General features: G+C 65.6%; 31 protein-coding genes (2 of these 31 cut by a window edge). 9 read left to right on the top strand and 22 right to left on the bottom strand.

Features of this window, described 5'->3' with window-relative positions:
• Window positions 1–288: the beginning of an ABC transporter ATP-binding protein gene (locus GM668_RS24315; protein WP_170305802.1), read on the bottom strand. Its footprint begins 477 nt before the window's first position; only the first 288 of its 765 coding nucleotides appear in the window; the start codon lies at window positions 286–288; its stop codon lies off the left edge, out of view.
• 139 nt (window positions 289–427) lie between these two features.
• On the opposite strand from GM668_RS24315, the gene GM668_RS24310 reads away from it, so the two are divergent.
• Together GM668_RS24310 and GM668_RS24305 are read left to right on the top strand one after the other, a co-directional pair.
• Window positions 428–1,471: a sensor histidine kinase gene (locus GM668_RS24310; RefSeq protein ID WP_155441555.1), complete on the top strand. Its 1,044-nt coding sequence runs from the start codon at window positions 428–430 to the stop codon at window positions 1,469–1,471.
• Window positions 1,461–2,213, top strand: coding sequence for a LytR/AlgR family response regulator transcription factor (locus tag GM668_RS24305; protein WP_155441554.1), 753 nt, complete (start codon window positions 1,461–1,463; stop codon window positions 2,211–2,213). Before GM668_RS24310 ends, GM668_RS24305 begins: the two co-directional genes overlap by 11 nt.
• Here GM668_RS24305 and GM668_RS24300 read toward each other — a convergent pair.
• Complete coding sequence (locus GM668_RS24300) at window positions 2,210–3,103, bottom strand: type 1 glutamine amidotransferase domain-containing protein (RefSeq protein WP_155441553.1); 894 nt, start codon at window positions 3,101–3,103, stop codon at window positions 2,210–2,212. The genes GM668_RS24305 and GM668_RS24300 overlap by 4 nt on opposite strands.
• 115 nt (window positions 3,104–3,218) lie before the next feature.
• On the opposite strand from GM668_RS24300, the gene GM668_RS24295 reads away from it, so the two are divergent.
• Genes GM668_RS24295 through GM668_RS24285 form a run of 3 tightly spaced genes read left to right on the top strand, consistent with a single transcriptional unit; the run spans window position 3,219 to window position 5,525 of the window.
• Entirely contained in the window at window positions 3,219–4,259 is a 1,041-nt protein-coding gene (locus GM668_RS24295; protein ID WP_155441552.1) for an oxidoreductase, read from the top strand.
• A gap of 10 nt (window positions 4,260–4,269) precedes the next feature.
• Window positions 4,270–4,749 (top strand): heme-degrading domain-containing protein, encoded by a 480-nt coding sequence (locus tag GM668_RS24290; RefSeq protein WP_371868773.1) that lies wholly within the window; start codon window positions 4,270–4,272, stop codon window positions 4,747–4,749.
• A complete protein-coding gene (locus tag GM668_RS24285; RefSeq protein WP_155441551.1) occupies window positions 4,746–5,525 on the top strand; it encodes a DeoR/GlpR family DNA-binding transcription regulator in 780 nt (259 codons plus the stop codon). The genes GM668_RS24290 and GM668_RS24285 overlap by 4 nt, the downstream gene beginning before the upstream one ends.
• Here GM668_RS24285 and GM668_RS24280 read toward each other — a convergent pair.
• On the bottom strand, window positions 5,522–6,568 hold the full coding sequence (locus tag GM668_RS24280; protein ID WP_155441550.1) for an alpha/beta fold hydrolase: 1,047 nt from the start codon (window positions 6,566–6,568) through the stop codon (window positions 5,522–5,524). The genes GM668_RS24285 and GM668_RS24280 overlap by 4 nt on opposite strands.
• A 198-nt stretch (window positions 6,569–6,766) precedes the next feature.
• Between GM668_RS24280 and GM668_RS24275 the strand changes: the two genes are divergently transcribed.
• Window positions 6,767–7,948, top strand: coding sequence for an MFS transporter (locus tag GM668_RS24275; RefSeq protein ID WP_155441549.1), 1,182 nt, complete (start codon window positions 6,767–6,769; stop codon window positions 7,946–7,948).
• A gap of 60 nt (window positions 7,949–8,008) precedes the next feature.
• Here the strand turns inward: GM668_RS24275 and GM668_RS24270 are convergent, their stop codons facing one another.
• Window positions 8,009–8,938 carry a LysR family transcriptional regulator gene (locus tag GM668_RS24270; RefSeq protein ID WP_155441548.1) on the bottom strand — a complete coding sequence of 310 codons (930 nt, stop codon included), beginning with the start codon at window positions 8,936–8,938 and terminating at the stop codon, window positions 8,009–8,011.
• A gap of 303 nt (window positions 8,939–9,241) precedes the next feature.
• On the opposite strand from GM668_RS24270, the gene GM668_RS24265 reads away from it, so the two are divergent.
• The gene (locus GM668_RS24265; protein ID WP_155441547.1) at window positions 9,242–9,928 is read left to right on the top strand and encodes an outer membrane protein; all 687 of its coding nucleotides are present in this window, start codon (window positions 9,242–9,244) and stop codon (window positions 9,926–9,928) included.
• Between the two features lie 22 nt (window positions 9,929–9,950).
• Here GM668_RS24265 and dsbD read toward each other — a convergent pair whose 3' ends face one another.
• Window positions 9,951–11,720: a protein-disulfide reductase DsbD gene (gene dsbD, locus GM668_RS24260; protein ID WP_155441546.1), complete on the bottom strand. Its 1,770-nt coding sequence runs from the start codon at window positions 11,718–11,720 to the stop codon at window positions 9,951–9,953.
• Between the two features lie 227 nt (window positions 11,721–11,947).
• On the opposite strand from dsbD, the gene GM668_RS31330 reads away from it, so the two are divergent.
• Together GM668_RS31330 and GM668_RS24250 are read left to right on the top strand one after the other, a co-directional pair.
• A complete protein-coding gene (locus GM668_RS31330) occupies window positions 11,948–12,694 on the top strand; it encodes a potassium channel family protein (RefSeq protein ID WP_229499826.1) in 747 nt (248 codons plus the stop codon).
• A gap of 184 nt (window positions 12,695–12,878) precedes the next feature.
• Entirely contained in the window at window positions 12,879–15,467 is a 2,589-nt protein-coding gene (locus GM668_RS24250; RefSeq protein WP_155441545.1) for a bifunctional aconitate hydratase 2/2-methylisocitrate dehydratase, read from the top strand.
• A gap of 63 nt (window positions 15,468–15,530) precedes the next feature.
• On the opposite strand, the gene GM668_RS24245 is transcribed toward GM668_RS24250, so the two are convergent.
• The 17 genes in view from GM668_RS24245 to GM668_RS24165 are tightly spaced (at most 49 nt apart) and all read right to left on the bottom strand, a layout consistent with a single transcriptional unit that may run on beyond the window.
• Entirely contained in the window at window positions 15,531–16,547 is a 1,017-nt protein-coding gene (locus tag GM668_RS24245) for a TauD/TfdA family dioxygenase (RefSeq protein ID WP_229499837.1), read from the bottom strand.
• A 9-nt stretch (window positions 16,548–16,556) separates the two neighbouring features.
• Complete coding sequence (gene ccrA, locus GM668_RS24240) at window positions 16,557–17,819, bottom strand: crotonyl-CoA carboxylase/reductase (RefSeq protein ID WP_155441543.1); 1,263 nt, start codon at window positions 17,817–17,819, stop codon at window positions 16,557–16,559.
• 2 nt (window positions 17,820–17,821) lie between these two features.
• On the bottom strand, window positions 17,822–20,119 hold the full coding sequence (locus tag GM668_RS24235; protein WP_170305801.1) for a M28 family peptidase: 2,298 nt from the start codon (window positions 20,117–20,119) through the stop codon (window positions 17,822–17,824).
• A 37-nt stretch (window positions 20,120–20,156) separates the two neighbouring features.
• Complete coding sequence (locus GM668_RS24230) at window positions 20,157–21,716, bottom strand: hypothetical protein (RefSeq protein ID WP_170305800.1); 1,560 nt, start codon at window positions 21,714–21,716, stop codon at window positions 20,157–20,159.
• Window positions 21,709–22,617 carry an ABC transporter ATP-binding protein gene (locus tag GM668_RS24225; RefSeq protein ID WP_155441540.1) on the bottom strand — a complete coding sequence of 303 codons (909 nt, stop codon included), beginning with the start codon at window positions 22,615–22,617 and terminating at the stop codon, window positions 21,709–21,711. The genes GM668_RS24230 and GM668_RS24225 overlap by 8 nt, the downstream gene beginning before the upstream one ends.
• Before the next feature lie 14 nt (window positions 22,618–22,631).
• Window positions 22,632–25,709 carry an efflux RND transporter permease subunit gene (locus GM668_RS24220; protein ID WP_155441539.1) on the bottom strand — a complete coding sequence of 1,026 codons (3,078 nt, stop codon included), beginning with the start codon at window positions 25,707–25,709 and terminating at the stop codon, window positions 22,632–22,634.
• Between the two features lie 11 nt (window positions 25,710–25,720).
• Window positions 25,721–26,935: an efflux RND transporter periplasmic adaptor subunit gene (locus GM668_RS24215; RefSeq protein WP_155441538.1), complete on the bottom strand. Its 1,215-nt coding sequence runs from the start codon at window positions 26,933–26,935 to the stop codon at window positions 25,721–25,723.
• A 24-nt stretch (window positions 26,936–26,959) separates the two neighbouring features.
• A complete protein-coding gene (locus GM668_RS24210; RefSeq protein WP_155441537.1) occupies window positions 26,960–28,369 on the bottom strand; it encodes an efflux transporter outer membrane subunit in 1,410 nt (469 codons plus the stop codon).
• 45 nt (window positions 28,370–28,414) lie between these two features.
• Window positions 28,415–29,221, bottom strand: coding sequence for an enoyl-CoA-hydratase DpgD (gene dpgD, locus GM668_RS24205; RefSeq protein ID WP_211923449.1), 807 nt, complete (start codon window positions 29,219–29,221; stop codon window positions 28,415–28,417).
• Window positions 29,222–29,226: 5 nt separating this feature from the next.
• Window positions 29,227–30,561, bottom strand: coding sequence for an aminotransferase-like domain-containing protein (locus GM668_RS24200; protein WP_155441535.1), 1,335 nt, complete (start codon window positions 30,559–30,561; stop codon window positions 29,227–29,229).
• 15 nt (window positions 30,562–30,576) lie between these two features.
• Entirely contained in the window at window positions 30,577–31,929 is a 1,353-nt protein-coding gene (dpgC, locus tag GM668_RS24195) for a (3,5-dihydroxyphenyl)acetyl-CoA 1,2-dioxygenase DpgC (RefSeq protein WP_155441534.1), read from the bottom strand.
• A 22-nt stretch (window positions 31,930–31,951) separates the two neighbouring features.
• Complete coding sequence (dpgB, locus tag GM668_RS24190; protein ID WP_155441533.1) at window positions 31,952–32,671, bottom strand: enoyl-CoA-hydratase DpgB; 720 nt, start codon at window positions 32,669–32,671, stop codon at window positions 31,952–31,954.
• A 49-nt stretch (window positions 32,672–32,720) separates the two neighbouring features.
• A complete protein-coding gene (dpgA, locus tag GM668_RS24185; RefSeq protein WP_211923448.1) occupies window positions 32,721–33,893 on the bottom strand; it encodes a 3,5-dihydroxyphenylacetyl-CoA synthase DpgA in 1,173 nt (390 codons plus the stop codon).
• A gap of 19 nt (window positions 33,894–33,912) precedes the next feature.
• Entirely contained in the window at window positions 33,913–35,235 is a 1,323-nt protein-coding gene (locus GM668_RS24180) for an MFS transporter (protein WP_155441532.1), read from the bottom strand.
• The gene (locus GM668_RS24175) at window positions 35,232–46,565 is read right to left on the bottom strand and encodes a non-ribosomal peptide synthetase (protein ID WP_155441531.1); all 11,334 of its coding nucleotides are present in this window, start codon (window positions 46,563–46,565) and stop codon (window positions 35,232–35,234) included. Before GM668_RS24175 ends, GM668_RS24180 begins: the two co-directional genes overlap by 4 nt.
• A gap of 30 nt (window positions 46,566–46,595) precedes the next feature.
• A complete protein-coding gene (locus tag GM668_RS24170) occupies window positions 46,596–52,943 on the bottom strand; it encodes a non-ribosomal peptide synthetase/type I polyketide synthase (RefSeq protein WP_155441530.1) in 6,348 nt (2,115 codons plus the stop codon).
• A 24-nt stretch (window positions 52,944–52,967) separates the two neighbouring features.
• A protein-coding gene (locus GM668_RS24165) for a non-ribosomal peptide synthetase (protein ID WP_155441529.1) crosses the window boundary here: on the bottom strand, window positions 52,968–57,671 show its 3' end. 11,532 nt of this gene lie beyond the right edge of the window; the window shows 4,704 of its 16,236 coding nt (coding positions 11,533–16,236); its start codon lies beyond the right edge, outside the window; it ends in the stop codon at window positions 52,968–52,970.

Raw genomic sequence — 57,671 nt, 5'->3', positions numbered from 1 at the left:
TTCCGGCAGCGCATGCACGGCCTGGCCATCGACCCAAACTTCGCCGGTGCTGGGCCGGTCCAGGCCACCCAGTAAATTCAACACGGTGGATTTGCCGCTGCCGGACTGGCCGGTGATCGCAACGAATTCACCCGGTTGTACTTGCAGCGAAAAGCCGGACAGCGCGTTGCAGATGGCGCCGTTGCCGGCGTAGGTTTTGCTGACGCCGTCCAGCCGGATCAGCGGCGACGGGGCAGCGTGGGCGGCGGGTTGGGCCGCGCGGAAGGGCTGTGCAGAAAGGTCATTCATAATTCCATCCTTCGGTGGTTGACGGTGCTGACAGCTTAAAGGCGCCACCCTGCGCCACGGTGACCGTTCACCCCCCTGTTTGGGCGATTCAGCGAATAACGGCCTTGGCGCGCCCGTGCGCGTGGTAATCTCAGGTCCCATGAAACTTCCAACTCCTTCCCGCAGCTGGTTTTTGCTGCAAGTGGCTGTCGGCTGGCTGCCGATGTGGGTCTTGTTCACGCTGATGATCATGAGCGTGCATGCGTTCCCCTTTGGCGCCAGCGCGTGGATGGGGTTGCGCATGATTGCCAGCGCCGCCGTGCTGGGCATCGGCGTACATGCGCTGACGCGCCGCTTTCCATGGCCGGCGCCATTCCGCTGGTGGTTTCCGGCGCTGCACATTGCCGCTGCACTCGTGTATGCGGCGCTGTGGGTGCTGTCCTATAGCCTCGTCGAAAGCGTGCTGCGCTGGCGTCTCGTGTACATGGACGGCCCAGGCATCGGGCGCTTCCTGCTGACGGGGATCTGGCTGTACCTGACGATCACCGCCGTGGCCTACGCGCAGCAGGCGGCGCAGCGCACGGCGCTGGCGCAAGCTGCCGCGGCGCGCGCGCAGCTGGCTGCATTGCAGGCGCAACTGCACCCGCATTTCCTGTTCAACGCATTGCACACTGTCGTGCAGCTGATCCCGTTTGACCCGGCCCGCGCGGCAACGGCGGCGGAACAGTTGGCGGCCTTGCTGCGCGCAGCACTGGATGAGCGGCGCGACCAGGTGACATTGGCAGAAGAGTGGCGATTCGTCCAGCGCTACCTGGCGATCGAACAGTTGCGCTTCGGCGAGCGGCTGCAAGTCGAAACCGCCTTGCCGGAACCGGTGCTGGGATTGCGCGTACCCGCGTTCGCGTTGCAGACCTTGGTGGAAAACGCCGTGCGCCACGGGGCCGCAATGAAAGTGGATGCGACCCGCCTTGCCATCAGCGCCACCACCGAGGGCAAGGACTTGCGCCTGATGGTCAGCGATGATGGCGTGGGCGCTGATCCACAGGCCATGCTGCACAGTAGCGGTACGGGGCTGCGCCGCCTGCGCGAACGCCTCGCTTGCCTGTATGGCAGCAGCGCCACGCTGGACATCGACGCGTCGCCGCTCGGGGTGACGGCAACGCTGGCGATTCCCGCCACTGCAGGAGACATGCATGACGACTGAGCAGGACTTCGTGAAAGTATTGATTGCCGATGATGAGCCGGTGGCCCGCGCCGGTTTGCGCCATTTGCTGCAAGACGTGCCGTGGCTGCAGTGTGTCGGCGAAGCGGCGGATGGTCCTGCGGTGATCGCCGCCGTGCAGCGCTTGCGGCCGGACGTGCTGCTGCTCGACATCCAGATGCCGGGCTGTTCCGGCATCGACGTGCTGCGCCAGTTGCCGCAGCCGGCGCCCCGCGTGGTGTTTACCACCGCGTATGCCGAACATGCGGTGACGGCCTTTGAACTGGGCGCGCTGGATTATTTGCTGAAACCCTTTGGCGCGGAACGCTTGAACGGCGCGCTGGCCCGGGTGCGGGCCGCGCTGGGCGAGCCATTGCCGCCGGCGCTGGACCGCTATGGCGAGATGCTGGCCAGCGGTCCGATGCAGCGCCTGTTCGTGCGCAGCGGGCGCATTATCCAGCCGGTTGCCGTGGCCGACGTGCTGTACTTCGATGCGGTGGGCGATTACGTCACGGCGTATACGGCCGGCGGCGAGCATTTGCTGCACCTGGCATTGAACCGGCTGGAAGCGCGCCTTGATTTGCAGCGCTTTGTCCGCATCCACCGCGCGCACATCGTCAACCTGGACCACGTGGCGCGCTTCCGCCGTGAACTCGATGGCAGGCTGACGGCAGTCATGCGCAATGGCGTGGAGCTGCCGGTCAGCAAAGCCAAGGCGCAGGTATTGCGCGAACTGGCGTGTTAATGGCCGTAATGCTCGTTCAGCATGGATGAAAATTGCCGTGCGAACGTGTGCACGTCGCCCGGCCACCGGGCCGACAGGTAATTCCCATCGCGCACCACCCATGCTGCGCGGTCGTCATCGATGCGGTCGCGCACGATGCCGCTGGTTTTCAGGAAGCGGTGCGGCGCATCGCGCGGCACGCCGATAAAGTCCGCATCGCGCGCCAATGCCCGCTTGATTTCCTGTTCCACGCCCCGGTATCCGGCCGGTTCGCCCGGCGACTCCCGGTACGTGCGGTAATAGTCCGGATCCCAGAAGCGGGCCAGGAATTTGCTGAGGTCCCACGCGCTTTTTTCCCGTTTCCACGTGAGGGCCGTTGTTTTGCGGCCATGCAGGACCGATTTGCCGGTGGCGCGGGAGATCGAGCGCGCGGCAAGGACCACGCCGTGGCAGACAGCGGCAACCGGCTTGTGGCGGCCTTGCGCATCCTTGCCGTCAAAGAAGGCGGCGACGAAATCCTGCAGTGTCTTATTTTCCAGGTAGACCTTCATGCCCTGCGCATGCCCGCCGGGCAGCAGCAGGGCGTCGTAGTCTTCCACCCGCAACGCGTCGTAGCGCTTCGGATGCAGGAAGTGCGCGTCCTGTTCCAGCGCCCGGTAGGCGGCGCGGCCATAGCGGTCGGCGCGCAGCATCAGGCCAATTACGCGCAATTTGTTCAAGCCGGGGATCCAGCCCCACGGGTCAAGGCCGTAGCCGCTAATCATCATGGGATCGGCATAAGCGCGCCGGCCGTCCGGCGTGGCGAAGTGGATCGTATGGCCGGCGTCGCGCAGGATTTTCCACGACAGGGCCGCTTCGGTCGGATCGAAATCCGTTGGGGGCAGGGGAATCAGGATGGTGAGCGTTCGCATGGTGCTGCAAGTATTCCAGACATTTCCGAATGGTTGTCGACTGAGTGCCGAGGAATCCTACTATTCTGCAAATGGCTTATAATGCATAAGCGATATGCATTATGAAAGGTGAAAAATGCAGCAATATGCAGTAGGTTTGATAGGTTATGGCACGGGCGGCGCGGTCTTCCATGCACCGATGATTGCCGCCGTCCCCGGTTTGAAACTGGCGCGGATTGCCAGCCGCAGCGCCAATCGCGACGAAGTGCGGCGCGTCTATCCTGGCGTTTCGCTGGACGACACGCCGCAAGCCATGCTGGACGATCCCGCCATTGCGCTGGTGGTCGTGTGCACGCCGAATGCCAGCCACTATGCGCTGGCCAAGGCGGCGCTACAGGCGGGCAAGCATGTGGTGGTCGACAAGCCTTTCGTGCTCACGTCAAGCGAAGGCGACGAACTGGTGGCGCTGGCCGCGCAGAAGGGTTTGCTGCTGAGCGTTTATCACAACCGCCGCTGGGATGGCGACTTCATGACCTTGCAGCGCGCGCTGGCGTCCGGCGAACTGGGACCGGTCCACACGTACCGCGCGCATTTCGACCGCTATTCGCCGCAAGTGAAAGTGCGCTGGAAAGAATCGGCGCAGCCGGGATCGGGCGTGCTGTGGGACCTGGGCTCGCACCTGATCGACCAGGCTTTGCATTTGTTTGGCTTGCCGCGGACCGTGACGGCGCAGGTAGCCACGCAGCGCGACGGCGCGCAGGTGGAAGATGCGTTTGAACTGGTGCTCGATTTTGGGCGGTGCAAGGCCATGCTGCATGCCAGCGCCCTGGTGCGCGCGCCGGGCCCGCGCTACCAGGTGCATGGCGCGCAGGGCAGCTTCATCAAATACGGCGTCGATACGCAAGAGGAAGCGCTGAAGCAGGGTGCACGCCCCGGTGGCGCGGGCTGGGGGCACGACATCCCCGCCAATTACGCCACCATCACCAGCGCGGATGGCGCGCAGCGCACGGTGGAAACCATCCCCGGCAGCTATGAAGCGTTTTATTACGGCATGTGGCGCGCCATGGCGGAAGGCGCCCCGGCGCCGGTGGCGGCCGAAGATGCGGTGTCCGTGGTGCGCGTGATTGAATGCGCGTACCGCAGCCACGGCGAACGCCGCACCGTCGATTTCGCTTAAGGAGGGCAGCGTGCAAGACGATTACAGCACGATGCTGGCGGCGCTGGCCCGCGAAGAGCAGGAATTGCAGTTCACGGCATTTTCCCATGGCGATGCGCTGGCGCTGGGATTGCTGCTGGTGGAGCGCGCCCGCGCAATGGGCAAAGCCGTCACGGTCGACATCACGCGCAATGGCCATCAACTGTTTCACCATGCGATGGCCGGCGCCACGCCGGACAATGCCAACTGGGTGCGGCGCAAGAATAACGTCGTGCAGCGGTATGGCCGCAGTTCATGGCACGTGGGTACGCAATACCGCAGCAAGGGCAAAACGTTTGAAGCCGACAGCGGCGCGGACCCGGCGGATTTTGCCGCGCATGGCGGCGCATTTCCCCTGTCGCTGCGCGGCACAGGCGTGGTTGGCACGGTGACGGTATCGGGGTTGCCGCAGGCGGAAGACCATGCGCTGGTCACATCGGTCTTGCGTGAATACCTGGCGGGGCAGCCATGAGCGGCGACGAAACACTGTCCCAGTCCGCGCGGCTGGACGCCATTTGCGCTTACCTTGGCCAGCATTACCGCATCGGCATTGAAGAGATTTGCACGCTGTTTGGCGTGACGCGCGATACAGCGCGGCGCGACGTGGTGCGCCTTGATGCGGATGGCCGCGTGCTGCGCGTGCGGGGCGGCGCGGTATTGCCGCCGCAGGGCAGGCAGATCGAACAGTATGCGGCGCGCACCGGCGCCTCCGCCGCCAAGCGCGCCATCGGCCAGGCTGCCGGGGCGCTGCTGCGCGGTGGCGACCGCGTGCTGTTCGATACGTCCACCACGGTGCTGGAGGCCGCCCGCGCGGCAACGGCGAAGCCATTGAACGTGGTGACCAATTCCATCGACGTGGCCGAAGCGCTGGGCCAGCGGGATGGCGTTGAACTGCACGTGCTGGGCGGGCGTTTCAATGCGTGGCAGCGCAGCCTGGAAGGGGCGCAGGCCCGCGCCGCCATCGCGCAATTCCAGTTCGACAAGCTGGTGCTGGGCGCATGCGCCATCGATCCGCTGGGATTGACGTGCCCGTCGGATGACGAGGCTGCGCTTAAGCAGGCAATGATGCGCCAGGCCAGCCAGGTGATTGTGGTGGCGGACGTGTCGAAGTTCAGCAAGGCTTTCCTGCACCGGTTGTGTACCTTTGACGCCATCGACGTGCTGGTGGCGGACCAGCCGCCGCCAGCCGCGATAGCCGCGGCGCTGGCGGAAGCCGGGGTACAGGTGATCGTCGCCAGCGGCGATTAACGCGCGGCTGGATGTTCGTGCCCCGCCGGACGGGCCGTCACGGGGCGCCAGCCGTCATGGCCGAGGCCCGCCAGCGCCTCGGCTTCGCTGGCCCGCAGCACGCGTTCCACGGCTTGCACCAGCACGTGCGGCGCCACGTGCTGCACCATGTGGCCCGTGCCTGGCAGCACGGTCAGCCCGCTGTGCGCAATGTCTTCATGCAAACGCTGCGCATTGTGTCCGGTGGCGCTAATCTTGTCGTCTTCACCCGCAATGATTTCCACCGGCATGCGCAGTTCCGGGTAATGTTTTTTCAGCATGGCCGCGGCGGGGATCATCAGCGCCGTCTCCGCTGCTTCGGCACGCAGCTGGCCAGGGCGTAAGCTCATCCATTTTGGGTAGCGGCGGAAGCTTGCCGGCACCGGGTTGGGTGAAAACGCGCGCTTGACCACCAGCGGCCACATGAGCCGCCCCACCAGCGGCGAAACCGTATAGCGCATCACGTCGCCCAGCACGGGCAGGGCGGGGGTACCGGTCAACACATCCAGCCGGACGCTCGGGTAGTAATAGCCCGCCGCCAGCACCAGGCCCGACACCAGCGCCGGCTGTTGCCGGGCCAGCGCCAGCGCCACCATGGCGCCCCACGAATGGGCCAGCACGACGGCGCGCTGTATGCCCAGCTGCGCCAGCGCGGCGGCCAGCAATTGCGCCTGCGCGTCCGGCGTCCACACGGTCGTGCGCGGCCGGTCGCTGTAGCCATAGCCAGGGCGGTTGAAGGCGATCACGTGGTGCTCTTGCGCCAGTTGGTCAAGCAAGCCCGCGTTGCGGAAATCCTCGGCCGGCGTGCCATTGCCGTGCAATAGCACCACGGTGGGGCCATGGCCCTTGCTCAGGTAGTGCAGGCGCACGCCGTCGATGATGACGAAGTTGCCGTCCGGCGGGTGCGCGCGCTCCACTTGCCGGGTTTTGCTGCGCACCATGGCATATGATGCTGCCAGCAGGGCCGTGGCGCCCAGCGTGTAAGCCAGTGTGCGTGAATTGCTGAGTTTGAAATTTGTCTTCATAGGCTGCCTCCTGCAAAAACGCCCATGATCCCGCATTGCGCCCGGCTGGTATGTAGGAATGCTGCGCTGCGTCAGGTAGGACTGCGGCACGCTGAGTTTTGCGCAGATCGCAAAGGATAATTGCAACTCGTGCAAATTATCAATTTAGTGCGCAAAGATTATGCTTGGCAGCACCACACATTCAAATGAGGCTGTCTTATGAGCAAATCCACTGCACTGCCCGCCGATATCCCGCGGGGTACGGTCCTGTTGCTGGCCGTCGCGTCCGGGCTGATTGTTGCCAACTTGTACTATGCACAAACCCTTGTCGGGCCGATCCGCGCTGCGACTGGCCTGTCGGCGCAGGCGGCCGGCCTGATTGTCACCTTGACGCAGATCGGCTATACGCTGGGCTTGCTGTTTGTCGTGCCGCTGGGCGACCGGCTGGAAAACCGCCGCCTGATCGTTGGCGCGCTGGCCTTTACGTCGGCCGCGCTGATGATGGCCGCGTTCGCAACGCACGCGTGGGTATTCCTGTCCGCCGCGCTGGCCATCGGCGTGGGGTCGGTAGCGGCGCAAATCCTCGTGCCGTTTGCGGCCCACCTGTCGCTGGAACACACGCGCGGGCAAACCGTGGGCAAGGTCATGAGCGGCTTATTCATGGGCATCATGCTGGCGCGCCCGGCCGCGTCGCTGGTGGCGGACCACAGCAGCTGGCACGCGGTGTTTGCCGGCGCCGCCATCGTCATCCTTGCGCTGGCAGTGCTGCTGCACCATAAGCTGCCCGTGCGCCGGCCCGCCACGCCGATACCGTATCGGCGCCTGATTGCGTCGCTGTGGGCGCTGTTTGTATCCACGCCGGTGGTGCGCCGGCGCGCGGCCTACCACGCCGGCTTGTTTGGCGCGTTCAGCCTGTTCTGGACTGTGACGCCGCTGATGCTGGAAAGTCCGCTGTTCCATTTGTCGCAGACCGGCATTGCCGTGTTTGCGCTGGTGGGCCTGGCGGGCGCCGTCGCGTCGCCCATTGCGGGCCGGCTGGCTGACCACGGCCATACGAAGGCGGCGACGGCGGGCGCGCTGGTGCTGGCCATGCTGGGGTTTGCGCTGCCGCTGCTGGCGCCGGAGTCGCGCAATGTGGCGCTGGCCTTGCTGGTGGCGGCGTCCATCGTGCTGGACATGAGCGTGGCCGGCAACCTGGTGCTGGGCCAGCGCGCCATCTTCGCGCTGGGGGCGGAAATGCGCAGCCGCCTGAACGGAATGTATTTTGCGCTGTTCTTTGCCGGCGGTGCGTTGGGATCGGCCAGCGGCGCGTGGATTTACGCGAGCTATGGCTGGCATGCGGCGCTGTGGGCGGGGATGGCGTTTCCTGCGGCGGCGCTGGCGTATTGGCTTGGGGAGTGACAGGGCGCCCGGCAGGCATCGTGATTACCCGGCGCCGCACGCAATGCACGGATAGCCGGACTACAGCGGCTGCCCGAGGACGTCATCCAGATGCGCAGCCAGCATGTCGACAAACGCTTTGACTTTCAACGATCCGCGCCGGTTGGCCTGGTAGACCGCGTGCACGGCAACGTCCGCGGTGATGTCCGCAGTGCCGGGGCTGGCCAGGTAATCGCTGAGCAGGCGTACCAGACGTCCGGAACGCAGGTCGCTGCCCACCAGCCAGTCCGCCAGCAGGGCAATGCCGGCGCCATCGGCGGCGGCCTGCCGGATCACTTCCCCATTATTCACCGACAGCGTGCCGCGCACGGCAATGTCCTGCACGTCATCGCCGCGCTGCAATCGCCAGCTGCGCCGTGGTCCGCCGAAAGCCAGTTGCAGGCAATTGTGCCGCAGCAGGGCGGTTGGCGTTGCGGGAGTGCCATGCGCGGCAAGGTAGGCCGGACTGGCGCATAAAATGCGCTGGTGGCCCGCAAGCCGCCGCGCGATCAGGCTCGGTTGCTGGTCGATGGCGCCGATCCGGATCGCCACGTCGATCGACTCGTCGACCATATTGGTGAACGCATCGCTCAACTGGACTTCCAGCTCCACTTTGGGATAGCGGCGGCCGAATTCGGCCAGCATTGGCGCGATATACAGCGTACAAAACGACACCGGGACCGTCACGCGCAGCACTCCCTGCGGTACGCTGCCGCGCGCCGACGCCGCATCATCGGCCGCTTCCAGCTGTTCCAGGATCAGTTGCGCCTTGCCGAAATAACTGTGGCCTGTATCGGTCAGCGTGACGCTGCGCGTGGAGCGGTTCAGCAGCGGGACGCCGATGCGTTCTTCCAGCGCATCGACCAGCCGCGTGACGGACGACGTGGCGACACCCAGTTGCCGCGCCGCCGTGGAAAAACCACCGGTGCTGCCTACCAGTACGAATGCTTTGAGTTCGGAAAAACGGTCCATGTGTGCTGTGCGGCCTGCGTAATGTTCAAAGCTGCGTTATCTCATCAATGTGTAAGCTGCGCAGTGGTCCTCATGGACAGATGCAAATCCCCGATTCCGAAAACATGAGTAGCGCCTTGAGCTGATACAGCATATGCAATTCCTGCCACAACGAAAGCCACGCAGCGGAATACAGTTTGACATTTAATTTGTGAAACAGCCAGCGGCGGCGGGGAGCGTGGATTCCATGATGCCAACAACGGATCAACCTATGTCCCCGGCTGCATGAAGGCTAAATAATGACACGATACACAGGGAAATATCATGAAGATGAAATGGTCAATGACGTTGATCGCGGGCCTGTCGCTTGCAGCACAGGCGCAGGACTCCATCGCGACTGCCCAGGGCAATTATGTGGCCCTGCGGGTGCAGAGTGCGCAACTGCGCATTGCCGATCAAAAACCCTATAGCCCGCGTGCGATCAGCATCATCAAGGGTCCGGATAGCAGCGACAAAACCAGCGGTTCGCTTGCCGTGGGCTGGTACCTGCCCAATGCCTGGCGTGTCGAAGCAGAGTACAGCGCGCAGACGAAATCCGAGTTCGACACATTGTGGCAATGGACTGGCGGTGAAAGCAGAAATGTCGTCCAGGCCAACTCTCAACGGCTCATGTTCAATGCCTACAAAGAGTTCCCTGTAGCCGAGGCACTGTCTTTGCACGCAGGCGCCGGCATCGGTATGTCCAAAATCCGCGCCGCTGGCTATCAAGGCACGACGCTTCGTACCTTTGAGCAGCACACGCAGGACAACTTTGCCTACGGCCTGGCAGTCGGCATGGGTTACCGCCTGAACAAAGTATTCACGCTAGGTTTGGGTTACCGTTACATTGGTCTGGGCGAGGCTCAAACCGGCATCAACAACTTTACCAACAGAAGCGGGACAAAAGACGAGCACCATGAAGGCAAGCTCAATGAACAGAATGCATACCTGGAACTGCGCGCCCGGTTCTAACATTCGTGATAGCCGGTGCGGGTCAGCCTGAGACGTGCCGCAGCTGGCTCAGGAATGCCGCGGCCGGCATGAACCCGATGACGCGGGCTTGCGGCACTTCCTTGCCTCCGGCATTGAACAGGATGATGCCGGGCGGGCCAAACAGCTGGAAACGCTTCATCAGTGCGCGGTCTTCGGGGTTGTTGGCGGTGACGTCGGCCTGCACCAGCTGCATGGCCTGCAGGGCGGCCTGGACGCGGGAATCGGTAAAGGTCATGCGTTCCATTTCCTTGCACGCGACACACCAGTCGGCGTAGAAGTCCAGCAGCACGGGTTTGTTTGCCGCCGCCAGCACCTGGTCAAGTTCCGCCACCGTATGGATGCGGGTGAAGCGAATGGCGTCAGCGGATGCGCCGGAATTCACCCCGCCACGCAGGTGCGCCAGCGGTTGCAGCACATCCTTGCCTGAACTGGCGGCGCCCACCAGTTCAAACACGCCGGCCAGCAGCATGACCACGCCCAGCGCCTTGGCCGCATACGCGCCGATGCCCGCGCCGGCCGGCAACGCTTCGCCGGTGCGCAGCAAGGCCGCGCACAGGATGGCCAGCACGCCCCACAGCGCCATGCTTGCAGACACCGGCAGCACCGGCATGATCATCCAGACCGCGACGGCAATCAGCAGCATGCCAAACACTTTTTTTACGTGGTTCATCCAGGCCCCGGCGCGCGGCAGCAAGCTGCCTGCCGACAATCCCGTCAGCAGCAGCGGCACGCTCATGCCGCACGCCATGGCAAACAGCGCCCAGCCGCCGGTGGCGGCGTTGCCGGTCTGGCTGATGTAGAGCAGGGCGCCGGCCAGCGGCCCCGCCACGCATGGCCCCACGATCAGGGCCGACAGCGCCCCCATGGCAAATACGCCGGCAAACTTGCCGCCGCTCATGCGGCCGCTGGATTCGGTCAGGCGGCTTTGCAGCGCACTGGGTAATTGCAGCTGGTAGACGTCGAACATCGACAGCGCCAGCGCAAACAGCAGCGCACCGAAGGCCAGCAATACCCAAGGCTTTTGCAGCGCGCCGGCCAAGCCTTCGCCCGCCAGCCCGGCCGCCACGCCCAGCGCCGTATAGACCAGCGCCATGCCGATGCTGTATGTGCCCGCCAGCAGCAGGCCGCGGCGGCGCGTCACATTACCCTCGCCGACGATGATGGACGACAGGATAGGCACCATCGGCAGTACGCACGGTGTGAAGGACAGCAGCAGGCCGAATACAAGGAAGGCCGCGCCAATGCGCCACAGGCTGCCGCTTTGCAGCGTGCGCTGGGCCAGCGAAGTGTCGTCGTCAGCCGCCGCCGCATTAGCGCCGGCGGCAGCGCTGGCGTCGCCATCGCCGCTGATTTCCGCGATCGTTCGCTTGACGGGATCAATGCGGAAGCTGCGTTCCATGGGCGGGTAGCACAGCCCGGCATCGGCGCAGCCCTGGTAGCCCACGGCCAGCGTGGTGGCAGCGCCGCCGCTGAGCGGCACGGCCAGGTCCAGCGACTGGTAATACGTTTCCATGTCCTTCCCAAAGTTTTCATCAAACTTGCGCGTCCCAGGCGGCAACTGCGGTTGCTGCACGCCGCCGCCCGTGAACGACAGGCGTTCGCGGTACAGGTGATAACCCTTGGGGATGCTCCAGTGCAGCGATACGGTACGTGCATCGCGCAGCTCCGCATGCAAGACAAAGGCTTGCTCCGGCGGAAGGAAGTCTTGCGCCAGGGCGGGCGCCACGAACTGTGCGAACAGCAGGGCGCACAGCCACATCAGTTGTTTCATGAGGTTCTCCGGATTGGCACAGGCGCGTCCCGCCTGTATTTAGTCCGTCAATACCGCTCCGGCGCCCAAGGGTTCAATCTCCCGCTACGGCAAACACGTATTGCCACTGGCTGCGATTTGATCTGGATCAATAAAATTATTATTGTTACTTGCTAAAGTGCGTGCTATTGACGCTGCGCCACACGTTTTGGCCCAGGATGTGACGGTGGTTTGAAAGGGATCAAGACATGTTTTTATCGGTTTTGCGCAAGGCGCGGCAATTGCTGCAGCCGCTGGCATTGTCGCTGACCATACCGGGCTTTTATTTAATGCTCGACGGCGCCACAGCCACGGAACGGCTGGCCGGGCAGGGGCTGTACGTGGCGGCCGCGCTGCTGTTCGCTGTGCACCTGTTCCACCCGGCGCTGCGCACGCACCAGGCCCATGCACATTCGTGGCGCCACGTGGACATCGTGTTACTGGCAGCAATCGTGGCCTGCATCTGGCCAACGATCCCGCCATGGACCAATGCGGAATGGATCATGCGCTTGCTGGTCTGCGCAGTGATTTCGCTGCGCATGGTGACGCTGGCGGTGGGCTACGTGGGGCCGCATTCGCTGGCGCCCATGTGCGGCGTGTCGCTGGCCATGCTGGTCATCGCGGGCGGCGGCTTTTATTGGCTGGAACCGCAAGTGCACAGCTTTGCCGATGGCTTGTGGCTGGCGTTCACCACGGGCGCCACGGTCGGCTTTGGCGATATCGTGCCGTCCACGCCGGCTTCCAAAGTGTTTGCCGTCTTTATCGTGCTGCTCGGCTATGCGCTGCTGTCGCTGGTCACGGCCAGCATTGCCGCGCTGTTTGTCGGCGAAGATGAAAAGCTGATCCGCCGTGAACTGCATGCCGACATGCGCTTGCTGCTGCGCGAAATCGGCTCGCTGCGCGCGGAAATTGCTGAATTGCGCCGCGCGCCGGCAGATCCGCCAGTAGAAAGCTGAGCGGGTGCTCCTCCCAGGTGAAGTTGCATTGCGGCAACGCAAAATGCGTGCTGAACAGCCCCATTCGCAACTAGTTTTCTTATCTTATGTCTTATAGAAGACTTGTTGATGTACAATACTCGCATACGCAGTTGGGTGAGTTATTACCTCAACAACTTTTTTGACATCACAGGGAGAGCTTCCAATGTTAGCCGCATACCGCGCCCACGTCGCAGAACGTGCAACCCTCGGCATTCCGCCACTGCCGCTGTCTGCAGCGCAGACCACGGACCTGGTCGAACTGCTGAAAAATCCGCCAGCCGGCGAAGAAGCCTTCCTGGTCGACCTGATCACCAACCGCGTTCCTGCCGGTGTGGACGATGCGGCCAAAGTCAAAGCTGCTTTCCTGACCGCCGTGGCCAAGGGATTGGCAACGTCGCCGCTGGTGTCGCGTGAACTGGCGACCCGCCTGCTGGGCACCATGCTGGGCGGCTTCAACATCAAGCCGATGATCGACCTGCTGGGCGACGACGCCGTGGGCGACGTGGCTGCCGAAGGTCTGAAGAAAACCCTGCTGATGTTCGACTACTTCCACGACGTCAAGGACCTGGCCGACAAGGGCAATGCCCGCGCCAAGGCCGTGCTGCAATCGTGGGCCGACGCGGAATGGTTCACGTCCCGTCCGGAAGTGCCGCAAAGCCTGACCTTGACCGTATTTAAAGTGTCCGGCGAAACCAACACCGACGACCTGTCGCCAGCCCCTGACGCGACCACCCGTCCGGACATCCCGCTGCACGCGCTGGCCATGCTGAAAAATCCGCGTCCAGGCATCAATCCGGAAGAACCAGGCAAGATCGGCCCGATCAAGCAAATCGAAGCGCTGAAAGCCAAGGGCAACCTGGTTGCTTACGTCGGCGACGTGGTCGGCACCGGTTCTTCGCGCAAATCCGCCACCAACTCGGTGCTGTGGTTCACGGGCGAAGACATTCCATTCATCCCGAACAAGCGTTTCGGCGGCGTTTGCCTGGGCAACAAGATTGCTCCGATCTTCTACAACACGATGGAAGACGCGGGCGCACTGCCTATCGAACTGGACGTGTCGCAAATGGAAATGGGCGACGTCATCGAGCTGCGCCCATTCGAAGGCAAAGCGCTGAAAAACGGCGCAGTCATCGCTGAATTCAAAGTCAAATCCGACGTGCTGTTCGACGAAGTGCGCGCCGGCGGCCGTATTCCACTGATCATCGGCCGTGGCTTGACCGCCAAGGCGCGCGAAGCGCTGGGCCTGGCCCCATCGACGCTGTTCCGCCTGCCGCAAAACCCGGTCGATACCGGCAAAGGCTTCTCGCTGGCGCAGAAGATGGTTGGCCGTGCATGCGGCCTGCCGGAAGGCCAGGGCATCCGTCCAGGCACGTACTGCGAGCCAAAGATGACCACCGTGGGTTCGCAAGACACCACCGGCCCGATGACCCGCGACGAGCTGAAAGACCTGGCTTGCCTGGGCTTCTCGGCCGACATGGTGATGCAATCGTTCTGCCACACCGCGGCGTATCCAAAAGTCGTGGACGTGAAAACCCACCGCGAACTGCCAACCTTCATTGAAAACCGTGGCGGCGTGGCGCTGCGTCCAGGCGACGGCGTGATCCACTCGTGGCTGAACCGCCTGCTGCTGCCGGACACTGTGGGCACCGGCGGCGACTCGCACACCCGTTTCCCGATCGGTATTTCGTTCCCAGCCGGTTCGGGCCTGGTGGCCTTCGCCGCCGCCACCGGCGTGATGCCGCTGGACATGCCGGAATCCGTGCTGGTGCGCTTCAAAGGCAAGATGCAGCCTGGCGTGACCCTGCGTGACCTGGTCAACGCGATTCCGCTGTACGCGATCCGCCAGGGTCTGCTGACCGTGGACAAGAAAGGCAAGAAGAACATCTTCTCCGGCCGCATCCTGGAAATCGAAGGCTTGCCAGACCTGAAAGTGGAACAGGCATTCGAACTGTCCGACGCATCGGCAGAGCGCTCCGCCGCAGGCTGCACCGTGCACCTGGATAAAGCGCCGATCATCGAGTACATGACGTCGAACATCACCTTGATGAAGTGGATGATCGCCAATAACTACCAGGACAAGCGCACCCTGGAACGCCGCATCAAGGCCATGGAAGCATGGCTGGCGAACCCGCAGCTGCTGGCGCCGGACGCGGACGCGGAATACGCCGCCGTCATTGAAATCGACCTGGCCGACATCCACGAGCCTATCGTGGCCTGCCCGAACGACCCGGACGACGTGAAAACCCTGGCCGACGTGGCTGGCGCGAAGATCGACGACGTGTTCGTTGGCTCCTGCATGACCAACATCGGCCACTTCCGTGCCGCCGCCAAGGTCCTGGAAGGCAAGTCCGACATTCCAGTGCGCCTGTGGGTTGCGCCGCCAACCAAGATGGATGCGCAAGTGCTGACGTCCGAAGGCCACTACGGCACGCTGGGCCGCACCGGCGCCCGCATGGAAATGCCGGGCTGCTCGCTGTGCATGGGTAACCAGGCGCAGATCCGCAAGGGCGCCACCGTGATGTCGACGTCCACCCGCAACTTCCCGAACCGTCTGGGCATCGATACCAACGTGTACCTGGGTTCGGCGGAACTGGCCGCCGTGTGCTCGGCGCTGGGCCGCATCCCGACCAAGGATGAATACATGTCGAACATCGGCGTGATCGACAAGAATTCGGCTGACATCTACCGCTACATGAACTTCGACCAGATCGACGAGTTCCGTACCGTGGCTGACGCCGTGCAAGTGCAATAAAAGTGCAATAAGCTGGTCTTAATCGCGTAAAAAGGGCTTCCCGCGGGAAGCCCTTTTTTCGTATCAAGTCTGCCCAAGCACCACGTGATGCTGCCGCGGGCCCTTGAACGGCCGGCGCGCATGCGACACCGCATAGTTATCCACCACCACCACGTCGCCCGGCTGCCACGCAAACGTGGCCGCCACGCGGATGTGTGCGCGCAGCACTTCCGCCACCCAGTCATCGGGAATCGTGCCGCCGTCGCCGAAGCACACGTCGCGCGGGAAGCCCTGGCCATCTTTCAGCATGCCTTGCAGCGCCTTGCGCACTTTCGGATCCAGCGCGGCAGGGTGGTGCAGCAGGATCTGGTTGAAGAACACGTCCTTGCCGCTGCCTGCATGGCGGATCACGGCCGGCCGCAGCGTTTCCGTGGACAGGCCGCCATCGGCACGCCAGATCACGTTGATCCCCTGCGATGCGCACAGCGCTTCCAGTTCTTCGCGCGACGACAGGTTGAAGTACTGTTGCCACGACACGTCCAGCCCGTCGATGAAATTGCGCTTGTACAGCAGGCCGCGCGTTGCGAACGCTTGCGCGATATGGCCAGGCAGCGCCTGCAGCACGGCAGCGGAATCGGCCAGCGGTGTTTCGCCATCGCACTCGGCGGCAATCGAACACTGGAAGAAGATGTTGCGGGGCGGCTGCGTCGTGTGCGAACCTTCGTTGTGGAACAGGATCGCGTTTTTCGCCGGGTACTTCGTCACGTTGAATACGCCGGACGTGCCATCGTCGGACGGCATCATCGGCAAGTCGCCATATTCATCGACCAGCGGCAAACCCAGTTCCTCGATGCACTTGCGGAAGTCGCCGGGATTGCCGATGCCCAGCCCCCGCACCAGCGCCCAGCCCCTCGCGCCCACCATGTCCAGCACCTGGCCCCTGTTCTTCGCCATCCATTGCGCCGCATCGCCCGGCGCGCACGCGGCGGCAATCAGGTGCGGGCCGGAACGGTCTGTCAAGTCCATCGCCAGCAAGTCGCGTTCTTCCTTGCTCATGTCCGGATAAGCCACGGGTGGCAGTTCGCCCAGGTTGCGTTCCATAATATTCACTCAAAACTCCTTGTTATCGATGTTGCGGCCCAGCCCCGGCGTGCGGGCGCCGATCAGGATGGCCATGTTGCCGTGCGGGTGTTTGTTTTCATACATCAGCTGGTGCGCATACGCGATTTCGTCGAACGAGAACGTACGTGACAGGCAAGGATCGACCTTGCCGGCTGCCACCAGCGCGTTGATGCCGGCCGCCTGTTCGTCGTTGGCGAAGTGCGAACCCTGCAAACGCTTCTGGCGCATCCACAGGTAGCGCACGTCCACGGTGGCGTTGTAGCCGGACGTGCCGGCGCACGTGACCACCATGCCCCCCGTATCGCAGGCAAACAGCGAAGTGGGCAAGGTCTGCTCGCCCGGATGCTCGAACACGATCGTGGGCGAACGCTTTTCACCAAGGATGTCCCAGATCGCCTTGCCGAACGCGCGCGCACCTTCGGACCATTTGTCGAATTTTTCCGTGTCGGTCCAGTGCGGCAGCATGCCCCAGTGGCTGAAATCCTGGCGGTTGATGCAGCCGACCGCGCCCAGCTCCATGCAATAGTCAAACTTGTCGCGGCTTGATACGACAGCGATCGGTTTGGCCCCCGCCGCGCGGCAAATCTGGATCGCCATCGAACCCAGGCCGCCCGCGCCGCCCCATACCAGCACAGGATCGCCTTCGCGCACGACGTTGGGCGCAAAGCCGTACAGCATGCGGTACGCCGTGGCGCCCACCAGCATGTAAGCGGCCGACTGTTCCCACGTCAGCTGCTGCGGACGGGGCAGGCACTGGTGCGCCTGGACCTTGGTGAACTGCGCAAAGCTGCCCCAGTTGCGGTCATAGCCCCAGATGCGGAACGATGGCGAAAACATGGGATCGACGCCGCTTTTCACGCGTTCGCAATTGGCGTCCCACGTGCCGCAGTGGATCACCACTTCGTCGCCCACTTTCGGGTACGTGACGTTGGCGCCCACCTTGTAGACGATACCTGCCGCATCGCTGCCGCCGATGTGGAAGTCTTCCGGATGGCCCGCTTTCTGGTGCAGGCCGATCACATCGACAGGGATGCCTTGCGCGGCCCAGATCATGTTGTAGTTGACGCCTGCCGCCATCACGTACACCAGCACTTCATCGTCGCCGATTTCCGGCACCGGTACGGCTTCCACACGCATGCCGGTGCGCGGCTCGCCAAAGCGTTCGCGCCGTGCAGTGCACGCATACATGCGGGCCGGTACCTCTCCCAGCGGTGGCGCTTCCCCAATCGGATATATGTCTCGTTTCATCATTTTTATTTGAACTCCATCACTTGAATAGCCCGGACCGTATCTGCACTGGTTCCATACATGCCGGGGACGAGAGCCGCTGAACGCGACGCTGCCTCAGCGGCGGGCAAGCCATATGCCTCGTCGCTGAGCCTTACCTGAAAAGCCTTGCCAGTCTTGACTTGCACTGCCAGTTCCAGCCACTCGCCGCCCATGCCATAGGCTTCGAGCACCCAGCGGGGGCCGGATTCCAGCGTCATTTCCTTGCCTTGCACTTGCGCGCCCGTGACGGGCGTGCCTTCCACCTTGACGGTCAGCGCCGGCGCATTGCGCACACTGCGCACCCGCATCGCGATGCTGCGCATGGAGCCGATGGTGACGTCATCCAGCACTTCGATTTGCGGCGGCGTCAGGCCGGGCAGCACGGGCGCGGAAGCGGCCCAGTACAGGCGCGGCGTGCCGCCAAAGATTTCCGGCACCTTGCGGGGCGTGACATCTTTCGGGAAGTATTTCGCATTCCACTTGTCCAGTTCTTCGTCGCGTGAAATCCAGAACGCCTGGCCGGACGTGCCGTTGTACGCGTAAAACAGGTTGGTGGGCTGTGGCTGGGCGTTGTCGAACTGGCCAAAGGCCATGCCTGCCGCGATGGCGGCAATGCCGGTGGCCAGGCCGGTCCATGGCAGCAGCGCGCGGCTATTCAGCAATGCCAGCAGCGGCGTCATGACGCCCAGCACCAGTACCAGCACCAGGCCGGTAATAAAGAACAGTTGCGGACCCAGGCCGTTGAACACCATGCGCACGACCGGGGCGGCCAGCACCACTGCCGGCGAAAGGCCCAGCAGCAGCAGGCATGCGCGGACACTGGTCTTCATGCGCAGGCCGCGCTGCGTGAACAGCAGCACCAGCACGCCAAACAGCGGCAACAGGGACCACGTCAACAGGAACGTGGCGCCCGGCGCCGCCAGTGACGCCACCGCTTGCAGGAAGACCCAGAGCAGCATGGCGCCGAGGCCGAATTCCGTCACGCTGAGCCAGCGTTCCCAGCGCGGCAGCAGGGCCGTGAAGGCCGCCGCCACCAGAGCGGCAAAGCCCAGCAGATACCACTGGCTGTGGTACGGCGTGTCGAGCAGGTTGACTTCCGGGTTGACGATGCCGATCGCCATCCACGCCAGCTGCGACGCCAGCGCCAGCAGCACCGCCGTGGCGAGGAAGGCAAATGCGCCGCCGATGACGCGGCGGGTGCGGGCCTGACCGGCACGCACCGCCATGACGGTGACGCCCATGAACAGCGCCATCGTGGCCGCCGCCAGTATCGCCGCGGCGCTGGCCGGATAGTGCACGAGGCCCAAGCCGGGCAGGTTGAAGTACACGCGGTTGGGCGCTTCAACGGCCGTCAGCTCCGCCGTGCCGTAATGGCGCGTCAGCGACAGCAGGATCTCGCCCAGCTGCTGCAGGCTGGCCGGGTTGACGGCCTCGATGCGGTCGGTCTGCATGTGGTAGCTGTGCGACTGTTCTATGGCCGCGAAATTCATGCCGCGCAGCTTGCGCTGCTTGTACGACGTCATGTCCGTATCGTTCGGCATCAATTGGTAGACTTCGTACAGCAGCGAATTGGCGACCGGGTTGCCGGACGACCGCGCCAGCGCAGCAATCATCTTGCCGTTGCCGCCGCTGGTTTCAAACATCAGCATCGGGCCGCTGCTGCCACGGAAATCAAAGTTCAGCGCCAGCGCCACGTCGTTGGCCCACGGGTGGCTGTTGGCAAAGACGTCGGAGCCCAGCAAGCCCGCTTCTTCGCCATCCGTGAACAGGATGATCACGTCATTGCGCAAGGCAGGGCCGGTTTTCAGTGCGCGCACGGTTTCCAGGATGGCGGCCACGGAAGCGCCATTGTCGGCCGCACCGGGGCTGTTCGGCACGGAATCGTAGTGGGCCGACAGCAGGATCGCCTTGCCCGGCTGTGTGCCACGCAGGCGCGCCACCACGTTGTGCACCTGGCCCACGACGCCCCAAGGGCGGGAGCTTTGGCGTCCGGTCCCGCTCTGGACTTCCGGCTGCAGCCCCAGTTTCACCAGCTCACCCATCAGGTAAGCGCGCACTTCCGCGTTTTCCGTCGTGCCGGTCGGATGGGGCTTGGCCGCAATGTGCGCCAGCGCTGCCTGCGCGCGTGCCGATGAAAACTGGCTGGCTGGCGCATTGGCGGCAGCCGGCGCCGGCAAGCGCTCCGGCGTAAAGCCCAGCAGCACCAGTCCCACCAAAGCAATGACGATGCAGATCGCCAGTGGAATGCCTACAGCGCCACGGACGGTTGGTTGTTTGGACATGCAGTCAACTTCCTTCGTTTGAATCATATGAACTTCATCACGCATGCCGACCTCCTGGCCAGGTGCGCCACAGGATCAGCGCGGACAAGGGCAGCAGCGCCACGTGTACGGCGCCGGTCAGGGCAGGGGACGCGGCCACGTTCAGCGCGGGCGCGCCATCGATGGCCAGGTAAGCCAGCGCGCACACCAGCAATTCAAAGGCATGGGCGCTGCGCGTCAGTGCGCCCAGCGCCAGGCCCCAGCTGGCCAGCGACAGGATCACGGCCAGCGCCGCCAGCGCCAGCGGCGCATTGCCGATGCCGAAGCGCACCAGCAACGGCAAGCCGCACAGCACGCCCACCAGCACCAGCATCAGCCAGCGCGCGCACCCCACGCGGCGCGCGGCGCCGCTGGCGCCAAACACGACGGCGCCCATGCCTTGGCCGTGTTCGCGCAAACCGGAACGGGCAAACAAGTCCAGCGACAGCACCCACGCCGCCACCAGCGCCAGCGCGGCCACGCCGGGCTTGGCCAGCAATTGCACGGCCCATGCCGCCATCAGTGACAGCCACCACCACAGGCGGCGCTGGCGCAGCGCCAGTTGCAGTTCCAGCGCCAGCACATTGCCAAACGCCGTGCCGCGCAGCGGCTGCAGCAAACGGTCCAGCCAGCGCAGGCTGTAACCGGCGCCCGTTGCCGAGCCGCGCGCGGGCGGGCCTGCCTGGGCCGCCGCCCAGTCCAGCAGCGACGCCATCAGCACGACGGCGCCCAGCGCAACACCCAGCCACGTGGCGCGCCCGGCTGCCTCGCGGGCAGTGGGCTGCCAGCCATGCCAGTCCAGCATGCGGGGCTGTTTATTGGCCATGCCGCAAGCCAGGCAAAAGCCCGGCGCCGCATCGACTGCATACTGGCGGGCCAGCCGTTCATGCGCGGTGCGGTCAAACACGCTGACACCGAACGGATCGCCCGGCCAGCGCGTGCCGGCACGCTGCTGCTCGCTCTGCAAACCCTGCTGCGTGACGGCCAGCGTGGCGACCCACAGCACGAGGAACAGCGCATTGCCGGCAGTGCGGCGCAGCCATGGCAGCAAATCAAACAGCAGCGCGCACATGGCTGTCAGCGACAGCAGCGGCAAGGCCAGTAACAGCAGCGGCTTGGCCAGTTCGATCAGGTCGATGGCCCGGTCTTCGCTACGCACCAGCTGTGCCGCCAGTCCCGCCACCGTGGCGCCGGCCAGCACGATCAGCAACACCAGCAGGTTGCCGCACCACTTGCCCAGCAAATACACGGCGCGCGGCATCGGCGTGGCCGCCAGCAATTGCCACACGCGGGTATCGATGTCGCGCGCCAGGCTGCCGCGCACGGCGTAAAAGCCCAGCAAAGACAGCCAGATGCACAGCATGGCCAGCGCCATGCCGATCCACGCGCTGCCGTACTGGCCACGGTAGATACCGCCCACGCCGAGGATCATGTAAGTGGACGACGCGGGCGGGAAGCAAAACCACGCGGCGCCGGACAGCACGGCCAGCAGCGCCCACACGCGGGGCGCGCGCAACCGCTGCAGCACGTCCGCCCGCAACAGGGCGGTCAATCGTTGTATGCCTTCCATGTCAGCCACGGCCTCCCTGGCGGGACAGCAGCCACACGTAGGCGTCTTCCAGCGTGGGCTCGGCTGCAACGGCGTCCGGCGACGGGGCCGTGGCGGCAACGATGCGCACCTGTACGCCGCCGGGACGCAGCAGCGACGCGGAAACCCGGTGCGCTGTGCGCACGGCCGAAAGGTCAGTAGCAGGAATCGTCCATTGCCACACCTTGCCCACCGCCTGCGACAGCAGCGCCTGCGGCGTGTCATGGAACAGCAGCCTGCCTTGTTCCATGACAGCCAACGCCGTGGCGCTGGCTTCCAGGTCCGACACGATATGGGTTGACAGCAGCACCAGCCGCTGCCCCGCCAGGTCCGTCAGCAGGTTGCGGAAGCGCTGGCGCTCGTCCGGATCCAGCCCCACGGTGGGTTCATCGACGATCAGCAATTGCGGATCATTGAGCAGCGCCTGCGCAATGCCGACGCGCTGGCGCATGCCGCCCGAGCAGTCGGCCAGCCGCTTGTCCGCCGCGCCTTCCAGTCCCACCAGTTCCAGGCAATGCTGGACCCGCTGCGCCGTGGCGGCATGCGGCAAGCCTTTGACGGCGGCCAGGTAGTGCAGGAATTCCCGGGCGGTCAATGCCGGATACGTGCCGAATTCCTGCGGCAGGTAGCCCAGGCTGCGCCGCAGCGCATCCGGTTCGCGCACGCAATCGGCGCCGTTCCATACGATGGCGCCCTCGGTGGGGCGCGTCAGCGTGGCCAGCATGCGCATCAGCGTGGACTTGCCGGCGCCGTTCGGACCCAGCACGCCGAGGATGCCGGCGCGCTGCGTCAGCGTGAATCCCTGCACGGCCTGGTGGCCGTTGCGGTAGCGGAATCCCACGTTTTCCATGTGCAGGGTCGGGGCGCCCAGTTCCACTGTTGAATGTTTCATGGCGAATCCTTGCTTCAAATGGTTTCCGCAGGCTCGCGCGCAATGGCGCCATCCGCGTGGTGGGGAGCGGCAGGCGCGGGGCGGCGCTGCCATTTGGCGCGGGCCTTCAGCACCCAGTCATCCACATACGTGAACACGACAGGCACCACCAGCAGGCTCAATACGGTGGACGTGATCAAGCCGCCAATGACGGCAATGGCCATCGGCGAGCGCAGGCTCGGGTCGGCGCCCCAGCCCAGCGCGACCGGCAGCATGCCGGCCGCCATGGCCACGCTGGTCATGACGATAGGCTGCACGCGCTTGTGGCATGCTTCCACCAGCGCCGTCACGCGGTCCTTGCCATGCAGGCGGCGTGCGCGCATCGCATAGTCCACCAGCAGGATGGAGTTTTTCACGGCGATCCCCATCAGCATCAATAAGCCCAGCAGCGATGGCAGCGACAGCGAGCTGCGCGTCACCAGCAGCGCGGCAAAGGCGCCGCCGATCGACAGCGGCAGCGCCGACATGACGGTCACGGGCTGCATGAAGCCGCGGAACAGCAGCACCAGCACCATGTAGACGCAGATAATCCCCGTCAGCATGGCCATGCCGAAATTGGAAAACAGTTCTTTCTGCATTTCGCGGTCGCCCTGGCTGCGCTTGACGCCGGGCGGCAGCTGTTTCAGGCTGGCCAGTTCATCGACTTTTTCCTCGACTTCGTTCAAGTCCGCGCCATTCAATTCCACGTGGATCACGACGCGGCCGATGCGGTCGCGGCGGTCAATGCGGGCCACGCCGCTGTCGATGCGCACGTCCGCCACGGAACTCAGCGGCACGTTGCCGCTCTTGCCCGGCACCGTCAGGCGCTGCAGCAAGTCCAGGTCCTGGCGCGCGGATTCCGGCAGGCGCACGCGGATCGGCACCTGGCGTTCCGGCAGGTTCAGTTTCGACAAGTCCTGGTCATAGTCGCCGGACGTGGCCACGCGCAGCGTGTCGCCAATCGCTGCGGCCGACACGCCCAGGTCAGCGGCCTTGGCCGGATCGGGACGCACGATCACTTCCGGACGCAGGACGCTGACGTCGGAATAAATGCTGCCCAGGCCGGGAATCGTGCGGATTTCGCGCTGGATCGCCTGTGCGGCGGCTTTCAGCGCTTCCGCATCGTCGCCTTCCAGCGAGACTGTCAATTCTTCCGCCGCTTCGTCGGCGCTGCCCACGGTGGTGCGCACGCCGGGCAATTCCGCCAGTTGCGCGCGCAAGTCGCGGTTGATGTCGATCTGCTTGCGGCCGCGTTCCTGGCGCGGCTTCAGGCTGACCGTCAAGGTGGCGCGCTGGACGTCCGCGCCGCCGATGGCGCTGTACACCTGGACCACGTCCTTGTCGCGCACCAGCAGGGCGCGCGCATGTTCCGCCGCCTGCCGCGTTTCTTCCAAGGTGGAGCCGGGCGCCAGTTCCAGCGTGACTTGCGTCTGCGTGCCGTTTACCGGCGGGAAAAACGCCGTGGACAGGAACGGAATCAGCGCCAAGGAAGCCACGAAGAACGCTGCAGCCATGGCCAGCGTGCGGGAACGGTTGCGCAGGCACCATGCGACGGCCGCCAGATAGCGCGCCATCAGCGGGTGTTCCCGGCCAGCGTGCGGGGCGGGCTTCAGCAGGTAAGCCGCCATCATCGGCGTCACCATGCGGGCCACGATCAGCGACGCGCCCACGGCAACAGATGCGGTCCAGCCGAACTGCCTGAAGTACTGGCCCACGACGCCGCCCATGAAGGCGGTCGGCAGGAACACGGCAATCAGGGTGGCCGTGGTGGCGACGACGGCCAGTCCGATTTCATCGGCCGCATCGAGCGCCGCCTGCAGCGGCGTTTTTCCCATGCGCAGGTGGCGCATGATGTTTTCAATTTCCACGATGGCGTCATCGACGAGGATGCCCACCACCAGCGCCAGCGCCAGCAGGGTAATCAGGTTCAGCGAAAAACCCAGCCAGTGCATGACCATGAAGGTGGGGATGACGGACAGTGGCAGCGCCAGCGCCGATACCAGCGTGGCGCGCCAGTCGCGCAGGAAGAACCAGACGACAACCACCGTCAGCAGCGCGCCTTCGTACAGCAGCGACATCGAGCCGGCATAGTTGTCGCGCACCGTGTCAACGCCGTTGAATGCTTCGCGCAGCGTCACGTGCGGCTCGCTGGCGGCCAGTTCCGCCACGGCGCTGCGCACGGCCTTGGCCACTTCGATTTCACTGGCGCCACGGTTACGCGTGATGGTGAAGCCGATCACGGGCTTGCCATCGAGCAGTGTGATGGCGCGGCGCTCCGCATGCGTATCGAGCACGCGCGCCACCTGGTCCAGGCGGATCTTGCGGCCGTCCGGCAGCGCCATGCTAAGCGCCGCGATTTCTTCCACGCTGCGCACGGTGCCGATGGTGCGCACGGATTGCTGCACGCCGCTGATGCTGGCCATGCCGCCTGACGCTTCCTGCTGCACCCGCTGCAGCTGGCGCGAGATGTCGGCGGCCGACACGTTGAACGATGCGAGGCGGGCCGGGTCCAGTTCCACCAGTATTTCGCGGGTGACGCCGCCGACACGGGCGACACGCCCCACGCCAGGCACCAGCAGCAGCGCCTTGCTGAACTTACTGTCGATCAGCCAGGACAGCGCCGCTTCATCGCGGTTGGCGGAACTGACGGTGTACGTCAGCACCGGCTGGTCCGCGAGGTCCAGGCGGGTGATGACGGGATCGCGCAAGTCTGCCGGCAAATCGCTGCGCACGCGGCCTACCGCATCGCGCACGTCGGCCATGGCTTCGGCCACGTCTTTCTCCAGGCGGAATTGCACGGACGTCTCCACCATGCCATCGCTGATGGTGGTGTAGATGTGGCGCACCTGGGAAATCGACGCCAGCGAATTTTCAATTTTGCGTGCGACGTCGGACTCCAGCTGCGGCGGCGATGCGCCGGGCAGCGCGCTGCGGACAAACACGACAGGGAAGTCCAGGTCCGGCGAATCCTGCACTTTCATGGCGCGAAAGCCAAACAGGCCGGCGATAGTCAGCAGGATAAACAGCAGGATCGCAGGGATCGGATGCCGGATCGAATAAGCGGAAACATTCATGCCGGTATCCTTCACTTCAGCGCCACTTTGGCCGGACCGCCATGGGGAACGCTGGCTGCGCTGGCGGTTTTAGCTGCCTTATCGGCTGCCTTGTCCGGTGCTTTGGGAACGGCCGGCGGCGTGACCTTGACGATATCGCCATCGGCCAGGAAGCCCGCGCCCTGGTCCACGATGTACGTACCGGCCTTGACGCCTTCGACCACTTCGATGCGCTGCTGCACGCGGCGGCCCGGCGTCACGCGCGTCTGCACGACACGGTCGTCGGCGCCAATGGTAAATACGTAGGCGGCGCCGTCGCGCATTTGCAAGGCGCCGTGCGGCACTGTCAATGCGGCTTTGCTGCCCAGTTCCAGCGTCCCAGTCAGGAACATGCCGGGACGCAGCTTGGTGGTATCGGGAATATCGACATATACGGTGGCGCTGCGGGTGGCGGCATCGACGACGGGGCCCAGCATGCGCACCTTGCCTGCCACGCTGCTGCCATCGGTGGCGGCCAGTTGCACGGCCTGCCCGGGTTTCACGCGCAGCAGGTCGGCCGCAGGCACTTCCGCGCGCCATTCCAGGCGGTTTTGGCGGATAAACTTGAACAATTCCTGGCCTTGCTGGGCCACGGCGCCCAGGGTGGCGCTGCGGGCCGTGATGACGCCATCGTCCGGCGCGACGACTTGCGTCTGGCGCAAGCGGATTTGTTCATTGCGCAGGCGCGCTTCGGCAGACGCCAGGCGGGCCTTGGCCGTGCGTTCCGCGATCAGGTATTGCACGCGCTGCTGCGCCGACATGGCGCCGCTGTTGTCCAGTTCACGGGCACGGTCCGCGTTGGATTTGGCTTCTTCCATGGCGGCGCGCGCTTCTTCGCGCGCGGCTTCCTGCAACGCCACGTCGGCCGCCACGCTGTCGCTCGTGAAGCGCGCCAGGACCTGTCCCTTGCGCACACTATCGCCCACGTTGACGTTGACTTCGGCCAGGCGCTGGCCGCCCAGTTCACTGCCGATCACGGCTTCCTGCCATGGCGCCACGGCGCCGTTGGCGGTCAAGGTCAATGGCCAGTCGTGCTGCTGCGGCTTGACGGCGCTGACCGTCATCACAGGGCGCTGCCTGGCGGCCGCCGGCTTGACATCCTTGCTGCCGCTGTTTTCCGGCTCGCCCGAGCCGGCCACCACGATACCAATGCAGCACAGGGCCGCCAGCACGGCCAGCGTCGTTTGTTTTAGCGTCAATTTCTTCATTTCCTGCGTCTTCCCTATGTTGAATTAGCTGCGCGGGGTGGCCGTCCAGCCGCCGCCCAATGCCTTGTACAAGGCGATCCATGCCGTGACCCGCTCGCGCTGCACGCCGATCAGGTTCTGGCGCGCCGACAGTGCGCTGCGGCGCGCATCTTCCAGCTCGAACATGCTGCCGGTGCCGGCCCGCAGCCGGTCATTGCTTAATTCGAAATAGCGCTCGTAATCGCGCGCCGCTGCCTGCGCGTCGTCCTGGCGCCGCGCGGCGGAATCGAGACGCACCAGCGCTTCTTCGATTTCGCGCACGGCGCCCTGCACGCGCTGCCGGTAGACGGCATAGGCTTCGTCATAGCGCGCCTGCGCCACGTGCACGTCGGCGCGGCGCCGGCCCGCATCGAACAGCGGCAAGGTCAGGGCCGGGGCGAACGACCACGTGCTGTCGCTGTTGCTGGCGCCGGACAGGCGCAGGCCCGCGATACCGACGTTGCCCGTCAAGGTGAGGCGGGGATAGCGGGCCGCTTCCGCCACGTTGATGTCGGCGCTGGCTGCCGCCAGTTCGCGTTCTGCCGCTTCCACGTCGGGGCGCTGCTGCAGCGCCTGCGCCGGCACGCTTTGCACGGCAATGGCGCGTGGCTGGGGCAGGGCGGCGCTGGCGCCCAGTTTTGCGCGCAGATCCTGTTCCGCGATGCCCGTCAAGGTCACCAGCGCCTTGATGTTCAAGTCGCAATTGGCTTGCTGCGCCACCAGGCGCTGGCGCGCATCCGCCGCCGACGCATTGATCAAGGTGGAGTCCGCAGCGGACATGAAGCCGGCCTTCACCTTGCGCTCCGTCAGCTGCAGCGTTTGCATGCGCGAACCCAGGTCTTGCTCCAGCGTTTGCGCCGTGGCCACGCAGGCGCGGTAATCGACGAGGGTGGAACCGACTTCGGCCGCCAGCGACACGCGCGCCGCGTGCCAGTCGGCCGTGCGGGCGGCCAGCCGCGCTTCCGCCGCATCGGCGGCCTTGCGCTTGGCGCCAAACAAATCCAGTTCCCAGCTGGCGTCCAGGCCCCGCAGGCTGGTGGTGGTGATGACAGGCACGCCGTCGGCGCCTGTGGTTTTGCTGCGGTTGCCGCTGACACCCGCATTCAGTTCAGGAAAGCGGGCCCCTTGCGCGCTGCCCGCGCTGCCGCGCGCCTGCTCGATGCGGGCCAGCGCCTGCGCCAGCGTGGGGTTGGTGGCTTGCGCCGCATCCACCAGCTGCGCCACCAGCGGATCATCGAACTGGCGCCACCAGTCGCGCAAATCCGCCGCGCGCTGGTCTGCCTGCGGCAAACTGGCGTGGAAACTGGCGGGCGCTTCGGCGGCGGGCGGCGCATAGTGCGGACCCACGGCGCACGCCTGCATCAGGCTTGCGGCGGCCAGCATGCCAAGCGCATTGACTACCTTCCTATACTGCATAAACCACTCCTCACTCTCTTGGTATTCTGATATCACTGACACTGCTCAGCGTCCGCTCCACCGGGGCGGGCGCTTTTCTGCAAAGGCAGCGGGACCTTCGCGGCAATCGTCGCTGGCCCGGCGCGCGTCTTCGCAGCTGTAGCGGGCGGAAAACGCCTGTTCCAGCGGCAAGTGCGCCGACTGCGCGGCGACTTGCTTGATGGCGCGCACGGCCAGCGGCGCGCTGCGCAGGATGTCTTGCACCCAGCCGTCCACGCAGGCGTCCAGCTGGTCCGCAGGCACCACGTCGTTGACGAGGCCAAACTGCAGCGCGCGCGCCGCCGTCATGCGGCGGCCCGTCATCAGGTAGCCCATGGCGGCCTTGAACGGCATTTGCCGCGTCAGGCGAAATACGCCGCCGGCGCCGGCAATCAAGCCCAGGCCCGCTTCCGGCAGCGCGAATTGCGCATGCTCGGCCGCCACCACGATGTCGCACGCCAGCGCCAGTTCAAAGCCGCCGCCCAGCGCATAGCCATTGACCCGCGCGATGACGGGTTTGGCCATGTCAAACCGTTCCGTCAGGCGCGGCCAGCCAGGCAAGCCTTTGCTGCCGAAACTCGAGGCGGATGCGCCGTTGCGGTTGCGCGCCGCCAGTTCCTTCAAGTCCTGGCCCACGCTGAAGGCGCGTTCGCCGGCGCCCGTCAGCACGGCCAGCCACAGGGAGTCGTCGCGTTCAAAGTCATCCCAGATTTCCGCCAGTTCCCCGTGCATGCGCAAATTCATTGCGTTCAGCACGTGCGGGCGCGACAGCGTGATGTACGCCACGCGGCCCCGCTTTTCATACTGCACGTGCGGCGCGTCGTCCCGTTCCATGGCGCTCATTGCACGGCCTTTCCGTCGAGGACGCGCGGATCGCACAGGAAGCGCGCCAGGCGCTTGACGCCTTCTTCAATTTGCTGCGGGTCCAGGTAGCTGCACGACAGCCGCAATTCATGGTCGCCGGCGCGGCCCAGGTGGAAAAAGCTCATCGGCGTCCACAGCACGCCATATTCGGCGGCGCAATACGCGAGCAGCGACGTATCGGCCACGGCCGGAATGCGCACGCGTACAAAGAAGCCGCCGGCCGGCCGGTTCCACGTGATGGCCGGGTGGTTGCCGCCGCCCAGGTGGCGTTCCAGCGCGTCCAGCAAATACGCGAGGTTGTTCCGGTACAGCGCAGCCTTGCCGTGGCTGAGGGCAGCAATGGAACCGCCGTGTTCCAGCAGCATGCCGCCCACGATGGCCTGGCAAATCGGCGACGTATTGACCGTCACCATGCTTTTCAGCGTCGCCAGTTCATCGGCCAGCAAGCCGGTCTTGCCATTGCCGAGGGCAATCCGCTGGTCCGCCACGGCAAAGCCGACACGGACGCCCGGCATGCAGGTTTTCGCGCACGTACCCAGGTAGACGACGCGCTGCGCACGGTCCAGCGCTTTCAGCGTCGGCAAGGCGCTGCCGGGAGCGGCGGTAAAGCCGTACGCGTTATCTTCCAGCAGCAGGAAGTCTTCCTGTGCGGCCAGCGCCAGCAGACGATGGCGTGCTTCGAGGCTGAGGATGGCGCCGGACGGGTTGGAAAAATCCGGCGCCACGTACAGCGCACGCACGTTGCCGCCATTGGCGCGCGCGTCGCGGCATGCCTGCTCGAGCGCCGCGAAATCGATGCCGTCCGCTGTCTCGTCGATGGCGATCATCGGCATGTCGAGCAGGCGCGCGGCGCCGGCGATACCGGCAAAGCACGGATTGACGACCGCCAGCGCATCGCCGCTGCCCGCGCACAGTGCGCGCAAGACCAGCAGCAGCGCTTCCTGGCAGCCCACCGTCACGACGATGGATTCAGGCGCAACGCTGATTTGCTCATCCTGGCGCAGCGCTTCCGCAATCAATTCATTGATGACGCCACGGGCCGGGCCATACTGGTACAGCAGCTTGTTGATTTGCGCGGGTGTGCGTCCCTTGGTTTCAGCCAGGTAGTCCGTGTAGCGCCGCAGGCACGCCGCCACGTCCAGCTCATCGAAGAAGCCCGCATACGGTGCGCCGGGCGCAAACGAAATGGCCCGGGGATAGCGGTCCATGATTTCGTTGAGGAAGCTGATCGAATCGAATACGGGATCGGCCAGCGCGCCATGCAGCGCGGCGCGGTCCAGCAATACCGGGAGTGCTTCATTTGCAGTCATGTTGAATCCTCCAGGCTATGCGCGGCGCACTTTGGCCAGCACGTCTTCGCTGTACAGGCGCTCGGCCTGTTCCAGCGCGAATTGCGCCATATAGCTGCGGAACAGTTCCGGCGGTTCTTCCGCCAGCGCCAGCATGCGGCGGTTGACGATGACGGCAGGGCTGTCCAGCGCCGCCGCGCGCGCTTCAATGGCGGCGTCCATGTGGCCCGGTTCCACTACTTCGTCAAACAGCAGCCGGCCATCTTCTTCCTTGGCCCAGATGCGGCGCCCGCCAAGGATGATCTGGCGTGCGATGCGCGCTCCCACCGCGCGGCCCAGCCGCAGGTTGCCCACGCCGGGCACGATGCCTTCCTGTGCTGCGGGCAGGCTGAAGAAACTGTCCGCGCCGCCAATCACGTGGTCGAACACCAGCAGCAGCTGGGCGCCGCCGCCAATGGCAAATGTGTCCACTGCCGCGATCCACGGTTTTTCCAGGGTGCGGCACAGGCCATCGGCGCCATCCACGCGGATGCCGCGCAAGATCTTGCTGATGTAGCCCATTTCCCGCTGCAGCAGGAAATCAACGTAGGAAATTTGGCCCTGATGCAGCTGTTTGAGGTTGATGCCCGCGCTGAAGACGCGGCGGCCCGCATATTTCGGGTGCGTCATGGCGCTGCCGCGCAGTACGCACACATGGGTGGCGTCGTCCAGCAATACCAGGTCGACTGCGGTTTCCATGTCCGCGATCAGCTGTTCATCTTCGGAATTCAGGCAATGCTCATTGTGCACGGTCACGTGCGCCGTCGTACCGCGCCGTTCGATGTGCAGCGTGTCCAGGCGCAGCTGGCCGTCGCGCTGGAATTGCGCCAGCAGGGCGGGCGCCTTGTCGCCGGGGCGCAGCATGGTGTCCAGCAAATGCGCGCCGCTGGCAGGGGAACCCAGGATGGCGGAAAAGAAAATGCCCTGGTCGATTTCACGGGCTTCCTTGGCGTCTTGCAGGCACGTGCGTTCCACGGCGATTTGCGCCTCGGAGGGAACCAGGCCGGGGAACGCCTGCGCCGCGCCATACGCAAGTTGCGGCAGGCGTACACGCCTGGTGTAATCTTCCGTCAGCGTACGGTACACGGCATCCGCATGGCGCTGCATGAAACGCGTACGCACCGAGCGCAGCGCCCCGTGGATGGCGCTGGCAGTCGCCTGCTGGCCGGCACTGCGATCCGGCTTCGCTGGCAATTCCGCCAGCAGTTGCTCGCCTTGTTCCGCGTAGCGCTGCAAAGCCTGTGCGTCGGCAGCCAGGCCGCCGTTGCCTGCCAGGATGGCGCCTGCGCCTGCCGCCCACTGCAGGGCGCTGGCGGCAAAGGCATCGGATGGGATGTGCTCAATGGTCATGTGCGCGGTTCCAGTTGGTCGGTCAGTTGCTGGCTTCGGCCTGCGCCTGTGCTGCTGCGCTGGCGTGCGCGCGGCGCAGCACCCGGTCGCATGCAGCCAGGTGGGCGCCCAGCGCATCGTCGTAATTCAGCGCAGGCGCTTCATTGAGCAGGCGGCGGCGCACGGACAAGTCTTCCGTGTACAGCGTGGCCAGCGACTTGACGAAGGTGGCCGTGGCGGCTTCCACGTCGTCGGCAATGGTGTCCACCATGCCCAGTTCCATCGCGCGGTCCGCCGCCATGTCCATCCCAAACAGCACCAGCTGGCGGCCTGCCGCCGCGCCGATCTGGCCGGCAATGCGGTGCAGTGTCATGGAAGGCAGGATGTCCTGGCCGCTCATCAGCGACAGGTGCACGTCGCCGGCCGCAATGCGGTAGTCGGTGGTCAGCAGCACCGCCGTGCCCAGGCCGCCGCAGCGTCCTTCAACGGTGGCAATGGTGGCGGCGCGCAGGCGCTCCAGGCGGCGCAGCGCGCGCTCCCAGTGGTTCACCAGGTGCACGTCGATGGCTTCAGCCGGTTCGCCGCCGGCCGTGGCGGGTTTCAGCTGCACCAGCAGGACCGCGCCGGCGCCGGCGTCTTCGACGCTGTCGCACGCGCTGTTAATGCTGGCAATCAGGGATTTCGACAGCACATCGGCCAGGTGCAGTTCCAGGCGCACGATGGTGCGGTCGTCTTGCTGGGTAATGGAATTGAAAGTAAACACGTGAGTTCCTTTTTATAAAAGTAAGAGCGTTCCCGGGGTGTGGCTGGGATCACCAGCGCAGCAGGGCGGTTTCAATCGTCGTGCCCGGGCCCATGGTCATCATCACGCCGTAATCGCCCGGCTGGACGGCCCCTTCATCCAGCAGGCGTTCATAAGAAAACAGGAAGGAACCGGACGACATGTTCCCGTAGTCGTGCAGCACGCTGATCGTGTGCCGCACATCGTGCGCGCTCAGGCCCAGGTTGACCTTGACGGAATCGATGACTTTCTTGCCGCCCGAGTGCACGATCCAGTGCGCGATATCGCTGCGGCGCAGGCCCGCGCCCCGCAGCAACTGGTCGATAATGTCTTCCGCATTGGCGCCCACCACGTACGGCACGTCTTGTGCGAGGAAAAAGTTGAATTTGCCGTGCTGTTCATCCCATGCGAACTTCATTGCATCAATGGCTTCCGGCACCACGCGGCTGTTAAACGCCAGCACGGTGGGCGGCGGCAGGGCGCCGCTGTCGCCGGCAGCCGCTGCGGCAGTCACTGTGGCAGGTAAGGCGCCATTGGCCGGGGCGGACATCACGGCCAGCGCAGCGGCGCCATCGGCAAACAGGCTGTTGACGACGGCCGTCTGCATGGTGCCGTCGAACACGTAAGCCGCCGAGCAGATTTCCGCGCACACCATCACGGCCAGCTTGCCGGGATTGGCCTGGGCCCACGACACGACCGTGTTCATGCCGTTCAGGCCCGCGTGGCAGCCCATGCCGACGATGTCCGTGCGGCTGCAATCACGCCGCAAGCCCAGTTCCTTGCACAGCAGTGCGCTGAGCCCCGGCGTCAGCAGGCCCGTGGTGGTGACGCAGCACAGATAGCGCACGTCGTCCAGCGTGGCGCCGGCCCGTTCGACGGCTTTGCGCAGCGCGGCAGCGCCGATTTCCACGGCGTATTTGCTGTGTTTTTCCAGCAGTTCGCCCTGGGTTTCGTTGGCGCGCACGCCGTCTTCGCCTTCAGGCGGCAGCGTCAGGTGGCGGCGGCCGATGGCGCTGTTCATGAACATCAGCCGCACACGCCGGTCTTCGATGTTGAATGCGTCCAGTACTTCTTTTTGCGAGTACGCGGTTTTCGGCGTGGCAGTGCCCACGCCGACGATCTGGGCCCGGTTGCTGACCACAATGGCAGCGGGGCGGCGCAGGCCCGCGTGGGCGCCGGCGCTTGATTCAAGTGTCATGGTCATAGTGGTTTCCCCCGTTCAGTTAAATCGCATCGCCAACTTCGGATTCAAAGCTGTACAGCCGGCGGTCCAGCAGCGACACCAGCGACAGCAGGGCCAGGGCGGAACCGAAAATCAGGAACAAGAAACCCGTGCCGCGGCCCGGACCGCCGGCGAACCAGTCGCCGACCATGGCCAGCAGCCAGCCGCCCGGACGCATGGCGGGTTCAAACACGTTGTGCGCCAGCAGGCCGCCCACCACGGCGGACAGCGGCACGAGGCTCATGCTGACGGCTTGCTGCAGCGCGGAGAAATTGCCCTGGCGGTCGCGCGGCACTTTGCGGCGCCACATGCTTTGCATGCACGCGGTCAGGGTGGACGTGCACAGCATCACGGTGAATGCGCACAGGCACAGCACGCCGACCGACGTGGTGGAGCCGCCCAGTGCGACGGCCAAGCCCTCGACCAGGTTGAAGGCCAGCACCAGCGGCGTCCATTTGCGTGGGCCGCCCCAGACGATCATCAGCACGCCGCTCAGCAGCGCGCCCAATGCGCCGGCCGTCGAGACGCGCGCCAGCACGCCGGGCGTGTGGGCGGACAGCACCATCGGCGTGGCCAGCACGATGACGACGCCGGACACAAACGCGCCTGCGGCGCAGTAGCAGAAGATGCGGGCCATCGATGGACGCTGCCACAGGTACTGGAAGGCCCACTTCATGTCGCGCACAGGATCGCGCGGCTCTTTGCCTTCGCTTTTCGGCGTGGCCGGGATATTGGCCAGCAGCAGGCCGCCCAGCGCAATACCCAGCGTCACCAGCTCGATGGCAATGATGCCGTGCAGGCCGATGGCGCCCAGCAGCGCGGCTGCCGCCATCGGAGCGCCCAGCTGGGCGATGGCGGAAGCGGCGCCAAACATGCCGCCGGCGCGGCCGAACTGTTCTTTCGGCACGATCTGGCTCAGGGTCGCATACGCGGCAGGGCCCTGGAAGGCCAGTCCCGCCGACAGCACGATTTGCACGGCGTACAGCTGCCACAGCGAGAACGCATTGCGCCACACCATCATGCACAGTACGGCGGTGCACAGCAGCGCGGCAATGTCGCATGCAACGAGGATGGTGCGCTTGTCATAGCGGTCGGCCAGGCCGCCGCTCCATGGCAGCAGCAACAGGCCCGGCAACGTGGACGCCAGCGTCAGTTGCACGTAATTGAGTACGGAGCCCGTGCTCTGGAACAGCCATACGCCAAAGGCAAACGCCGTCAGCATGGAACCGGCCATGGAAATCGACTGGCCGAACCAGATCAGGTAGAACGAATTACTGAGCCGGCTTTCTGGCGCGCCGGCGGCATTGCTTGCATACTCCATCATTTCACTCCAAGTAAAGGTTTCAGCCAGTCAGCCAGGTGGCCGACGTGGGGCGGGGACAGCAAGGTCATATGGTTGCCGGGCGCTTGCCAGTGACGCGCGGCTGGTGCATGTTCGCGCCAGCGCGCCAGCAATTGCTCGCCGGCCCCGGACGCGTCGCCGGTTGCCACCGACACCAGGTGCAACGGACCCTGGTAAGCGCCTGCCGGCGCATAACGCGTGTTCAGATTGGTGGCAAAGACCCGCACGATGCCCCGCAACAGCGCCAGCGGCGTCGTGCGCGACATCAGGCGGGCTTCGACCAGGCGGGCCAGCAGCAATGCCAGCTGGCCTTCCTCATCGAGCGGCGCCAGGTCGCGCGCCGTCACGCCCAGCGGGCGGCCGAGGTTCATTTCAAACAGTTCCACCAGTTTTTCCAGCATGGCGATGCGCCCATGGGATGGCCGTTCATCGTGCGGACCGGCCGGTGCATCCGAATCCAGCACGGCCAGCAGCGCCACCTGTTCGCCAGCCTGTTGCAACTGGCGCGCCATTTCCATCGCCACCCAGCCGCCAAACGAATGGCCCAGCAGCCGGTACGGGCCCTTCGGCGCAGCTTCACGCACGGCCGCCAGGTAAAACGCCGCCGCCTGTTCCACTGTGTTGTGCGGCACCAGCTGGCCGCACAGCCCCCGTGGCTGCAAGCCGTGGATGGGGATAGCGCTGTCCAGCTGCTGCGCCAGCGATGCGAACGCGGTCACGCTGGCGCCGGCGCCCGGTATGCAGAACAGGGGCGCCACGCCGGGACGGCCGGCCTGGATGGTGATGCGGGGCGCGTAACCGCTTTCCGGATGCACGATGCGGCGGCTGGCGGCAGCCTTCAGCTGTTCGTCAAGCGCACGGCCCAGCTGGCGGATATGCGGCGCTTCCATGATGGAGAAGTGGTCGCCGTCAACCGCCACCGTTTGCAGCTGCGCCCCCAGTACTGCGCCCCAGCCCAGGGTCGCATCGGCGCGCTGCTCGCCTTTGGCCGACAGCAGCACGACCGGTGCGGGGATGGCTGGACGGACATAGCGGCGCAAAGCATTGGCGATCGCATGGCGCACGGCCAGGTGGCGTTTCAGCGTCCCCGTGTCGATTTCGCGGGGGAACATGCCGCTGCTCTGGCCTTGTTCCAGCATGGCGTCCACGTCGTTGGCAGCCGCCAGGGTCTGCATGGCAGCCCGTTCCGCCACGCTGGCAACCTGCGGCATCCACGCCAGCGACGCCATCCACGCTTCGAAGCCCACGCCGCCATCCGGGCCGGGCACGAAGCCCGCATCGGAAGGCCAGCGGTAATGGCAGGCGGTATCGATCAGGCCGAGGAATTCCACGGTCTGGTCGGCGCCGATCAGCTGGTGCGCCATTTCATAGGCAATGGTGCCGCCCGCCGACCAGCCGGCCAGACGGTACGGGCCTTGCGGCTGCACGCCGCGCAATTGGCTGACGTAAGCGGCCGCCATTTGCTCGATGGTGGCGTGCGGCTGTTCACCGGCCTGGAAGCCGGTAGCCGCCAGGCCGTAGACCGGCACGTCGTCGTCCAGCCATGGCGCCAGGTCGCGTGCATAGCCGATTTCCCCTTCGCCCGGGTGCACGAGGAACAGCGGCCGCTGCTTCCCTTGCGGACGCAGCGCCACCAGGTTCGGGTGCTGCGCCGACTGGCCGCTGACGGCGGACGCAAACGCGCGCAAGGTGCTGTGCACGAACAGCGTGCGCAGCGGCACGTCGATGCCGGCAGCGCGGCGCAGGCGCGCCAGCATTTGCACGCCCAGCAGCGAATGGCCGCCCAGCTCGAAGAAGTGGTCGTTGCGGCCCACGTGCTGCACGCCCAGCAATTCCTGCCAGATGCCGGCAATGGCTTGCTCGGCGGCGCCCTGCGGCGCTTCGAACTGGCGCAGCGCCACGGCGCCCGCATCCGGCGCCGGCAGCGCAGCGCGGTCCAGCTTGCCGTTGGCGGTCAGCGGGAACGCATCCAGCGTGACGAAGGCGGACGGAATCATGTGTTCGGGCAGCGACGCTGCCAGTGCGGTGCGCAGCGCGCCTGCCGTCGGTGCGGCGCCGTCTGCCGGCAGCACATAGGCCACCAGGCGCTTGTCGCCCGCCTGGTCCTGGCGCGCCAGCACTGCCGCTTCACGCACGCCGGTGCACGCAGCCAGCGCCGCTTCGATTTCTCCCAGTTCGATGCGGAAGCCCCGCACCTTGACCTGGAAGTCGTTGCGGCCCAGGTATTCCAGGTTGCCGTCCGATTTCCACCGTCCCAGGTCGCCGGTCTTGTACATGCGGGCGCCCGGCGCTGAAAACGGATCCGGCAGGAAGCGTTGCGCCGTTAATTCCGGGCGGTTCAGGTAGCCGCGGGCGACACCGGCCCCGCCGATAAACAGCTCGCCCGTGACACCCGGCGGCACTGGCTGGCCGTGGGCATCGAGCACATACATGCGGGTATTGGCAATCGGGCGGCCGATCGGCAATTCCGCACCCGGCGTCACACCGGCCTGCGCTTCGTAAGTGGCGCAGCCCACCACGGTTTCCGTCGGGCCGTATTCATTGACGATGCGGGTGGCGGGCGACACGCGCAGCCACTTGTCCACGGTGGACCAGGACAGCGCTTCGCCGCCGACGACGAAGACGTGCGCGTGGCCTGGTAGCGGCGACTGCGCCAGGCTGTCCGCCAGCAGCGACAGGTGCGCCGGCGTGATTTTCACCAGCAGCGGCCCGACAGCGGTTTGCAGCACATTTTCCAGGCCCGTCAGTTCCTCTTTTTCACGCAGCACCGTCACGCTGCCGCCCGTGATCAGCGGCAGGTACAGGCTGGTAATGGTGGCGTCAAACGCGATCGATGACGACAGCACCGAGTGGCTGGCCGCGTTGGGCGCATAGCTGGCGCGGGCCCACGCCAGGTAATTCGCCAGGCCGCCGTGTTCGATCATGGCGCCCTTGGGTTTGCCCGTCGAGCCGGACGTGTAAATCACATACGCCAGGCCGCGTGCGGTGACGGCGGTGTCCGGGTTGCCGCAGGCTTCGCCGCCGGCAGCCTGCTGCGCCATCAGTACCGGCATGGCCAGTGGCGGCAACACAGCAGCCAGCGATGGCTGCGTCAGCACGGCTGCCGGCGCGCTGTCTTCCAGCATATAAGCCAGGCGTTCGGATGGATATGCCGGGTCCAGCGGCACGTAAGCGGCGCCCGCTTTCAATGCGCCCAGCAGCGCCGCCACCAGGTCCGGGCTGCGCTCCACGCAAATGGCGACACGGCTGCCTGGCTGTACGCCGTGCGCGGCCAGTGCGTGGGCAATCTGGTTGGCATGCCGGTTCAGCTGCGCATACGTGGTGGCCACGCCGTCGAACAGCAGGGCGGTGGCATCGGGATGCACGGTAGCTTGCTGTTCGAACAGGTGGTGTACCGGCAGCGCGGACGGGAAGGTGGTGGCGGTCGCGTTAAAGCTTTCCAGCAGCAGGTGGCGCTGCGCATCGTCCAGCAGTGCGATACGGCTGACGGGCTGGCTGTCGTCCGCCGCCATGGCCGCCAGCACCAGCCGGTATTGGCCCATCATGCGGTCGATGGTGCCGCCATCGAACAAGTCCGTCGAATATTCCAGGCTGCCGACAATGCGCTCGCCCGCATCGACGAGGCGCAGGCCGATGTCGAATTGCGTCGTGTGCTGGGTCTGCGGGCGTTCGGACAGCTGCAGGCCCGGCAAGTGCATGGCGTCATTGCCCGGCGTATTGTTCATGCTCAGCATGACCTGGAACAGGGGGCTGTGGCTCATGCTGCGCGCAGGCTGCAGGATTTCCACCACTTGTTCGAACGGCAAATCCTGGTGTTCGAAAGCCTTCAGGGCCGACGTTTTCACGTGCGCCAGCAAGTCCGCCACAGTGGCGTTGTCCGGCACGGTGACGCGCAGTGCGAGCGAATTCACGAAGAAGCCGATCAATGGTTCCACTTCCACGCGCTGGCGGTTGGCGACGGACGTGCCGATCACCACGTCCGCCTGGCCGGACAGGCGCGCCAGCAGCGCACCCCAGCCGGCCAGCAAGGCCATGAACAGGGTGCAGCCGTGGCGCTGGGCCAGCGCGCGCAATCCGTCCGCCACCGCCGCATCGACGGTCAGGGACGCCGTGGCGCCTGCATAGCTTTGCTGTGCAGGGCGGGGACGGTCGGCCGGCAGCGCCAGCAATTCCGGCGCGCCGGACAGGTAGTCTTTCCAGAACGCGGTTTGCTGTTCCAGCGTCTGGCCTTGCAGCCAGCCCCGCTGCCATGCGGCGTAATCCGCATATTGCAGCGCCAGCGGTGGCAGCGGGTCGGGCTGGCCGCCGGCGAACGCCGTGTACAGCGCGGACATTTCCTGGATCAGGATGCCCATCGACCAGCCATCGGAAATGATGTGGTGCTGCGTCACCAGCAACACATGTTCATCGTCGCCCAGGCGCAGCAGCTGGCCGCGGATCAGGGGACCGGCCGCCATGTCAAATGGCGCGGCGGCTTCGTCGGTGCTGATTTGCAGCACGGTGAATTCCTGTTCATGGCCGGCCAGGTGGCCCAGGTCCCGCTCGCGCAGCGTGAAACCGCATCCGGCAGGAGCGATCACTTGTACGGGCGTGCCATCGGTTTCCACGAACGTGGTGCGCAGGTTTTCATGGCGCGCCACAATGCGGTCCAGCGCTGCTTTCAGCGCGGCCTTGTTCAACCGGCCTTTCAGCCGCAGTTCGGACGGCATGTGATAGGCGGCGCTGGCCGCCGCATCGAGGCGCGCCATGAACCACATGCGCTGCTGCGAGAACGACAGCGGCAGCGGCTTGCTGCGGTCCGCCACGGTGATGGCTGTCATGGCGCTGGGGCGGGCCGTATCCGCCAGTGCGGCAAAGGCCGCCAGCGTCGGATGCGTAAACAAGTCGCGCAAGCCCAGTTCCACGCCCAGTTCTTCCCGCACGTGCGACAGCAATTGCACGGCCAGCAGTGAATGGCCGCCCAAATCAAAGAAGTGGTCGTTGCGGCCCACCTGGTCCAGTTCCAGCAACTCTTGCCAGATGGCGGCAAGCGATTCCTCGACGGCGCCTTGCGGCGCATCGTAGGCGGCGCTGGCCACGGCCGAGCTGTCCGGCGCCGGCAGCGCCTTGCGATCCAGCTTGCCGTTGGGCGTCAGCGGGAACGACGGCAGCGCCACGTAGGCGGATGGAATCATGAATTCCGCCAGGCTGGCCGCCAGCGCCGAGCGCAGGGCGGCGGCATCCAAGGTGCAGCCGTCGCGCATGACGACATACGCAACCAGGCGCTGGTCGCCCGGCTGGTCTTCGCGGGCGATGACGACCGCTTCGCGCACGCCGGCGCATGCAGCCAGCTTGCTTTCAATTTCACCCAGCTCGATGCGGAAACCGCGCACCTTGACCTGGAAGTCATTGCGGCCCAGGTAAGCCAGCGTGCCATCGGCCAGCCAGCGGCCCACGTCGCCCGTCTTGTACAGGCGCGCGCCCGGCTTGCCGCTGAAGTGGTCGGCGACGAAGCGCTCCGCCGTCAATTCCGGGCGGCGCAGGTAGCCGCGCGCCACACCTTCTCCGCCAATGTACAGTTCACCGGCCACGCCCAATGGCACGGGCTGGCCATGCGCGTCCAGCACGTACACCTGCATGTTGTCGACCGGACGGCCCAAGGTGGGCTGGCCGCCGCAATCGGCAATGGCGACAATGGTGGCGTCCACCGTGCACTCGGTCGGGCCATACATGTTGTAGAAGTGGATGCCCTGTTGTTCCGCTCCCGCCTGCAACGTGGCCCACATGGCGCTGTCGATGGCTTCGCCGCCGATCAGGACGCTGACTGGCCGGTAGCGCGGGTTGTCCGTGAGGCCCGCTTTCAGCAGGATGCCCAGCTGCGACGGCGTGCAATCGAAGGCGGCAATGCTGTGACGTTCCAGGAAGGCCAGCATGGCCGGACCATCGGCGCGGATCAGTTGCGGCACCACGTGCAGGCAGCGTCCCGACAGCAATTGCAGGATGCCTTTCAGCGACATGTCGAACGCATACGACGCATTCAGCGCCACGTGGGCGTCAGCCGCCACGTGCTGGTGCGTGGTGCGCTGCATGGCGCGCCAGAAGTTGACCGGCGAATGGTGTTCGACCGTCACGCCTTTCGACGTGCCGGTGGAGCCGGACGTGTAAATCACATAGGCCAGATGGGACGCCGTCAAGCCGGCAACGTGCGGATTGTGGCCCGGCTGGGCTGCCAGCGGCGCCGCCTGGTCCAGCGCCAGCACTGGCACAGTGGCGGTGGGCAGTGCGCCAATCAGCGCCGATTGCGTCAGCAGGGCGGCAGGGGTGCTGTCCGCCAGCATGTGTGCGAGGCGGTCGGCCGGATACGTGGGATCCAGCGGCAGGTAGGCGCAGCCGGCTTTCAGGATGCCGAAGATCCCTACCAGCATGTCCACGCTGCGCTCCACGCACAGCGCCACGATGGTGTCGGGCTGCACGCCGAGGCCGAGCAGGTAATGCGCCACCTGGTTGGCGCGGCAATTCAATTCGCCGTAAGACAGCGTCTGGTCCTGGTACACGACAGCCGGGGCGTGCGGCTGTGCAGCCGCCTGTGCTTCAAACAGCTGGTGCACCAGCTGGCCTTGTGGATCGTTGCGGGCCGTATCATTGAAGTCCACCAGCAACTGGCGGCGCTGGGCGCTGTCCAGCAAACTGATGGCATCGACGGCTTGCGTATCGTCCGCCACCATGGCTGCCAGCACGGCCTGGAAGTGCGACGCCAGGCGCGCCATCGATGGTTCGTCAAACAAGTCCGTCGCGTAGCGCAAGCTGCCTTCGACCGTGTCGCCGATATCCTTGAGGAACATGCTGAGGTCGAACTGCGTGGCGCTGTACGTTTGCTCGACCGGCGTCAGCGACAGGCCCGGCATGCGCAGCTTGCCGTTTTCCGGCGCGCTGTCCCAGTTCAAGATCGCCTGGAACAGGGGGCTGTAGCCCATGCTGCGGGCCGGACGCAGCGCTTCCACCACTTGCTCGAACGGCAAATCCTGGTGGGCAAACGCTTGCAGCGTGCCGCTGCGCACCTGCTCCAGCAATGCGGCCACGGACAAGCCTTCCGTGCAGCGCACGCGCAGCGCCAGCGTATTGACGAAGAAGCCGATCAGCGGTTCCACTTCCTTGCGCTGGCGGTTCGCGACCGGGGCGCCGATCACCACGTCATCCTGGCCGCTCATGCGCGCCAGGGTGATGCCCCAGCCAGCCAGCATGGTCATGAACAAAGTCACGCCATGGCGCGCGCTGAGCGCTTTCAATCCTGCCGTCAGGGCCGGGTTCAGCGTCAACGGCACGGTGGCCCCGGCATAGCTTTGCTGCGCGGGACGGGGATGGTCGGTCGGCATGGCCAGCAATTCCGGCGCGCCGGACAGGTACGTTTTCCAGAAGTCCAGCTGCGTCTGCAGCACGGCGCCCTGCATCCAGTTGCGCTGCCATGCCGCGTAATCCGCGTATTGCAGGGGCAGCGGCGGCAGCGGGTCGGGCTGCTGCTGGCTGAACGCCTGGTACAGCTGCGACATTTCCCGGATCAGGATGCCGATCGACCAGCCGTCGGAAATAATGTGGTGCTGCGTCACCAGCAGCACCCATTCCGCATCGGCCAGCTGCACCAGGTGGCCGCGGATCAGCGGACCGGTAGACAGGTCGAATGGCGCGCTGACTTCATCAAAACTCAGTTGCGACAGCACGAATGCCTGTTCATGGCCGCCCAGATGGCGCAAGTCGCGCTCGCGCAGCGTAAAGCCGCAATCGGGCGGCGCAATGCGCTGCACGGCCTGGCCATCGGCTTTGACGAACGTCGTGCGCAATGCCTCGTGGCGCGCGACGATGCGGTCCAAGGTGGCGCGCAGGGCAGCCAGGTCCAGGTCGCCGCGCAGGCGCAGCCCTGCCGGCATGTGGTAGGCGGCGCCGGCCGAGCGGTCCAGCTGGTCCAGGAACCACAGGCGCTGCTGGGCAAACGATAGCGGCAGCGGTTTGCTGCGGTCGGCCGGCAGCAGCGCCGTCAATGCGCTGCGCTGTGCGGCGGCGGCGCGCACGGAAAAACCCGCCAGGGTCGGCTCGATGAACAAGTCGCGCAGCGTCAGTTCCACGCCCAGCTGTTCGCGCACTTGCGACAGCAATTGCACGGCCATCAGCGAGTGGCCGCCCAGTTGAAAGAAGTGGTCGTGGCGGCCCACTTGCGGCAAGCCCAGTAACTGTTGCCAGATGGCGGCCAGCGTTTGCTCGGTGCTGCCTTCCGGCGCCGCGTAGGCGCGGACAGCGACGGCCGCCGCATCGGGCGCGGGCAGCGCCTTGCGGTCGATCTTGCCGGTCGGCGTCAGCGGGTAAGCGTCCAAAGTCACGAAGGCGGACGGAATCATGTGTTCCGCCAGGGTGGCGGCCAGTTCGCCGCGCAGGCTGGCCGCGTCCAGCGGCTGGCCTTCGTGCGCCAGCAGGTAGGCCACCAGGCGCGTCACACCCGGCTGGTCTTCCCGCGCCGCCACCAGCGCTTCGCGCACGCCGCTGCACGCGGCCAGGCGCGCTTCGATTTCACCCAGTTCAATGCGGAAGCCCCGCACCTTGACCTGAAAGTCGTTGCGGCCCAGGTATTCAATCGAGCCATCGGCAAGCCAGCGGCCCAGGTCCCCCGTCTTGTACATGCGGGCGTCTGGCCTGCCGCTGAATGGATCGGCGAGGAAGCGCTCCGCCGTCAATTCAGGACGGTTCAGGTAGCCGCGGGCTACACCGGCGCCGCCCACGTACAGTTCACCCGTCACACCCACCGGCACTGGCTGCAGGTGGCGGTCCAGGATGTAGATGCGGGTATTGGCGCTGGGGCGGCCGATCGGCACCGCGTGTTCGGGCACGGCGCCGCCGGCGCCAAAGGCAACCGACGTGGTGCTGACGGTGGTTTCCGTCGGGCCGTACGTATTGAGCCAGCGGCAGTGGCGCAAGCCCGGCTCGGCCAGCCACGCCGCCAGGTGGCGGCATTCCGCTTTTTCGCCGCCGGCCACGATCAGGCGCAGCGTGGACGCAATGGGGCCATGTTTCGCCGCGACTTCCTGCGCCCACTGGTGCCAGAACGCGGTCGGCAAGTCGGCTACCGTCACGCCTTCCGCATCGAGGAAGGCGGCAAATGCGCGGTCCGGCACGGCCAGGTGGGCCGGGCGCAATACCAGCGTGGCGCCGGACGACAGCGCCGGGAAGATTTCGCCGACGGACGCGTCGAAGCTGTACGACGCGAATTGCAGCATGCGGTCGGCCGGGGTCAGGCCGCACGCGCGGATATGGCCGCTGACGAAGTTGACGGCGTTATCGTGCTGCACCATCACGCCTTTCGGCAGGCCGGTGGAGCCGGACGTGTAAATCACGTACGCCAGGTGCGATGCCGCCATGCCGGGAACCACGGGCGCCTCCGGCATGCCGGGGCCCATCTGGTCCAGCAGCAGCGATGGCGCCGCGACCTGCGGCAAATTGCCGGCCAGCGCGCTGTGCGTCAGCAGGGCCGCCGGTGCGCTGTCGTCCAGCATGTGCGCCAGCCGTTCGGCAGGATAGGCAGGGTCCAGCGGCACGTAGGCTGCGCCGGATTTCAAAATGCCCAGCAAGCCCGCCACCATGTCGGCGCTGCGCTCGATGCAGATCGCCACGCGGTCGTCGGGACGCACGCCCAGCGCGGCCAGCGCGTGGGCGACGCCGTTGGCGCGCCGGTTCAATTCACTGTACGTGAAGCGCTGGCCGTCCGCCACGAGGGCAACAGCGTCGGGACGCGCCGCGGCCTGCTGTTCAAACAGCTGGTGCAGCAGTACGCCTTGCGGCGCTTCGGCTGCCGTGTCATTGAAGCCATGCAGCACCAATTCGCGTTCGGCCTCCGGCAGCATGGCCAGTTTGGCGACGGATAGTCCGTCATCGGCCGCCATGGACGCCATCACGGCCTGGAAGCAGGCGCCGATACGCTCGATGGTGGCCGTGTCAAACAAGTCGCTCGCATATTCCAGGCTGCCGAGGATGGTGTCGCCCGCATCCGTCAAGGTCAGGCTCAAGTCGAATTGCGATGCGTGATGGTGCTGTTCGACTTCACTCAGCGTCAGGCCTGGCAGGCGCAGTGGTTCACCGCCCGGCGTATTATTCATGCTCAGCATGACCTGGAACAGGGGGCTGTAGCTCATCGAACGGGCCGGCTGCAGTGCTTCCACCACTTGCTCAAACGGCAAATCCTGGTGCGCATAAGCGCGCACGGTGTCGCCCTTGATGCGGGCCAGCAGCTGCGCCACGGTCGGCTCGTCATCGAGCTTGACGCGCAGCGCCAGCGTATTGACGAAGAAGCCGATCAAGCCTTCAATTTCCGTGCGCTGCCGGTTCGCCACCGGCGTGCCCACGACGATATCGTGCTGGCCGGACAGGCGCGCCATCAGCACGGACCATCCCGCCAGCAAGGTCATGAACAGGGTTGCGCCATGGCGCTGGCTCAGCGCCTTCAGGCCCGCCGTCACGTCGGCCGGCAGCGCGAGGCGCGCCATGCCGCCCGCATAGCTTTGCATGGCGGGACGGGGGCGGTCGGTGGGCAATTCCAGCAGTTGCGGCGCACCGGCCAGGTAATCTTTCCAGAACGTGGTTTGCGCCGCCAGCGCGTCGCCCTGCAGCCAGTTGCGCTGCCATGCCGCATAGTCGGCATATTGCAGCGCCAGTGGCGGCAGCGGGTCCTGCTGCTGCTGGCACAGCGCCGTGTACAGGGCGGACAGTTCCCGCACCATGATGCCGATCGACCAGCCATCGGAAATGATGTGGTGCTGCGTGATCAGCAAAATATGTTCATCATCCGCCAGGCGCAGCAACTGGCCCCGCACCAGCGGCCCGGCCGCCAGGTCGAACGGCGCCGCCACTTCCTCTTCCGCGATGCGCTGCATGGCCTGTTCCCGCTCCGCGGCTGGCAGCTGGCCCAGGTCGCGCTCGTGCAGTGCAAAACCGCAATCGGCGGCAGCAAAGCGCTGGCGTGGCGCGCCATCCACGTCGACGAACGTGGTGCGCAGGCTTTCGTGGCGGGCCACGATGCGGTCCAGCGCGGCCTTCAGCGCGCCGCGCTGCAGGCTGCCTTTCAGCCGCAGCGCTGCCGGCATGTGGTAAGCGGCGCCCGCCGCGTGGTCGAGGCGGTCCATGAACCACAGGCGCTGCTGGGCAAATGACAGCGGCAGCGGCGCATTGCGGTTGGCGGGCAGCAGGGCAGGCGGCGCATCTGACGGTGCGCGCGCCACGGCGCTTTGCTTCAGGCGCATCAGCAGCAATTCACGCTTGCGGGCGCTCAGGGTGGATTCAGCGTTGGTGGTGTTCATTATTGTAGGTATCAGTGTGAATCTGGTTATTCAGAGACCGCCGTCCTGCGCCAGCAGGCGTTCCACTTCTTCATCCGACAGGTTGGCCAGTTCATCGGCCAATTCCTGTTCGAGCCGGTCGATGTCCGCCGCGTCGTACTGGCCAAGGCCGGCATCGACGACGCAGCCGGCCAGCGCTTCCAGCGTCGGGTGCTGGAACACGGTGGACAGCGGCAGCGCCACGCCCAGCGCATCCTGGATGCGCGCCGCCAGCTGCACGGCCAGCAGCGAATGCCCGCCCAGTTCAAAGAAGTGGTCGTGCCGGCCCGCTTGCTCAATCCCCAGCAACTCTTGCCAGATGCGTGCCAGCGCCTGTTCGGTCGGGCCCTGCGGCGCCGCATAAACGCGTGCGCCCATGGCTTCGATGTCCGGCGCCGGCAGTGCGGCGCGGTTGAGTTTTCCGTTGTGCGTCAGCGGCAGCGCATCCAGCACGACAAAGGCGGAAGGCACCATGTATTCCGCGAGGCGGGCCGCCAACTGTTCACGCAGCGCGGCGGTTTGCAATTGCACGCCTGCGTGCGGCGCCACGTACGCCACCAGGCGCTGGTCGCCTGGACGGTCTTCCCGCATCATCACGGCGGCTTCGCGCACGCCGTCGCATGCCAGCAACTGGTTTTCAATTTCACCCGGCTCGATGCGGAAGCCGCGCAGCTTGACCTGGAAGTCATTGCGGCCCAGGAATGCCAGGTTGCCGTCGTCCAGCCACCGGCCCATGTCGCCTGTGCGGTACAGGCGTTCTCCCGTCAGGAACGGGTCGGCAATGAAGCGTTCCGCCGTCAATTCGGGACGGTTCAGGTAACCGCGCGCGACACCGGCGCCGCCGATGCAGATTTCACCGGCCGCACCCGGCGGCACTGGCTGCAAGAACTGGTCCAGCACATAAATGCGGGCATTGGCCAGGGGGCGGCCGATCGGCAACACGCCGTCGCGCTCACTGTCGCAGCGGAAGATCGACGCGCACACGGCCGTCTCTGTCGGGCCATACGCATTGAACAGCGTGTGGCGCGCGGCCCAGCGGCGGGCCAGCTCCGGCGGGCATGCTTCGCCTGCCACGATCAAGGTCATGGGCGCGAACGCGTCGCTGCCGGCATAGACGGCCAGTGCGGACGATGGCAGCGTGGCGTGGGTCACCGCATGCTGCGCCAGCGTGTGCCGCAGCGGCTCGCCCGGCCACAGCGCCTCACGTTCGGCCAGCACCAGCGCGGCGCCGCTGCACAGCGCCATCGCCACTTCGGAAATGCTGGCGTCAAAGCTGCACGACGCGAATTGCAGCACGCGGCTGCCGGCCGAGACGCCGAATGCCGCCGCTTGCGCTTGCGCCAGATTGCTCAAACCTCCGTGCAGGTTCACGACGCCTTTGGGTTTGCCGGTGGAGCCGGACGTGTAAATCACATACGCGGCATGGTCGTCGTCCAGCTCGGCCACGGCGGGATTGTGTTCCGGCTGGGCCGCGAAATCCATGCCGTCGATCACGACGACCGGCGCTGCCTGCAGTGGCAGCGTATCGGCCAGCGCCTGCTGCGCCAGCACAGCGACAGGCGCGCCATCGGACAGCATGAAGGCCAGGCGTTCCGCCGGATAGGCCGGATCGAGCGGCATATACACGCCGCCTGCCTTCATGACGGCCAGCATGCCTGTCACCAGTTCGAAGCCCCGCTGTGCAAACAGGGCCACGCGCTGCTCCGGACGAACGCCCAGTGCGATCAAATGATGGGCAATGCGGTTGGTGCGGGTATTCAACTCGCCATACGTCACGCTGCCGCCGCCGTAGACCAGCGCAGTGGCTTGCGGCTGCGCGGCGGCCTGCGCTTCAAACAGCTGGTGCAGCATGTCCGGTTTGCGCGGCGCTGCCGTATCGTTGAAGCCTGCCAGCACTTGCTGCCGCTCCTGCGCATCGAGCAGCGCGATATGGCCCAGCTTCTGGCTGTCGTCCGCCGCCATGGCCGACAGCAGCGCTTCCAGATAGCGGGCCAGGCGTTCGACGGTGCCGCGTTCGAACAGGGCGCTGGCATAGCGGATTTCACCGCTGATTTCATGGCCGGCATCCGTCACGGACAGCATCAAGTCATACTGCGACGTATGCTGTACCTGTTCGATGCCTTCGAATACGAGGCCGGGCATGGCCAGTTCCGTGTAGCTTGGCGTATTGTGCAAATTCAGCATGACCTGGAACAGGGGGCTGTGGCTCATGCTGCGCGGCGGCTGCACGGCTTCCACCACCTGGTCGAACGACAAGTCCTGGTGCTCGTACGCGCGCAGCGCATCGGCCCGCACTTGCGCCAGCAATTGAGCCACGGTGGCATTGCCGTCCGGGCGCACGCGCAGCGCCAGCGTATTGACGAAGAAGCCGATCAGCGGCTCCACTTCCGCCAGCTGGCGGTTCGCGACCGGCGTACCCACCACCACGTCATCCTGGCCGCTGATGCGGGCCAGCAGTGCTGCCCAGCCGGTCAGCAAGGTCATGAACAGCGTGGCGCCGTGGCGCTGGCCCAGTGCTTTCAATCCTTGCGTCAGCTGCGGGCCGAACGTGACCGGCACGGTGCTGCCCGCATAGCTTTGCTGGGCAGGGCGCGGACGGTCGGTCGGCAACGCCAGCAGCGCGGGGGCATCGCCCAGCCATGCTTTCCAGAAGTCCGTCTGCGTCTGCCATGCGGGACCGGCCAGCAATGTACGCTGCCATGCCGCGTAATCCGCGTATTGCAGCGCCAGCGGCGGCAGCGGGTCGGGCTGGCCCTGGCTGAATGCCGCGTACAGCGCCGACACTTCGCCCACCAGCACGCCCAGCGACCAGCCGTCAGAAATGATGTGGTGCTGCGTGATCAGCAAAATGTGTTCTTCATCGCCCAGGCGCAGCAACTGGCCACGGATCAGCGGCCCGGTTTGCAAGTCAAATGGCGCGCTGCCTTCATCGGTGCTGATTTGTGTGACGGCAAATTGCTGTTCATGGCCGGACAGGCTGCTCAAATCCCGCACCGTGAGGGCAAAGCCGCAATCGGGCGGGGCAATCACTTGCACGGTCTGGCCTTCCGCGTGGCCGAACCGGGTGCGCAAGCTTTCATGGCGCGCCACGATGCGGTCCAGTGTCGCCTGCAACGCCGGCGTATCGAGGCGGCCTTTCAGGCGCAGCGCGGCAGGGATGTGGAACGCGACACTGGCCGAGTGGTCCAGCTGGTCGATAAACCACAGGCGCTGCTGGGCCAGCGACAGCGGTACGACGCTGCCGGGCGCGCGTGGCTGCAAGACCGGCAGCGGCGCTGCGGCGGTGGCGCCGGCCAGGCTGGCGATGGCTGCCGCCTGCGCCGCCACGGTCGGCGTGGCAAACAGCGTGCGCAGCGGCAGTTCCACCCGCAGCGTGGTGCGGATGCGGGCTGCCAGCTGGATGGCGATCAGCGAGCTGCCGCCCAGCAGGAAAAAGTCGTCATCGATGCCGACCGGCGCGATGCCCAGCAGGTTTTCCCAGATGGCGCACAGCGCCTTTTCCGTGTCCGTCTGCGCGGCAGCGTAAGCGGTCGGCAGCGCAGGGCGGCCATACTGCGTGAATGCGGGCGCATGGTCCGTACCGTCGTGCTGCGGTTCCTGCGCCGCCGGCAAGTCGTGCCAGCTTTGCGGCATGGCGGCGCCGGCCATCGACGGCGTCTTTGGCGCTTCGACCCAGTAGCGCTTGCGCTCGAACGGATACGTTGGCAGCGCAACACGGCGCCGCTGTTCATCGCCGTAGAAGGCATCCCAGTCCGGCGTGACGCCGTGTTCCCATGCCTGGCCCAGCGCCTGCAGCACGCTGGCCAGGCTGTTGCCGGGCGGCGTAACGCCGTCGAGGCTGCGGCGCGGGATAGTGGTCACGCTGGCCACGGCCTGGCCGCTGCCTGCCGCTTCGCGTTTGAGCAGGTTGCTCAGCGTATGGCCAGGACCCACTTCCACATAGACGCGGCCGGGATGTTGCAGCAGCGTGCGCACACAGCCCGCGAATTGCACGGTATTGCGCAAGTGCGCAACCCAGTAGGCCGGATCGGTGGCCTGCTCCGCTGTGATCCAGTCGCCGGTCAGGTTGGACAGGTAGGGACGCGCCGGCGCATGCAGCGTGACGCCATTGAACGTGGCGCGGAACTGTTCCAGGATGGGTTGCATCAGGCCGGAATGGGAACCGGGCCAGCCTTGCAGCAGCTGGAAATCGATGCCTTCCGCTTCCAGTTGGGCGGCCAGTTTTTCCGTGGCTTCCGGCGTGCCGGAAATCGTGCTGGCGCCGCTGGCGTTGACACAGGCCAGCCACAGGTTGTCGCCAAGGCGCGGTGCAATTTGTTCCGCCGACTGCAGCACGGCCAGCATATTCCCTGTTGGCAGGCTGGAAATCAAACGGCCACGCTCCGCCACGATGCGCAGCGCATCCGGCAAGGTGAACACGCCGGCCAGGCATGCCGCCACGTATTCGCCCAGGCTGTGGCCCACCATGGCGCTGGCGCGTACGCCCCACGCTTCCAGTTGTCGGGCAATGCCGTATTCCAGCGCAAACAGGGCGGGCAACGCCATATGGGTCTGGTCCAGCGCGGCGGCAGCCTGGGTGGCCTGTTCTTCAGGCGGGAACATGATGGTGCGCAAGTCCAGGCCCAGCACGGGCAGCAGGATGTGCGCGCATTCGTCGATCACGCCGCGGAACAGCGCTTCCGATGCATACAGTTCGCGCCCCATGCCGATGTATTGCGTGCCGCCGCCGGGGAACATGAACACGACTTCCGGGGCGGCGCCGGCTTTGGTGTGCGGTGCAGGGACGCGCAGCGCGTCAATGGCGGCGGCCACGCTGCCGCATGCAATGCTGCGCCGGAAAGCAAACGCATGGCGGCCGCGCTGCAACGTGTGCGCCACGTCGGCCAGGTTGCTGTCCGGGTGCGATGCGAGGAAGTCCGCCAGGCGGTTGGCGGAAGCGGCCAGCGCGGATGGCGTACGGGCCGACAGCGTCAGCAGCTGGCAGGCGCGCGATGGCGCGGCCGCTTGCACGGCAGGCGCTTCTTCCAGCACCACGTGCGCGTTGGTGCCGCCAATGCCGAACGAGCTGACGCCGGCGCGGCGTGGCGCGCCGTCTGTGGTCCACTCCCTCAGCGCGGTATTGACGAAAAACGGGCTGTTGTCGAAATCAATGTGCGGGTTAGGGCGTTCGCAATGCAGGCTGGCGGGAATTTCACGGTGCTGCAGCGCCAGCACGGTTTTCATCAGGCCCGCAACGCCGGCCGCCACGTCCAGGTGGCCCAGGTTGGTTTTCAGCGAACCCACGGCGCAAAACTGCTTGCGGTCCGTGGTGGCGCCAAACGCCTGCTTCAGCGCATTCATTTCAATCGGGTCGCCCAGCATGGTGCCGGTGCCGTGCGCTTCCACGTAGCTGATGGTGTCCGCGTCGACGCCGGACATGGCCAGCGCTTCGCTGATGACGGCCACCTGGCCGTCGACGCTGGGCGCCGTGAAGCTGGCCTTGTCCGAGCCGTCGTTATTGATGGCGGAACCACGGATCACGGCGAGGATATTGTCGCCATCGGCGCGCGCGTTGGCCAGGGGCTTCAACAGCACGATGCCCAGCCCATTGCCGGTGACGATGCCGGTCGCGCTGGCGTCGAAGGCGCGGCAGTGGCCATCGGCCGACAGCAAGCCGCCTTCCGTGTACAGGTAGCCCCGTTTTTCCAGCGCCTGGATCGACACGCCGCCCGCCAGCGCCATGTCGCACTCGCCATTCAATACGCTCTGGCACGCCATGTGCACGGCCACCAGCGACGTGGAGCAAGCCGTTTGTACGACGACGGCCGGGCCCCGCAAATTCAGCTCGAATGCCACGCGGCCGCACAGGAAGTCTTTTTCATTGACCATCAAGACCTGGCGGTCGCCGACGGACGCCAGCAACTGCCGGTTCGGCATCAGGTTTTGCACCAGATAGCTGCTCAGCGCCGTCCCTGCGTACAGGCCAATGGCGCCCGCATACGCCTTGGGATCGTAGCCGGCATGTTCCAGCGCTTCCCATGCGCATTCCAGGAAAAGGCGCTGCTGCGGGTCCATGACTTCCGCTTCGCGCGGAGAGATGCCGAAGAATTCCGCATCGAACCTGTCCACGCCGTCCAGCGTGGACGCGACCTTGATGTAGTTTTTGTCGGCCATTTCGGCGGGATCGACACCGTTTGCCAGCAATGTTTCGTCGGAGACGGGGCGCACGGATTCCACACCGTTGCGCAGGTTTTGCCAGAACGTGGCCAGGTCGTGCGCCTCGGCGAAACGTCCCGACATGCCGATGATGGCGATGGCGCCGGCGTCGTCATCCATGCGGTCATCCTGATTACTGTCGTAGCTCATTGCATTCATTCCCATGTTGGCTGCTGCTTTATTCACCACTTAGTTTCCCCGCTGCGCGCGGGTGTTTTTTTGAGCGAGGCGGCTTTTCCGCATTTCCGCGCGCGACAGCGCGTCCGGCAGGCGTGCGCTGGCCGTGTTTCCGCTGTCCAGGTACTGCGCCAGCGCGGCGATCGTCGTGTGCTTGAAGTAGTCGGCAATCGACAACCGGCCCGGATGCAGGCCGTCCAGCCGCGCGTGCATCTTCACCAGCAGCAGCGAATTGCCGCCCAGTTCAAAGAAGCTGTCGTGGATGCCTGCACGGTCCAGGCCCAGCACATCGGCCCAGATATCGGCCAGCTGCTGTTCGGCCGGATTGCGTGGCGCCATGTAACCGGCGTCATTGCGGCTGCGGTACGGCGCCGGCAAAGCCTTGCGATCGAGCTTGCCGTTTGGCGTCAGCGGGAAGCGTTCCAGCACCACGTACGCATCCGGCACCATGTGGCCGGCCAGCGATGCAGCCAGTTCCGCACGCAGAGTGGCCGCGTCCGGTGTCACGCCTTCGGCGCCTGTCACGTACGCCACCAGCCGCTTGTCGCCCGGCCGGTCTTCGCGCACGACGACTGCCGCTTCGCGCACGCCGCTGCACGCGGCCAGCCTGCTTTCGATTTCACCCAGTTCGATGCGGAAGCCGCGGATCTTGACCTGGAAGTCGGTACGGCCGATGAATTCCAGGTTGCCATCGGCAAGCCAGCGGCCCTGGTCGCCCGTCTTGTACAGGCGGGCGCCCGGGACAGCGCTGAACGGATCGGCAATGAAGCGCTCCGCCGTCAATTCCGGACGGTTCAGGTAACCGCGCGCCACGCCGGCGCCGCCGATGTGGATTTCACCGGCCACACCCAGCGGCACGGGACGCAGCTGGCTGTCCAGCACGTGGATGTGCGTGTTGGCCAGCGGACGGCCGATCGGCACCGCACCGTCTTCGTTGCCAATGCAGCGGTAGTTCGACGCACACACGGTGGCTTCCGTCGGGCCGTACGAATTGAACAGCGCATAGCGGCTGCCCCAGTGCCGGGCCAGCGGCGCAGGCAACGCTTCGCCGCCGACGATCAGCGCCTGCAGCGGACCCAGGCCGGCGTCTTGCGGCAGCGCGGCCAGCACGGCCATCGGCAGGCTGACGTGCGTAATGGCGCGCTGTTTCAACGTCTCCAGCAGCGGGGCGCCCGGCAGCAGCGATGCTGCATCGGCCAGGTGCAGGGCGGCGCCGCTGCACAGCGCCATCGTGATTTCGGAAATGCACACGTCAAAGCTGAACGACACGAATTGCAGCACGCGGCTGTCCGGACGCACGCCAAACAGTTCGATTTGCGCGGCGGCCAGGTTGCACAAGCCTGCATGCTGGACCATTACGCCTTTCGGCTGGCCCGTCGAACCGGACGTGTAAATCACGTAAGCCAGATGGCTGCCTTGCAAGCCGATGGCGTCGGCCGCCGGGTTATTTGCAGGCTGCGCAGCCAGTTCCGCGGCCAAGGCGTCGATTGCCAGTACCGGTACGCGCTGTGCAGGCAGGTTGGCCAGCAGCGCCTGCTGCGTCAGCAGGACGGCAGGCTGGCAGTCTTCCACCATATAGGTGAGGCGCTCGGCCGGATAGGCCGGATCCAGCGGCACGTAGGCGGCGCCTGCCTTCAGTGTGGCCAGCAGGCCCACCACCATGTCGATGCCGCGTTCGACGCAGATGGCCACGCGCTGGTCCGGCTGCACGCCCATGCCGCGCAAATGGTGCGCCAGCTGGTTGGCCCGCACGTTCAATTGCGCATAGGTCAGCGACTGGTTTGCGAAGACCAGTGCACACGCATCGGGACGCGCCGCCGCCTGGGCTTCGAACCGCTGATGGATCAGGCGGACATCGCCGAAATCCGCATCGGTTGCATTGAATGCGTGCCGCAACTGGTGCTGTTCGTCGGCCGCCAGCAGCGCGAAGCTGTCCGGCACGGCATGGGGATCGGCCGCCATGGCCGCCAGCGCCGCCTGGTAATAGCCCAGGATGCGTTCCGTCTGCGCCACCGACAGGCTGCCGGGATTCAGTTGCACGTCGATGCCGCCTGCCGCGCTATAGCTGACATTGACGCCGAGGCCGTGGCCCGTTGCTTCAAACGCTTGCTGCAAGCCTTGTTCCTGCGGCGCCGACGACAGGCCCTCGTACACGTGGAAGTTCGTGAAGTTGAATGCAATGTCATACAGCGGATTACGGCCATTGTCCGCATACAGCTGGAAGTAGGGATAGTGGCGGTGCGCCAGCACATCCAGTTCATCGCGGTAGGTGGCCGTGATACGGTCGCTCCACGATGCGCCGGCCAGGCGCTGGCGGAATGGCAGCGTGTTCAGGAACAGGCCGAGGACTTTATCGCCGTCGGCCAGTTCCGGACGGACGTTGCAGACCAGGCCCGTCGTGACGTCATCTTTACCCGCCAGCATGGACACCACTTGCATGTGGGCGCACAGCAGCACGGTACGCACAGGCACGGCCAGTGTTTGCGCCAGTTCCTGCAAGGCTGCCGTGATGCCTGCCTCAATGTGCACGGAACGCGTGCGCTCCATTTCTTCAGCAACCGGGCCATCGGCCGGCGGCAGCGGCGTATGCTGGTGGTCCGCCAGGTAGGTTTGCCAGAATGCCTGTTGCTGCCTGGATGCCAGCGCCTGGCGCTCGCGGGTCGCCGTGGCTTTCGGCGTCAATGCCAGCGCAGGCAGCTCCAGCGTGCGCTCGCCGGATGCAATCAGCGCAAAGTACGCGTTGAACAATTCCGTTTGCAGCGACGCCACGCTCCAGCCATCGAGGATCGCGTGGTGGAAGCTCAGCGTGTACTGGATGGCTTTCGGACCCCGCACGTGTACGAAGATGCGCAGCAGCGGCGCGCTGCCCAGATCAAAGCTGGTCTGGCGTTCGGCATCGATGAAGCGGCCGATCAGCGCATCTTGCGCCGCTGTGTCCAGCGTGCTGATGTCGGTGACGGTCAGCGGAATGGCCGCGTCGTGATACACCAGTTGCAGCGGTTCGCTGTAGTGGCGCAAGTCGAAGCCGGTGCGCAGCACCGGATGCTTGCGCACCAGCGCCGCCAGCACCACGCGCAGCGCTTGTTCATCCCATGCGGGCAGCGCCAGGTAGTTGCTGAACACGTCGTGGTACAAGCCGCTGCCTTGCGCCAGCTCGTTATGGAAAATCATCCCCATTTGCAGCATGGTGACGGGGTAGGCGTCTTCCACGGTGGCCGGCAGTTTCGCGGCATCGTCTTCACTGATGGCCGGCAGTTCCGCTGCCGGTTCCTGTACTTGTCCATCGCCACGCTGGGCCAGCGCCGCCGCCAGGGCTGCAATGGTCGGATGCTGGAACAGGTCGACTATGGCCAGGTCCAGGCCGCGTTCCTTGGCTTTGGCCACGATGCCGATACTGCGGATCGAGTCGCCGCCGATGTCGAAGTAATTGTCGTGGATACCCGCACGCTCCAGGCCCAGTACTTCGCACCAGATGTCGCTGAGGGCGGTTTCCACGGGGCCTTGCGGCGCCACGTATTCATGGCGGGCATAAGCCGTGCTGTCCGGCGCAGGCAGCGCCTTGCGGTCGAGTTTACCGTTGGCCGTCAGCGGCAAGGTGTCCAGCTGCACGTAGGCCGCAGGCACCATGTAGTCCGGCAGTTGCTGCAGCAGGGCAGTGCGCAGCGCTTCCGCAGTGGTTTCCGCCTCATTGACGGTGTAATACGCAACCAGGCGCTTGTCGCCCGGCGTATCTTCACGCACCAGCACGAATGCATCGCGCACACCGGCGCACGCAGCCAGTTTCGCTTCGATTTCACCGAGTTCGATGCGGAAGCCGCGGATCTTGACCTGGAAGTCGATGCGGCCGATGTAATCAATGCTGCCGTCGGGCAGGCGGCGCGCCACGTCGCCCGTGCGGTACAGGCGCGCGCCCGGACGCTGGCTGAACGGATCGGCAATAAAGCGCTGGCTGGATAATTCCGGACGGTTCAGGTAAGCGCGCGCCACACCGGCGCCGCCCACGTACATTTCACCGGCCACGCCGATCGGGACCAGCTGGCCATGCGGATCCAGGATGTGGATTTGCAGGTCGGGAATCTGGCGGCCGATCGGGCTGCTGCCGGCCCGTTCGCAGTCGGCAGGCGACAGCGCGCGGTAGCTGACGTGCACCGTGGTTTCCGTGATGCCGTACATGTTCACCAGCTGCGTGGCGCCGTTGCGGCTGTCCTGGTACCACGGACGCAGCGCGGCCACGTCCAGCGCTTCGCCGCCGAAGACGACGGTGCGCAGGCTGTGCGGCAAGGTACTTGCGGCCTGCGCCGCCACCAGCTGGCGGAACGCGCTTGGCGTCTGGTTCAGCACCGTCACGCCTTCGCGCGACAGCAGCGCATAAAACTCTTGCGGCGAGCGGCTGACGGCGTACGGTACGACGACCAGGCGGCCGCCATAGGCCAGCGCGCCCCACAGTTCCCACACGGAGAAGTCAAACGCGAACGAGTGGAACAGCGTCCACACGTCGGTGTGGTTGAAGCCGAACCAGTGGTCCGTGGCCGAGAAGAGGCGCGCGACATTGGCGTGCTCGATCATGACGCCTTTCGGCATGCCGGTGGAGCCGGACGTGTAAATGATGTACGCCAGGTGGTGCGGCGCCAGGCCGTCGACGGTAGGGTTATGGTCCGGGCCTTGGAAAGCATCGTCCAGCAGCACGACGGGCGCTGCCGTGGCGGGCAGGGTTCC

Origin of the sequence: Pseudoduganella ginsengisoli (assembly GCF_009720865.1) — a bacterium.
Taxonomy (GTDB): Bacteria; Pseudomonadota; Gammaproteobacteria; order Burkholderiales; family Burkholderiaceae_D; genus Rugamonas; species Rugamonas ginsengisoli.
The sequence above is the reverse complement of the archived record's forward strand: the minus strand, read 5'-3'. Positions and strand labels throughout refer to the sequence as shown.

Bases quoted from the DNA above. Each gene is read 5' to 3' on its own strand.
- GM668_RS24310 (WP_155441555.1), top strand. From the start codon at position 428: ATGAAACTTCCAACTCCTTCCCGCAGCTGGTTTTTGCTGCAAGTGGCT.
- GM668_RS24305 (WP_155441554.1), top strand. From the start codon at position 1,461: ATGACGACTGAGCAGGACTTCGTGAAAGTATTGATTGCCGATGATGAG.
- GM668_RS24300 (WP_155441553.1), bottom strand. From the start codon at position 3,103: ATGCGAACGCTCACCATCCTGATTCCCCTGCCCCCAACGGATTTCGAT.
- GM668_RS24295 (WP_155441552.1), top strand. From the start codon at position 3,219: ATGCAGCAATATGCAGTAGGTTTGATAGGTTATGGCACGGGCGGCGCG.
- GM668_RS24285 (WP_155441551.1), top strand. From the start codon at position 4,746: ATGAGCGGCGACGAAACACTGTCCCAGTCCGCGCGGCTGGACGCCATT.
- GM668_RS24280 (WP_155441550.1), bottom strand. From the start codon at position 6,568: ATGAAGACAAATTTCAAACTCAGCAATTCACGCACACTGGCTTACACG.
- GM668_RS24275 (WP_155441549.1), top strand. From the start codon at position 6,767: ATGAGCAAATCCACTGCACTGCCCGCCGATATCCCGCGGGGTACGGTC.
- GM668_RS24270 (WP_155441548.1), bottom strand. From the start codon at position 8,938: ATGGACCGTTTTTCCGAACTCAAAGCATTCGTACTGGTAGGCAGCACC.
- GM668_RS24265 (WP_155441547.1), top strand. From the start codon at position 9,242: ATGAAGATGAAATGGTCAATGACGTTGATCGCGGGCCTGTCGCTTGCA.
- dsbD (WP_155441546.1), bottom strand. From the start codon at position 11,720: ATGAAACAACTGATGTGGCTGTGCGCCCTGCTGTTCGCACAGTTCGTG.
- GM668_RS31330 (WP_229499826.1), top strand. From the start codon at position 11,948: ATGTTTTTATCGGTTTTGCGCAAGGCGCGGCAATTGCTGCAGCCGCTG.
- GM668_RS24250 (WP_155441545.1), top strand. From the start codon at position 12,879: ATGTTAGCCGCATACCGCGCCCACGTCGCAGAACGTGCAACCCTCGGC.
- GM668_RS24245 (WP_229499837.1), bottom strand. From the start codon at position 16,547: ATGGAACGCAACCTGGGCGAACTGCCACCCGTGGCTTATCCGGACATG.
- ccrA (WP_155441543.1), bottom strand. From the start codon at position 17,819: ATGATGAAACGAGACATATATCCGATTGGGGAAGCGCCACCGCTGGGA.
- GM668_RS24235 (WP_170305801.1), bottom strand. From the start codon at position 20,119: ATGTCCAAACAACCAACCGTCCGTGGCGCTGTAGGCATTCCACTGGCG.
- GM668_RS24225 (WP_155441540.1), bottom strand. From the start codon at position 22,617: ATGAAACATTCAACAGTGGAACTGGGCGCCCCGACCCTGCACATGGAA.
- GM668_RS24220 (WP_155441539.1), bottom strand. From the start codon at position 25,709: ATGAATGTTTCCGCTTATTCGATCCGGCATCCGATCCCTGCGATCCTG.
- GM668_RS24215 (WP_155441538.1), bottom strand. From the start codon at position 26,935: ATGAAGAAATTGACGCTAAAACAAACGACGCTGGCCGTGCTGGCGGCC.
- GM668_RS24210 (WP_155441537.1), bottom strand. From the start codon at position 28,369: ATGCAGTATAGGAAGGTAGTCAATGCGCTTGGCATGCTGGCCGCCGCA.
- dpgD (WP_211923449.1), bottom strand. From the start codon at position 29,221: ATGGAACGGGACGACGCGCCGCACGTGCAGTATGAAAAGCGGGGCCGC.
- GM668_RS24200 (WP_155441535.1), bottom strand. From the start codon at position 30,561: ATGACTGCAAATGAAGCACTCCCGGTATTGCTGGACCGCGCCGCGCTG.
- dpgC (WP_155441534.1), bottom strand. From the start codon at position 31,929: ATGACCATTGAGCACATCCCATCCGATGCCTTTGCCGCCAGCGCCCTG.
- dpgA (WP_211923448.1), bottom strand. From the start codon at position 33,893: ATGACCATGACACTTGAATCAAGCGCCGGCGCCCACGCGGGCCTGCGC.
- GM668_RS24180 (WP_155441532.1), bottom strand. From the start codon at position 35,235: ATGATGGAGTATGCAAGCAATGCCGCCGGCGCGCCAGAAAGCCGGCTC.
- GM668_RS24175 (WP_155441531.1), bottom strand. From the start codon at position 46,565: ATGAACACCACCAACGCTGAATCCACCCTGAGCGCCCGCAAGCGTGAA.
- GM668_RS24170 (WP_155441530.1), bottom strand. From the start codon at position 52,943: ATGGGAATGAATGCAATGAGCTACGACAGTAATCAGGATGACCGCATG.